A 55,214-nucleotide genomic window follows, 5' to 3' on the forward strand; every position below is an offset into this window, starting at 1 on the left:
CAGCCGGCGCACCTCGATGACGTTGGAGAGCTGCTGGATGCGGGAGAAGAGCCGGCCCAGGGTCTCCAGGCCGTCCACCTCGACCGTGATGCGCATGCGGGCGATGCCGTCGTCGGTATCGGTCAGGGTGTTGACCGCCAGCACATTGACCTTCTCGTTGCCGAGCACCCCGGTGACGTCGCGCAGCAGGCCGGAGCGGTCCCAGGCCTGGACCTCGATATTGACCGGATACTGGGTGCGGGCCCGCTCGCCCCACTCCACCTCGATGATGCGCTGGGGCTCCTCCAGGCGCAGCTGCAGGATATTGGGGCACTCCTGGCGATGCACGGTGACGCCGCGCCCCTGGGTGATAAAGCCGACGATGGGCTCGCCGGGCACCGGATGGCAGCAGTTGGCCATGCTGGTCTTGAGGTTGCCCACCCCGAGCACGGTGATATCGCTCTGCCCGCCCTTGCCCGGCGCACGCCTGGGCTTGGCCAGCAGGCGGTCGAGCTGCTCCTGGTCGTCGTTCTCGCCGAACAGCTGCTGGGCCTGGTGCAGCACCTGGCCGATGCGCAGGTCGCCGGCCCCCAGCGCCGCATACATGTCGTCGGGGCTCTGGTAGTTGACCTTGCGCGCCAGGGTCTCGAGGTCCATGTCCTCCAGATCGAGGCGCTTCATCTCGCGCTCGAAGAGCGCGCGCCCCTCCTCGAGGTTCTGGTCCCGGGCCTGGTGCTTGAACCAGGCCTGGATCTTGGCCCGGGCCCGGCTGGTGCGCACATAGCCGAGGCTCGGGTTGAGCCAGTCGCGGCTGGGCCCCCCCTTGCTGGCGGTGAGGATCTCCACCTGCTGGCCGGTCTTGAGCCGGTAGGTGAGCGGCACGATGCGGCCGTTGACCTTGGCGCCCCGGCAGCGGTGCCCCACCTCGGTGTGCACCCGATAGGCGAAGTCGATGGGGGTCGCGATGCGCGGCAGGTCGATGACGTGACCGTCAGGGGTAAAGACGTAGATGCGGTCCGGCGCGACATCGCTGTTGAGCCCCTCGCTCAGGTCGCCGAGTTCGCCGACCTCCTCCTGCCACTCGAGCACCTGGCGCAGCCAGGCGATCTTCTCCTCGTAGCTGGAGCTCTTGGCCTTGGTGTCGTGGCCCTTGTAGCGCCAGTGGGCGCAGACCCCGAGCTCGGCCTCCTCGTGCATGGCAAAGGTACGGATCTGGATCTCCAGCACCTTGTTCTCGGGGCCGAGCACCGCGGTATGCAGCGACTGGTAGCCGTTCTTCTTGGGGTTGGCGATGTAGTCGTCGAACTCGTTGGGCACGTGGTGCCAGCGGGAGTGCACCAGCCCCAGCACGGTGTAGCAGTCGGCTACCTCGGGCACCAGGATGCGCACCGCCCGAATGTCGTTGACCTGGGAGAAGTCGATGCGCTTGCGCTTCATCTTGCGCCAGATCGAATAGATATGCTTGGCGCGGCCGTCGACGTCATAGCGGGGTATCCCCTGGGCCTCGAGCATGCCCTTGAGGGCATCCACCACCTCGACGATATAGCGGTCGCGGTCGAGGCGCTTCTCGGCCAGCTGGCGGGCGATCGCCTTGTAGTCGTCCTCGTGGAGGTAGCGGAAGGAGAGATCCTCCAGCTCCCACTTGAGATGGCCGATCCCCAGCCGGTGGGCCAGGGGCGCATAGATGTCGAACACCTCCCGTGACACCCTAAGCTGCTTCTCCCGGGGGGCGTCCTTGACCTGACGCAGGGCGCAGGTACGCTCGGCGATCTTGATCAGCGCCACGCGCACGTCGTCGATCATGGTCACCAGCATCTTGCGCAGGTTGTCCTGCTGGTCGTGCTGGCTCATCTCGTGACTGGGCAGCTGGGTAGTGCTGATCGCCGCCATCTGCAGCACCCCGTCGATCAGCCGGGCCACCTCCTGGCCGAACTGCTTGCCGACCGCCTCGATGCCGACCAGCCCCTCCCGCACGGCCCGGTAGAGCACCGCGGCCTCCAGGGTCGCCTGGTCGAGCTTGAGCTCGCCGAGGATATCGGCCATCTCAAGCCCCATGCGAAAGCTGGAGCCGTCCTGGAGCCAGGCACGATGGGAGCGCCCGGACTCACCCTCCAGCCGCTCGGCCAGCCGGCAGGCCTCGCGCATCTCGTCGGGGTCGCGCAGCTTGACGTCCTCCTGCAGCCGCTCGATCCAACGTTCGATGTCGACCTGCCCCGTCGCGGTCAGGGGCTGGTCCTCTCGGACTTTAACCATCGGGTGACGCTCCTTGCCGCCGCTGTCCCTCCCCGGGGAGCTCGAACAGCAGCATCGATTCCAGATGTGAGGTGTGCACGAACATGTCGGCCACAGCAGCGCGCGTGACCCGATATCCCCCATGCACAAGGCGTGCCGCATCCCGCGCCAGGGTGGCCGGATCGCAGGCGACATAGAGCACTCTGGGAACCCGCGCGGCCGCCAGGGCCAGGACCGCCGGCTCGGCGCCCTCTCGAGGCGGGTCCAGCACCACCACCTCGGGCCCCACCTCGTCGAGCAAACGGGCCACCGCTCCCGCCTGCGCCAGGTCGGCCTGACGGGACTCGACCCTCGGGACGCGCGCACCGGCATCGAGCCGCGCACCATGGCGGGCCGCGTTGTCGGCCAGCCGCTCGACCATGGCCGGGCTGCCCTCCACGGCGGTGACCGAGGCGCCGGCCGAGGCCAGCGGCAGGCTGAAGTTGCCCACCCCGGCGAAGAGGTCGAGCAGCGGCGTCCCCTCCAGGCCCGTCAGCCACTGCAGCGCCGTGGTCACCATCTGCCGATTGACCTCGGCGTTGGCCTGCAGGAAATCTCCGGGGGCGAAGCCCAGGGTCAGCTCACCAGTGGCGGAGGCGTCGGCAGCCGAGGGGACACGACAGCTCAGCGCCGGCGCCGGGGTAAGCCACTCGAGCCTGGGCGACTCGCGACCGACCAGCCAGGCCAGGTGCAGGGCGTGGCCGGCGGCGAAGGCCTCCCAGCGGCCGCGATCCTCACCATGGGGCTTGAGCTGGCGCACCACCAGCACCGGCCCCTGGTCGCTGTCGAGCAGCTCCAGGTGGCCGACCTGACGCGGCGCCGAGAGCGACGCCACCTGCTGGTGCAGCGGCGCCAGCAGCGCTCCCAGCTCGGGCACCAGTATGGTGCACTGCTCGATATCCACCAGCCGGTGGCTGTGGCGAGCCCTGAAGCCGAGGTGAACGCCGCCCTCGGCGTCCACCTTGACGCCCAGGCGAGCGCGGCGGCGATAGCCGTCGCTGGCGCCGGCCAGCAGCGCCATATCGTCCGGCACCTCGACGCCCTGGCGGGCCAGCAGGTCCCGCAGCACCGCCTGCTTGTGGCGGCGCTGGGCTGCGACCTCCAGGTGCTGGAGGTCGCAGCCGCCGCAGCGGGCATAGTGGGGACAGGGGGGCTCGGCGCGCTCCGGCGATGCCTCCAGCACCTCGCGCAGGTGGGCCTCGTCGAAGCGCTTGCGGGTGCGGTGCACTGCGACCTCGACCCGCTCGCCGGGCAGAGCCCCCTCCACAAAGAGCGCCTTGCCGGCGGCATCGTGGGCCAGGCCGCGCCCGTCGTGGGCCAGCCGTTCGATGATCACGCCAGCGGTGCCGTCAGCGCCCCCCTGGCGCCCGGGAGCGGACTGCGGCGCCTGACGCCCCTGGAGGCCCGAGACTCCCGACCGTTCACGGCGCGGCCGCCGCTTGCCCAGCATGGCCATCTCAAGCCTCCGGGGCGAACAGGCCGGTGGAAAGGTAGCGGTCGCCACGGTCGCAGACGATGAAGACGATCACCGCATTCTCGACCTCCTCGGCGATGCGCAGGGCGCCCGCCAGGGCGCCGCCGGAGCTGACCCCGGCCAGGATGCCCTCCTCCCGGGCCAGGCGGCGCATATGCTCCTCCGCCTCTCGCTGGCCGATATCCAGGACGCGATCCACGCAGCTGGCATCGAAGATGCTGGGCAGGTACTCCTGCGGCCAGCGGCGAATGCCGGCGATGCTGGCGCCGTCCTCGGGCTGCAGACCGATGATCTGCACCTCGGGGTTGCGCTCCTTGAGGGCCCGAGAGACGCCCATGATGGTGCCGGTGGTGCCCATGGAGCTGACGAAATGGGTCACGCGGCCCTGGGTCTGCTCCCAGATCTCCGGGCCGGTACCGCGATAGTGGGCCAGGGGATTGTCGGGATTGGCGAACTGGTCCAGGCGCTTGCCCTCGCCCCGGGCCAGCATCGCCTCGGCGACGTCCCGGGCCTCTTCCATGCCCCCCGTCTTGCTCACCGTGATCAGCTCGGCGCCGTAGGCGGCCATGGCCTGCTTGCGCTCCTCGGAGGCGTTCTCGGGCATGATCAGCACCATGCGATAGCCCTTGATGGCCGCCGCCATGGCCAGGGCGATGCCGGTATTGCCGGAGGTTGCCTCCACCAGGGTGTCACCGGGGGAGATCTCCCCGCGCGCCTCGGCCTGCTCCAGCATGGAGAGCGCCGGGCGATCCTTCACCGAACCCGCCGGGTTGTTGCCCTCCAGCTTGGCCAGCAGCACGTTGTTGCGGCCGGCGGTGATGCGCTTGAGGCGAACCAGCGGCGTATGGCCGACGACCTCCTCGATGGTGGGAAAATGCATGCAACCTTCCTTGTGGAAACGGGTTTTCAATCATTATATCCGTGCCACCGCGGGGTGGACAGGCGCGCCCCCCCGGCTGTGTCATACTGAACGCCATCTTCTCCAGAGAGCCCGTCGATGTCACTGAAGTTGCGCCTGCTGCTGACGACCCTGGTCGTTCCCTGGCTGCTGATGGCGCTGTTTGCCGCCGTCACCCTGAGCCTGCACCGCGCCGAGCACGTCACCCGGCTCGAGGAGCGGCTGACCCGCGCCGTCGAACTACTGCTGCCGAGCCTGGGGGAGGCGGTCGCCTTCGACGACCCCCAGCGCCTCGAGGCCGCCGCGGCTCCGCTGCTCAGCCTCGAGGTGGTGCGCGCCCTGGGGGTGGCGGGGCCGGACGGGGCGCTGGAGGTGGAGCTGGGCAGGCTCAGGCCCCTTCCCGAGGCCCAGGGCGCGGGCCCGCTCTGGATCGAGAAGCGCGACACCCGCTGGCAGCTGTCGGCGGCGCTTCCCGGCGCCGAAGGCGATCGGCTGATACTGGATATCGACGCCAGTCCCGTGATACTGGGCCACTACCGCCAGGTGGGGATCACCGGCCTGCTGCTGGGCGCGGCGCTGCTGCTGCTGGGAGGGCTCTTCTCGGTCACCTATCGGCGCCTGCAGCGCCCCCTCGCTAGCGCCGACGAGGCCCTGGCTCGGCTGGCCCTGGGCGAGAGCATTCCCCAGCAGCCCCTCCGCCCCGGCGAGCTCGCCGGCCTGACCGGGCGCATCAACGCCCTGGCCGACTTCCTGGACCAGGCTCGGCTGGAGACCCAGCGCCAGATCGAGCAGGCCACCGCGGAGCTCGAGGAGTCCATGGAAACCATCGAGGTGCAGAATATCGAGCTCGACATCGCCCATCGACGGGCCGTGGAGGCCAACCGGATCAAGTCGGAGTTCCTGGCCAACATCAGCCATGAAATCCGCACCCCGCTCAACGGTATCATCGGCTTCTGTCACCTGCTCGAGCGCTCCCCCCTCGAGCCACGCCAGCGAGAGTGGCTCGACCACGTGCAGCGCGCCTCGGGCAACCTGATGCTGCTGGTCAACGATGTCCTCGACTTCTCGCGGCTGGAGGCCGGCCGCCTGGAGCTCGAACGGCTGCCCGTCGACATGGTGGCGCTGGTGGACGAAGTGCTGGCCCTGCAGGCGCCGCTGGCCCATCAGAAGGGACTCGACCTGGTGGGCCTGGTCTATGACGACGTGCCCGCCTCCCTGACCGGCGATCCGATGCGCATCCAGCAGGTGCTCACCAACCTGGTCCATAACGCCGTCAAGTTTACCGAGCAGGGTGAGGTGGTGGTGCGGGTCATGGTGGAGCAGTCCGACCCCGGCCGGGTGACCCTGCGCATTACCGTGGTCGACACCGGCATCGGCCTCTCCATGGAGCAACAGCGGCGACTCTTCCAGGCCTTCCGGCAGGCGGAACCCAGCCACTCCCGGGAGTTCGGCGGCAGCGGCCTGGGACTGACCATCTGTCGCCAGCTGGTGGAGCAGATGGGCGGTGAGATCGGGACTCAGAGCAAGCCGGGTCAGGGGGCCACCTTCTTCTTCACCCTGGTCCTGGAGGGCAGCGAGACCCTGCTGCGCGAGCCGGAGCTGCAGCTCGATGGCCAGCGGGTACTGATCGAGGAGCCCCATGCCGCCACCCGACGCGCCCTGCACCACCTGTTCACTCGCTGGGGGGCCCAGCCCATGGACGCCCTCCCGCCAGGAGAGTCCCCTGCCCTGCTGGTCGCCAGCCTGCCCAGCCCCTCGATGACCTCCACCGACGCTGCCGCCTGGCACCATAGGCTCGTCGAGCTAGAGTGCCCGGCCCTGCTGCTGGCCAGCGCCAGTCCCATGGACCTGCCCGATCTGGTGCTGCCCCATGGTGGCGAGGTCCTGGCCAAGCCCGTCTCCCGAGCCACCCTGGCCAGTGTCACTGGTGCACTGATGGGCGGACCGTCGGCCAGCAGCGGCGAGCCGGACGGCGCCACCCCGGAGTCGTCCCCCCTGCGCCTGCTGGCTGTGGACGACAGCGACTCGAACCGCCTGCTGCTGCGTGAGCTGCTGGCGGGACCGGACCTCGAGATGACCCTGGCCGCCAGCGGCGAGGAAGCGCTGACGCTGGCGCGGCAGCAGACCTTCGACCTGGTGCTGATGGATATCCGCATGCCCGGAATGGACGGGGTCGAGACCACCCGAGCCCTGCGCCGCCTGGGGCCGACCTGGCGGCGCACCCCGGTGGTGGCGGTGACGGCCCATGTGCTGGAGAAGGAGCGGCAGCGCCTGCTGGCCAGCGGCCTTGACGACGTCCTGGTCAAGCCGGTGGACACCGCCCAGCTGGGCGAAGTGCTCTATCGCCACCTCGGCATCCACTCCTCGGACAACCGCAAACCGGCCCTGCCGGTCCTCGCCGAGGAGCCCAGCGAGCCGGCACGCCGTGATGATGGCGAGCTGCCCACCGTGGACCTGGAGCTGGGTACCCGCCTGGCGGCGGGGCGAGGGGACCTGGCGCGCCAGCTGCTGGTGCAGCTGGCGGAGAACCTGCCGGAGAGCGAAGCGGCCATCGAGCGGGCCCTGAACAACGGCGACAATGAGGCGCTGCTGGACGCCATCCATGGCCTGAACGGCGCCTGCCGCTACTGCGGGGCCCCGCGACTGGGGCTGATCGCCGAATCCCTGGAGACCCGGCTGCGCACGGGGGGCCGTGAGGGGCTGGAGCCGCTGCTGCAGGACCTGTTCTGCGCCATGTCCGACCTGCGCGAGTGGGCTCGCCGCGAGGCCCCCGCCTCCCGGGCCTGAGCCCTAGCCTTCGAGAATCACGAAGGCGACCGCCAGAAGGTCCTCGTCGCTGATCGAGAGGTGGGTGGCCCGCACGCCGGCCGCCTCGGCCAGGTCCTGGGCCTTGCCCGAGAGGCGCAACGCCGGGCGCCCCAGGGCATCGTTGGTGACCTGGATCTCCGTCCAGCGCATGCCCAGCCTCAGGCCGGTACCCAGCGCCTTGACGAAGGCCTCCTTGGCGGCGAAGCGCTTGGCCAGGTAGGCCGCCGGCGCGGGATGGCCAGCCAGCCGCTCCCGCTCCAGCTCGCCCAGCAGGCGCAGCGCCAGGCGCTCGCCGTGGCGCTCCAGGGCCTGCTCGAAGCGCGCGACGCGGGCGATATCGGTACCGATGCCGAGGATCATGGCGCCGATCTCAGCCGTCAGTGGTGGTGATCATCATGGTCATGCTCCTCCAGCGAGGCCAGGAAGCCCGCCTCCTGGCCGGCAATGGCCAGCCGCTTCATCTCGGCCACCGCCTCCTTGAGGCCGACGAAGAGCGAGCGTGCGATGATCGCGTGGCCGATATTGAGCTCGTGAATGCCCGGAATCGCGGCGATGGCCTCCACGTTATGATAGTTCAGCCCGTGGCCGGCATTGACGGTCAGGCCGAGCTCCAGGGCCATCTCCGTCGCCGCGGCCAGCCGCGCATGCTCCCTGGCCGCCGCCTCGCCGGTCACCTCGGCATAGGCGCCGGTATGCAGCTCGATCACCGGCGCGCCGGCGCGGAGTGCCGCCTCGATCTGGGCGGGGTCGGGGTCGACAAACAGCGATACCTCGCAGCCCACCGCTGCCAGGCGCGCGCAGGCCGCGGCGATGGCCTCGAAGCCGCCGACCACGTCCAGTCCACCCTCGGTGGTCAGCTCCTCGCGCTTCTCGGGCACCAGGCAGACATGGGCCGGACGCACCTCCTCGGCCAGGCGGATCATCTCCTCGGTGACCGCCATCTCGAGGTTCATGCGGGTGTTGAGCACCTCGGCCAGCAGGCGTACATCGCGCTCCTGGATATGGCGACGATCCTCGCGCAGGTGCACGGTGATGCCGTCGGCGCCGGCCTCCTCGGCTAGCAGCGCTGCCTGGACCGGGTCCGGATAGCGGGTACCGCGGGCCTGGCGCAGGGTGGCGATATGGTCAATATTGACGCCGAGCAGGATGCGCGGAGGATGCATGATGTTCTCCTAAAGGCGGGAAGGTATGCTGCAAGGGTAAAGCGAGAAGCTGGAAGCTGGAAGCTTGTGATGTCCGGAACCCACATCAAGAGTTTTCTTCTAGCTTCCAGCCGCGAAGCGGCGCTCTTCAAGCTTACAGCTCCGGGCGCAGCCCGGTCCGGCGGCGCTCGGCAAGCTGGCGCATCAGCTCCCGAGAGCGCAGGGGGCGTGCGCCCAAAAGCGGCGCCAGGGCCGCCCGGGCCACCGCCTTGGCGGGGCCGGCAAGGCCCGGGGCATCCCAGTCACCGGCCGCCAGCAGGCGCAGGGTGCGGCCGTCCAGCCCCGGCTGCCCGGGACGGAAGGCGCGGCTGGCAGCGTCGAAGACATAGCGCGCCTGGGGATCCAGCTCGCCGCCCTCCGCCGTGGCGAAGCGCGGCATGGCGTCCAGCGACTCCAGCAGCGCCGCCTCCAGGCGGCGCAGCCCGCCGGCCCGGGCGTCGGGACGCGGCAGCGCCTCGAGCAGCGCCGTGTAGAAGGCGAAGACCTCGGCCACCGGCAGCTCCACCGGCAGGGTGCGGGTCAGGAGCTCATTGGCATAGAGGCCGCACAGCAGCCCCTCTCCGGCCAGCAGCGCCACCGACCCGCGACTCTCCATCAGCCGCAGGCGCTTGAGCTCCCCCTCCCCCGACCAGGTCACATGCAGCGGTGCGAAGGGCTGCAGGCGGCCCCGGGAGCGCGAGCCGGGGCGCTGCACCCCCTGGGCCACCGCCCGCACTCGCCCGTGGTGCAGCGTCAGCAGCTCCACCAGGGCGCTGGTCTCGCGATAGGGGCGCTTGTGCAGCAGGAAGGCGGGTTCGGGGGTCATTCAGTCGAGGTTGTAACCCAGGCTCTTCAGCGCCCGCTCGTCATCGGACCAGCCGCGCTTCACCTTGACCCAGAGGTTGAGCATCACCTTGGCGCCCAGGGCGCGCTCCATGTCCAGGCGCGCCTCGCGACCGATGCTCTTGATGCGCTCGCCGTTCTCGCCGATCAGGATCTTCTTCTGCCCCTGGCGCTCCACCAGGATCAGGGCGCTGATATGCACCACCCGCCCCTCGTCGCGGAACTCCTCGATCTCCACGGTCATCTGGTAGGGCAGCTCGTCGCCGAGCTGGCGCATCACCTTCTCGCGCACCAGCTCCGCGGCCAGGAAGCGCTGGCTCTTGTCGGTGACCTGATCCTCGGGGAAGAAGTGCACGCTCTCGGGCAGGTGCTTGGCCACCTCGGCCTCAAGCTCCGGCACGTTGGTGCCGTGCTTGGCGGAGATCGGTACGACCGCCGCGAAGTCGCGCTTGGCGCCGATCTCTTCGAGCCAGGGCAGCAGGCTCGTCTTGTCCTGGAGACGGTCCACCTTGTTGACGGCGAGGATCACCGGCGCCTTCACGTGCTCCAGGCGCTTGAGGACGATCTGGTCCTCCTCGCTCCAGCGGGTGCGGTCGATGATGAAGACCACGCAGTCCACGTCGCGCAGGGCCTGGGTGGCGGCCTGGTTCATGAAGCGGTTGATCGCCTTGTTGCGATCCTTAGCCATGATATGGATGCCGGGGGTGTCCACATAGATGAACTGCGCCTCCCCCTCGGTCTTGATGCCCATCACCTGGTGGCGGGTGGTCTGGGGCCGCCTCGAGGTGATGGAGATCTTCTGGCCTAGGATGCGATTCATCAGCGTGGACTTGCCAACGTTGGGGCGACCGACGATGGCCACGAAACCACAGGTCTGGGTCATGAGCGGACTCCCTGAGCGTTTGTTCTGGCGGGTTCGAGCAGCGCCAGCGCCTTCTCGGCGGCCTGCTGCTCGGCGTGGCGCCGGCTGGCGCCCACGCCGACGGTGTGCTGGGGCAGCACCTCCACATGGCACTCCACGGTGAAGGTCTGGGCGTGGGCCTCGCCCTCCACGTTGACCACCTCATAGCGAGGCAGCGGCGACTGGCGCGACTGCAGGAACTCCTGCAGGCGGGTCTTGGGATCCTTCTGGGTGTCCTGCAGGCTGGTGCTCTCGAGCCGCGCCGCGTACCAGGCCAGCACTCGCACCCGCACCGCCTCCATCCCCGCATCCAGGTAGATGGCGCCAATGACCGCCTCGACGGCGTCGGCGAGGATCGACTCGCGGCGGTGGCCGCCGCTCTTCATCTCGCCGGAGCCCAGCCGCAGGTGCTCGCCGAAGCCCATCTCCCGGGCCAGCTCGGCCAGGGTCTGGCCCTTGACCAGCCGCGCACGCAGCCGGGAAAGCTGCCCTTCCCGGGCATCGGGGAAGCGCCGAAACAGCGCCTCGGCAATCACGAAGTTGACGATGGAGTCGCCAAGAAACTCGAGGCGTTCATTGTTCTGGCCACCGGCGCTGCGATGGGTCATGGCCAGCTCCAGCAGGGCGGGATCCCTGAAGGTATGGCCGAGGCGCCGACTGAAGGCGTTGAGGGAGTTGCTCACGTAGGTCCTGTTGTCTGATGGCTTGTCCGCCCGGCCTAGGTGACCGGCTCGGGCGCAGCGGCAGCACCCGAGGGTGCCGCCCGCTTACTGGATGCGCCGCACGCTGGAGAAGCTGGGCAGCCCGCCGTCCCAGTGCATCCAGACCGCGAAGGCGCGACCGACGATGTTCTCTTCCGGCACGAAGCCCCAGTAGCGGCTGTCGTTGGAGTGGTCGCGGTTGTCGCCCATGGTGAAGTAGTGCCCGTCCGGCACCACCACCTCACGGACCTGGGGGCCGGGGTCACGGGGATTATTGTAGATCTTGTACTCGGCGCCGCCCAACCGCTCGGCCAGCAGCAGCTCGCCGGGGGCCCCGGCGGGACTCTCCTCGAGCAGCGCCTTGGGCACGGCCTCGCCGTTGACGTAGAGCTGCTTGCCCTCGTAGCGCACGGTGTCACCGGGCAGCGCCACCACCCGCTTGATGAAGTTCACCGCGGGCTCGTTGGGAAAGCGGAACACCATGACATCGCCGCGCTGGGGGTCGTTCATCTCGATGAAGCGGGTGTGCACCACCGGCAGGCGCAGGCCGTAGGTGAACTTGTTGACGAGGATGAAATCCCCCACCTCGAGCGTCGGGCGCATAGAACCGGAGGGGATCTGGAAGGGCTCCACCACGAAGCTGCGCAGCACCAGCACCACCAGCAGCACCGGAAAGAAGGAGCGCGAGTAGTCCACCGGCCAGGGCTCCTTGAGCACCTTCTCGCGGGCGGCAGGGTCGAGCCCCTCCGTGGTGCCGGCCTCGGCGTTGGCCACGGCGCGACGCCGAGCGGGACGCAGCCAGAGAATATCCACCAGCCAGATCAGGCCGGTGAGGGCCACGGCCACCACCAGCAGGAGAGAGAAGTCCATTGCGGTTATCCGTTCCTAGCGTATCGAATCAGTCATTGACCTTGAGCACGGCCAGGAAGGCGTCCTGGGGAATCTCCACCCGGCCCACCTGCTTCATGCGCTTCTTGCCCGCCTTCTGCTTCTCGAGCAGCTTCTTCTTGCGGCTGACGTCGCCGCCATAACACTTGGCGGTGACGTTCTTGCGCAGCGCCTTGACCGTGGAGCGCGCCACCACCTGGCCACCGATGGCCGCCTGGATGGCCACGTCGAACATCTGACGCGGAATCAGCTCCTTCATCTTCTCCACCAGCAGACGGCCGCGGCCGTGGGCGTGGTCGCGGTGGATGATCACGGCCAGGGCATCGACCTTGTCGCCGTTGATCAGCACGTCCAGGCGCACCAGCTTGGCCGTCTGGAAGCGCTCGAAGCCGTAGTCGAGGGAGGCGTAGCCCTTGGAGATCGACTTCAGGCGATCGAAGAAGTCCATCACCACTTCGGCCATGGGCAGCTCGTAGGCGAGCTGGATCTGGCTGCCGAGGAACTGCATGTCCTTCTGGGTGCCACGGCGGTTCTCGCACTCGGCGATGACGTTGCCGACGAACTCCTGGGGCACCAGGATGCTGGCGCGCACGATGGGCTCACGCATCTCCTCCACGTCAGCCATGTCGGGCAGCTTGGAGGGGTTGGAGACATAGCGGGTCTCGCCGTTCTTGAGCGCCAGCTCGTAGACCACCGTCGGCGCCGTGGTCAGCAGGTCCAGGTTGTACTCGCGCTCGAGACGCTCCTGGATGATCTCCATGTGCAGGGTGCCGAGGAAGCCGACCCGGAAGCCGAAGCCCAGGGCATCGGAGTTCTCGGGCTCGTACTCCAGGGAGGCGTCGTTGAGGGCCAGCTTCTCCAGGGCGTCGCGGAAGTCCTCGTAGTCGTCGGCGCTGACCGGGAACATGCCGGCGTAGACCTGGGGCTTGACCTTCTGGAAGCCGGGCAGGCGTTCGACGTCGGGGGTCTTGGCATGGGTGATGGTGTCGCCCACCGGCGCGCCCTGGATCTCCTTGATGCCAGCCACGATGAAGCCCACCTCGCCGGCGCGAAGCACGTCGGTCGACTTGCGCAGCGGCGTGAAGATACCCACCTCGTTGGCCTGCCAGTCGCGGCCGGTGGACTTGATGCGGATCTTCTCACCCTTCTTGAGGGTGCCGTCGAAGATCCGCACCAGGGAGACCACGCCCAGGTAGTTGTCGAACCAGGAGTCGATGATCAACGCCTGCAGCGGGGCGTCGGGGTCCCCCTTGGGGGGCGGGATGTCGCGCACCAGGCGCTCCAGCAGCCCATCGATGCCCAGGCCGCTCTTGGCCGAGACCTGGCAGGCGTCGGTGGCGTCCAGCCCGATGATCTCCTCGATCTCGTGGGCGACCTTGTCCGGGTCGGCCTGGGGCAGGTCCATCTTGTTGAGCACCGGCAGCACCTCGAGACCCTGCTCGATGGCGGTGTAGCAGTTGGCCACCGACTGAGCCTCGACGCCCTGGGCGGCATCCACCACCAAAAGCGCCCCTTCGCAGGCGTAGAGCGAGCGCGAGACCTCGTAGGAGAAATCCACGTGGCCGGGGGTATCGATGAAGTTGAGCTGGTAGGTGCTGCCGTCCTGGGCGTGATAGTCCAGGGTCACCGACTGGGCCTTGATGGTGATGCCCCGCTCCCGCTCCAGGTCCATGGAGTCGAGCACCTGCTCCTTGAGCTCGCGCTCGGTCAGCCCGCCGCAGCTCTGGATCAGGCGGTCGGCCAGGGTCGACTTGCCGTGGTCGATGTGGGCGATGATCGAGAAATTCCGTATATGCTTGAGCTTGTCGGATGCGGTGTCTTGGGCCATCGAGAGTGTTCTGCCTGAATAGGGTTCTAGCCGGGCCAGGCGGCACACAGGCCGCCGGCAAAAGGCCGGGATTGGTCGACATTGTACCGGCATGCGCCGGCCAGATACAGCGAACCCGGAGGCCGAGGCCTCCGGGTTCGCTCGTGACGGGCTGGAGGCTACTCCGCGCGCAGCCTCAGGGCGACGAACAGCGAGCGGCCGTCGCGGTAGAGGCGCACCGGCACGGCGCGGTCGACGGGCAGCTCGCTGACCAGCTCCATCAGCTGGTCGGGGCTGGATACCGCCCGATGGTCGATGCTGACCAGGATATCGCCGGGGCGGATTCCGGCCGCGGCGGCGGCGCCGTCGGGGTCGAGCTCACGCACCCGCACGCCGCCCTCGATGCCGATGGCCTCGCGCTCGGCGCGCTCCAGTTCGCCCACCGAGACCCCCAGGCGCGCCTGGCGGCTCTCCTGAGGACGGCTGGCAGTGGCACGCTCGGCGTCGGGCCAGTCACCCACGGTCACCTGCAGCTGGCGACGCTCGCCGTCGCGCATCAGCGCGAGTTCCACCTCGCTGCCCGGCGCCACGCGACCGATCAGCCGCGGCAGAGTGCTGGAGTCGTGGACGCGGCTGCCATCCACCTCGAGGATGACGTCCCCGGCCTGCAGGCCGTCACGGGCCGCCGGCCCCTCGGGGTCGAGGTCAGCGATCAGGGCACCGCTCGGGCTCTCCATGCCGAAGGATTCGGCCAGGTCCCGGGAGACGGGCTGGATCATGACGCCAAGCCAGCCGCGGCGCACCTGACCCTCGTCACGCAGCTGATCGGCCACGTCCATGGCGACGTTGATGGGAATGGCAAAGGAGAGCCCCATGAAGCCGCCGCTGCGGGTGAAGATCTGGGAGTTGATCCCCACGACTTCGCCATCAAGGTTGAACAGGGGGCCGCCGGAGTTACCCGGGTTGATCGCCACGTCGGTCTGGATGAAGGGCACGTAGGCGTCTCGCGGCAGGGTGCGGTCGATGGCGCTGACGATGCCCGCGGTCACCGAGTAGTCGAAGCCGAAGGGCGAGCCGATGGCGGCCACCCACTCCCCTACCCGGAGGGCATCGGAGTCGCCAAGCTTGAGCGTCGGCAGATCGCTGGCATCCACCTTGAGCAGGGCCACGTCGGTGCGCTCATCGCTGCCCACCAGCTCGGCGGTCAGTTCACGCCGGTCGTTGAGGCGCACCAGAATCTCGTCGGCGCCGTCGACCACGTGGGCATTGGTGAGGATGTAGCCCTCCTCGCTGATGATGAAGCCTGATCCCAGGGACTGGCGCTCCTGGGGTCGCCCGGGCGCCTGGCCCCCCGGCGGCGAGGGAAAGCGGTCACCGAAGAAGTGGCGGAAGATCTCGGGCAGCTCCTGGCCGCCGAAGCCGTGGAAGGGGTTGTCGCGACTCTGCACCGTTCGCGTGGTGGAGATATTGACGACCCCGGGGGCGGCCTCCTCCACCAGCACGGTGAAATCGGGCAGGCCCCGGGCCGCGGCGGACTGCCAGGCCAGCAGGGCGGCGACCAGCAGCACCCACAGGGTAAGAGGACGAATCATGCGCATCATGAAGACTCCTGCAGTACTTGGGGACAAGGGTGAGCCCGGGTCAGCTTGCGACGGCTCGAACACGGGTTTCCAGATAGGGTTGGGCGGACCGTTTCACAAGGGGTCAGGGCCCTTCCGGCCACTCCAGGGCCTCGGCCACCCTCAGCAGCACCCTGGCGGGCAGCTCCCCCATCACCACCAGCTGGCGAGGCTCCCCCCCGAGGTCGCGGTGGCGCACAGCGGCATTGGAGACGCCCAGGCGATGCAGCCCCGGGGCCAGCAGCTCCACCTCCTCCATGGGCGCCACGAAGACGCTGAGGGTGGAGAGGCCATCGCTGTAGAGGCGGTGGACCACGCCCTCGCCGTGTCGGGCGCTGCGGGTATCCACCGGCTGCGGCGTGAAGCCGTCGGGCAGCCAGCCGAGGCGCCAGGGGTCAGTGGGCGGCTCGCGCCTGGCGTCCAGGGTCACCGCCCCCTGATAGAGACGCGGGCGCTCCAGGGCGGTCAGCTGGAAGGTCTCCAGCGGCCGGCCGGTCTCGTCGAGCAGGGTCTGCTTGAGGGTCAGCCCGGTGGCCTGATCGAGCCACAGGCGATGACCGAAGCGGAAGCTGTCCAGCGGGGCGATATCGAGGCGGCGGGCGCGGCGATTGGCGATACGCTCCTCACCACCGAGGCTGAGGCGGTAGTGGGCATCGACTCGCTCGGCGATGCCGGCCGGGGAAGGCGGCGCCTCGCCCCCCTCCCCGGCCCAGCCCAGCCGACCGATGCGGCCGCGCCGCTCGAAGACCATGGGGGGGCCATCGAGGAAACTGGCCACGCCGCGCTCGATGCCGTCGCGCACCTCGTGGGCGAGCGCCAGGGTACGCACGCCGTCATGGCCGATGCGCACGGCGTGAGCCTCATAGAGGTAGCAGTGACCCGCCCAGAGGCTGCGCTCCAGCCACTGCTGAGCGGTGGCAGGTGCGGGCTCAGCCTCCAGGGTGCGGCAGTCGAATCGCTCGTCATTGGCCTGGGCAGCGGTGCCGATCAGCAGCCCCCCCAGGCAGGCGGCCAGCCACAGGCGCCGACGTGGTGCGCGCATCGCCAGCCTCCGCGTCAGCGCTGGCCGAGGCCGTCGGCGCCGGTGGCGCGCAGCAGCGGCATCCAGGTATCCCCACTGCGATAGGCGGCCCCTTCGGCGTGACGATCCAGGTAGGACTGCAGCAGGCGAGCCTGCTCCTCGTCGCCCATCAGCGACTGCCGCTGAGCCGGGGCCATGAACATGGGCGGCGCCTCGGCGCCGGCGCCGACGGTCATCAGCCCCTGGCCGCCGCCCTGGGGCAGCTGGAAGAGCGGCAGGTCCACCAGGGAGGGTCGCTGGGCGCTGCCGCCGTCGCCGGAGGCGAGGCTGGCCGGCGCCGGCTGGGCAGCGCCGCCGGCCGCCATGCCGGGCTCGCCGCCGTCCGGCGCACCGCCGGAGTAGAACTGCACCCCGGTGATCACCATCAGGGAGACCGCCGCGGCGATGCCGGCGCTGCGCGCAAAGGGCAGCGTGCGCCGTGGCGCAGCCGCCGGGGCGACAGGCTCGGCGACGGGCGCATCTTCTTCCTGAAGGCGCGCCATGATGCCGGCGGAGAGATCGGTGGAGACGTCGAGGTCGGGCTCGCGGCGCATCAGGCTGCGCATCAGGTGGTAGCGGCGCCACGCCTCGGCGGCATCGGGCGCGCTATCCAGCGTCTTGAGCAGGCGGCGCAGCTCGAGCTCGTCCCCCTCGTTGTCCATCAGGGCAGAAAGCGACTCCCGTGCGTTCTGACTCATTCTCTACACCCTCACAGTGGCAGGACGCTCCGCCCTGCTCCCTCGATTTCAGCCTGGAATCGGCATTCCCGGAATGGGCCGGGAATGCCGACGCGATCTCCGCCTGGCAGCGGATCGAACACTGCTTCTGACGTCAAAGGCGGCGGACAGTTCAGCCAATCGGCAAAAAGTGTGCACTCGCCCCTACTCCTCCACTGCCTCGCGGTTGCGCGAGGTGGTGACCAGCGGCTGGATATGCTGATCTACCGCCTCCCGGGCACGAAAGATCCGCGAGCGCACCGTGCCCACCGGGCACTGCATGATGTTGGCGATATCCTCGTAGGAGAGCCCCTCCAGCTCGCGCAGGGTGATCGCCGTGCGCAGGTCGTCGGGCAGGTTGTCGATCGCCTCGAAGACCGCCGCCTCGAGCTGGTCCCGGGCCATGGAGGCCTCCGGCGATTCGCTGTCGGCCAGCCGCCCGCTGTGGTCGACGATCTCGGCATCGACGATATCCAGGTCGCTGCCCGGCGGGCGGCGCCCCCGGGAAACCAGGTGGTTCTTGGCGGTATTGATGGCGATGCGGTACATCCAGGTGTAGAAGGCGCTCTCGGCCCGGAACTTGCCCAGGGCCCGGTAGGCCTTGATGAAGGCCTCCTGGGCCACGTCCTGCACCTCGGCGTGGTCGTGCACGTAGCGCCCGATCAGGCCGATGATCTTGTGCTGGTACTTCTTGACCAGCAGGTCAAAGGCGCGGGTATCGCCCTTCTGGGCGCGCTCGACGAGCTGCTGATCGGTCTCCCTGGCGCCCATTCACACCCTCCCCGACGAAGGCCGAGGAGCGCGCGGCGGCAGCGCAGGAGAATCAGCGGTCAAACAAGAGTGTGCATGCATGGCGTCAACCTGGAGCCCTCGAGGGCGGCAAAATATCAGGGGCCTTGGCCCAGTGTCGCACAAGTGTTCCCGTTTCCTGTTCATCCATCAAGTCATTGTACGGTAAGCAGCGTGCTGTATTGGTTTGCCCGGCCTGGGACTCCCGGGATGCATCAGGGTTCCCCGATTGATTACAGGCGCCCCCGCCGGTGTATAGTAGGGGGACTAGAATAGAGCGCCCCCGAGCCATCGCGCCCCAGGGCCATCAGCGCAGACACGACACAAGGTAGCCGCATGACAGATCAGCAGGTCAGCAACCTCAACGTCCTCGCCCAGGACGTCCTCATCACCCCCGAAGCCCTGAAGCGCGAGATCCCGCTCACCGAGGCCGCCGAGCGCACCGTCATCGAGGGGCGCGAGACCATCCAGCGCATCCTCGACGGCGAGGACCCTCGCTTGCTGGTGGTGGTGGGCCCCTGCTCCATCCACGACGTGGATGCCGCCCTGGACTACGCGCGCCGCCTGCGCCGCCTGGCCGACGAGGTCAAGGAGAGCCTCTACATCGTGATGCGCGTCTACTTCGAGAAGCCGCGCACCACCGTGGGCTGGAAGGGACTGATCAACGACCCCCACCTCAACGGCTCCTTCGAGATCGAGGAGGGCCTGCATATCGCCCGCCGCCTGCTGGTAGAGCTGGCCGAGATGGGCCTGCCGCTGGCCACCGAGGCACTGGACCCGATCTCGCCCCAGTACCTCCAGGACTGCATCAGCTGGTCAGCGATCGGCGCCCGCACCACCGAGTCCCAGACCCACCGCGAGATGTCCTCCGGCCTCTCCTGCCCGGTGGGCTTCAAGAACGGCACCGACGGCAGCCTCGAGGTGGCGGTCAACGCCCTGCAGTCCGTCGCCCACCCGCACAACTTCCTGGGCATCGACTACGCCGGCCGGGTGGCGATCATCCGCACCCGCGGCAACGCCTACGGCCACGTGGTGCTGCGCGGCGGCAACGGCAAGCCCAACTATGACAGCGTCAGCGTGGCCCTTGCGGAACAGGAACTGAAGAAGGCAGGCGTCAAGCCGAACATCATGATCGACTGCTCCCACGCCAACTCCAACAAGGACCCGGCGCTGCAGCCCCTGGTGCTGGAGAACGTCACCAACCAGATCCTGGAGGGCAACCGCTCGATCATCGGCCTGATGGTGGAATCCAACATCGGCTGGGGCAACCAGAAGGTCCCCGAGGACCACAGCCAGCTCAAGTATGGCGTCTCCATCACCGATGCCTGCATCGACTGGGACACCACCGAGCACGCCCTGAAGACCATGAACGAGAAGCTCGCCCCGACCCTGGCCAAGCGGATTAAGGACGCCTGAGCCACCCTCGATCGGCGATAGCGCCACACCCAGCGGGTCCGCCATCTCGGCGGACCCGCTGTCGTTCCGGGGTGGGTCAGGCCTGGCGGACGCCGTCGATCTCGCGCACGAAGGGCGGCAGAGCATCGAGCAGGGCCCGGCCGTAGCGGCGGGTCAGCACCCGCCGGTCGAGCAGGGTGATGCGGCCGGTGTCGGCCTCCTTGCGGATCAGCCGCCCGCAGGCCTGCACCAGCTTGATGGAGGCATCCGGGACGCTGATGCGCATGAAGGGGTTGCCGCCCTGGCGCTCGATCCACTCGGCCAGCGTCGCGCCCACCGGATCGTCGGGCACCGCGAAGGGCAGCCGGGTGATCACCACGTGGGTGAGGTAGTCCCCGGGCAGGTCGATCCCCTCGGCGAAGCTCGCCAGGCCGAAGATGATGCTGCCCTCCCCCGCGTCGACCCGCGCCCGGTGCCGGGTGATCAGCTCGCGCTTGGGCAGCCGGTCCTGGGCCAGCACCCGCTCACTCAGGGCCTTCGGCAGCGCCTTCTCCACCGCGCGAAGCTGCGCCCGGGACGAGAACAGCATCAGTACCGCCTCCTTCTCCCCCAGCGCCTGGACGAAGTCGACGATGGCCCGTTCGTGGCCTTCGCGATCGGCGGGGTCAACGGCCTCCCGGGGCACGCTGAGCACCGCCCGGGAGTAGTCGAAGGGGCTGGGCAGGCGCTGGTAGCGATAGCGGTTGGCGAGTCCGGCGCGCTCCTGCAGGCGCTCGAAGCGCCCCAGCGCCGTCAGCGTCGCCGAGGTGACCACGGCACCGAAGGTGGTCCCCCACAGGGTCTTGGCCAGGGTGTGGGCCGCCGAGACGGGGCTCGCCGAGAAGGTCAGCTCCGGGTCGGCACCGAAGCGCTCCAGGGTCAGCCAGCGCGCCCGGGGCGGCTCGCCCTCGGGGTCCGCCTCGCTGAAGGCCTGCCAGAGGGCATGGGCCTCAAGCGCCCGCCCATGCAGCAGCGCCACCAGCGGCAGCCACGCCTCGGCCTGCTCCTTCGGCAACCCGGTGTGCTTGTCGGGGTCAAGGCTCTCGCGCAGGATATCGGCCATGCTCTCCAGGCTGCGGGAGAGCTCGGCGAAGATCACCAGCAGGGCCCCGGCCAGCTCGCGCAGGGGCTCCGGCGCCCGGCCCATCTCGAAGCGGTGCTGCCGGGCCTCCTCACCCTCGGCGAGACCCTCCGGGCGCCCGGCCAGCTGGTGGCCCAGCGCGAACGCCTCGCCGAGCCTGGGCTCCAGCGCACCGATCGCCTCGGGCAGCGTGGCCAGCAGCCGCGCCAGGGTGGGCTGCACCGCCAGGGCCTGGTTGAGCTCGGTGAGCGATTTCTTCAGGGTGCGCAGCCAGCCCAGCGCGCCGCCCACGGCGAAGCGGTGGGTGAAGTGGTTGAGCGCCTTGTCGGGCAGGTGGTGCCCCTCGTCGAAGACATGGATGCAGTCGCCGGGGTCGGGCAGCACCACCCCGCCGCCCAGAGAGAGGTCGGCCAGCACCAGATCGTGGTTGGCGACGATGATATCGGCCTGCTCCAGGTCGCGCCGGGCGCGGAAGAAGGCGCAGGCACCGAAGTGGCCACAGCGGCGGTTGGTGCACTGGCGGTGGTCCACGGTGAGCCGCCGCCAGTGGGCATCCTCGATGGCCTCGGGCCAGCTGTCGCGGTCGCCGGCCCAGCGGCCGTTGCCGTAGGCCTCCCCCAAGGAGGTGGCCAGGGCCTGGAAGTCGTCACCACCGCTGGCGAGTTCACGCTCGAAGAGCGACAGGGTGGGATTCTCCTCGACGCCCTCGAGGGTCTGGTCCAGGCGCGCCACGCAGACGTAGCGACCACGCCCCTTGGCCAGGGCGTAGCCGAAGTCGATGCCGCTGTGGGCCTTGAGGGCGGGCAGGTCCTGATGCAGCACCTGCTCCTGGAGGGCCACGGTGGCGGTGGCGATGACCAGCCGCTTGCCGCGGGCCTTGGCCACCGGCAGGGCGGCGAGCAGGTAGGCCAGGGTCTTGCCGGTGCCGGTGCCGGCCTCGAGCACGCAGACGTGCTCGTTGCCGACGCGCTTGCCGGCATCGTCGACCTCGATCCCCCCCAGGGTGCGGGCGATCTCGGCGATCATCAGCCGCTGCCCGTAGCGGGGGGTGAGCTCCAGGCCCTCGAGCACGCGGCGGTAGGCGGCCTGGATCTCCCCCTTCAGGGCCTCGTCGAGCATGGCCTCAGATCAGGCCTTCCGGCGGGTGCTCGCAGGGCAGCTTGTCGCCGATGAAGCGCTCGATCTCGGGCAGCGAGAAGGCATCCTCCTCGCCCACGAAGCTGATCGACACGCCCTTGGCGCCGGCGCGGCCGGTGCGGCCGATGCGGTGGACATAGTCCTCCGGGTCTTCCGGCAGGGTGTAGTTGATCACGTGGCTGACATCCTCGATATGGATGCCGCGGCCGGCCACATCGGTGGCCACCAGCACCTGGATCTCGCCCTCGCGAAACTTCTCGAGGGTGGAGATGCGCTGATTCTGGGGCACATCGCCGGAGAGCATGGCGGCGTTGATGCCGGCCTTGCGCAGCAGGTCGTCGAGCTTGCGCACCAGGTCGCGGCGGTTGCCGAACACCATGACGCGGTCGAAGCTCTCCTGCTGGAGCAGGTTGACCAGCAGTTTCTGCTTGTCGGCGTCGCCGACCAGGTAGACCCGCTGGTCGATGTCGGCGGCATTCTCCACCGTGACCGCGATCTCCACGTGGGCCGGCTCATGGGTCCACTGGCTGGCCAGGTTGAGGATGTCCTCGGTGAAGGTGGCCGAGAAGAGGAAGGTCTGGCGCTCCTCCTTCTTCGGCGTATGGCGGATGATCCGCTTCACGTCGGGAATGAAGCCCATGGAGAGCATGCGGTCGGCTTCGTCGAGCACCAGCACCTCGACCTGGGTCAGGTCGACGTCGCGCTTCTGGTGGAAGTCGAGCAGGCGGCCGGGGGTGGCCACCAGCAGGTCGAGCCGGCCGCCCAGGGCTTCCCGCTGCTTCTGGTAGTCCATGCCGCCGACAACGCTGGCCACCTTGAGGTCGGTGAAGCGCGCCAGCGCCCTGGCATCCTTCTCGATCTGCAGCGCCAGCTCCCGGGTGGGGGCCACGATCAGCGCCCGCGGGGCGCCGGGCTTCTGGGCGTTGGGGGCCTCCTCCTCGAGGAAGTAGGCCAGGATCGAGATCAGGAAGGCGGCGGTCTTGCCGGTGCCGGTCTGGGCCTTGCCGACCACGTCGCCCCCCAGCAGGGTGTGGGTCAGCGCCTCGGCCTGGATCGGGGTGCAGTACTCGAAGCCCTGGGCATGGATGGCTCGCATCAGCGGCAACGGCAGGTCGAAGTCATGAAAGCGCCACTTGCCTGCCACGGCAGGCACCTGGAACTGGCGCAGGTCCCAGCCGGAGGCGTTGCGGCGGCGCGGCTTGCGACGACGACGCTTGGGCTTGCGATCCTGGGCCGGTGCGTTGATCTGATCCGACTCGCTCATAGGCTGCTGTCTGTCCGTGTGGATGGTTGGGTGCATGACACAAACGGGCATTGTACCAGCCTATACGACGAAGGGCGCGCCTCGTGGCATCCCGCGTCTGTGGTGGCGGCGACGAGGCTGGTAGAATGGGCGCCAACCAGAGGAGCCTTTCCATGACACGTCGCAAGAAGACCCGTTCGCTGGCCGACAAGGTGCAGATCCGCACCGGCCGGCGCAAGGACTACAAGAAGTGGCGCCACGAGAACCCCGACCAGGTCACCTCGTCGACGCGCTACACCCAGAAGAAGCGCCAGCAGCGCAAGCTACAGGCTGCCCGCAAGCTGGCCCGCCAGCAGGAGGGGCAGGGCATCGCCATCCACCCCGAGCAGGGCAGCGACCCGGGGAGCCCGGAGCCGTGATGCGGCTGGTCTCGTTCAACATCAACGGCATCCGCGCCCGGCTCCACCAGCTCGAGGCACTGGTGACCACTCAGCGTCCGGCGGTGATCGGCCTGCAGGAGACCAAGGTCCAGGACAGCGAGTTTCCCCGCGAGGCGGTGGAGGCGCTGGGCTACCGAGTGTTCTTTCACGGCCAGAAGGGGCACTACGGGGTGGCACTGATGATCGACGCCGGCCAGTGCGGCGAGCCCGAGACGGTCCACTACGGCTTTCCCGACGACGGCGAGGAGGCCCAGCGGCGCATGATCGGCGCGCGCCTGGTGCTGGCCGACGGCGAGGCGCTGACGGTGTGGAACGGCTACTTCCCCCAGGGGGAGAACCTCGACCATCCGGTGAAGTTTCCCCACAAGCGCGAGTTCTACGCCCAGCTCAAGCGGCTGCTGGAAACGCACCACCGCCCCGACGAGCGCCTCGCGGTGATGGGCGACTTCAACATCTCCCCCGAGGATAGCGATATCGGGATCGGCGAGGCCAACCGCAAGCGCTGGCTGCGCGAGGGCAAGACCAGCTTCCAGCCGGTGGAGCGGGAGTGGCTCGACGGCATCAAGGCCTGGGGGCTCGTCGACAGCTACCGGGTGCGCTACCCGGCAGTGGACGACCGCTACAGCTGGTTCGACTACCGCTCCAAGGGCTTCGACCGCGAGCCCAGGCGCGGGCTGCGCATCGATCATATCCTGGTCACCGCACCGCTGGCCGAGCACGTGCGCGACGCCGGCATCGATTACGACCTGCGCGGCATAGAGCGACCCTCGGATCACGCACCGGTCTGGACCGACCTCGACCTCTGAGCGCTCAGCGCAACTGAAACTCCAGCCGCTGGCGGGCCCGGCGCGTGCGCCCGTCGGCCTCGAAGCGCCACTGCCCCACCGCCTGCTCCGCGGCCTCCTCGAAGACCTGGCGGGGCCGCGCCTCGATCACGCGGATGCTGCCGCCCTCCACGCGCCCGTCCGGGCGGATCAGGAACTCCAGCTCCACATACCCCTCCAGGCCACGACGCTGGGCGCGCCGCGGGTAGCTCGGCGGCACCCGGCTGAGAGGCTCGGCGGCGCCGATATCCACCGGGCCACTGTCGGCCACCGGCGGCGCCTCCTGCTCCACGCCCTGTGTCGGGGGAGCCGGGGCGTCGGAAGCGGGCTGGGCAGGCGCAGCCTCGGCAGGAGCAGGCTGAGGCGCCGGCCGCGGTTCGGGCTGAGGCCTGGGCTCGGGCTCGGGCTCGGGCTCGGGCTCGGGCTCGGGCTCGGGCTCGGGCTCGGGCTCGGGCAGGCTGATGCCATCGGAGCTCTCGGGCAAGGGCTCCAGCGCCACCTCCGGCTCCGGCTGGGCCTCCAGGGGGTCGGCCGGGGGTTCCGGCGCCACCTCCTCCGGCGCCTCGGCGACGTCGCTCTCCTCCACCGCTTCCGCCATCGAGGCCAGGCGCAGGGGCACGGCCACCTCCAGCGGCTCGACCTCCTGCTCGGGTGGCGTCACCAGCAGGGCCAGCAGCCAAAACAGCGCTACCGCCAGGGCGGTGCCGCCAAGCCCCGAGAGGACCAGGCGCATCATTCGCCGCTCCGCGTGGCCGCCACCGCCACCTCCTCGACCCCGGCCTCCCGCAGGCGATCCATCACCTCCACCAGCAGGCCGGTGGTGGCCTGGCGATCGGCCTGGATCACCACGCTGCCGCTGCCGCTGATCAGCGCGGCCACCTCCGGCCCCACCCGGTGCAGGTCGACCGGCTGACCATCCACCCAGACGGCACCCTCCCCGGTCAGCGCCACCATCACCTGGGCATCGGGCCGCGGCGTGGCGGCGCTGGACTCGGGGCGCTCGATCTCGATGCCGCTCTCCTTGATGAAGCTGGTGGTGACGATGAAGAAGATCAGCATGATGAACACCACGTCCAGCATCGGCGTGAGGTTCACCTCGCCGGTCTCGGCGTCGGCACTCAGGCGACGTCTACGCATGGCGGGTCTCTCCCTGCTGCTCCGCGGCGCGAGCCAGGCGGTCGTGCAGCCGCTGCTCCTCGCGCCGGATGATGAATTCGAGGCGAGTGGTGGCCAGCAGGCCCACCACGGCCACCGCCATGCCGGTCAGGGTCGGCAGGGTCGCCCGGGCCACGCCGTCGGCCATGGCCCGGGCCTGGTGGGTGTCGCTCAGCGCCAGGCCGTCGAAGACCACGATCATGCCAGTCACGGTGCCCAGAAGCCCCAGCAGCGGGCAGATGGCCACCAGCAGCCTCATCCACGGCAGCGGCCGGCGCAGCCGGGCGACCAGCGCCTGGCTCCACACCTCGCGCAGGGTGCGCGCACTCCAGCTGCCGTGGTCGGGGTGAGCCACCCAGCGCCTCACCAGGGCACGCCGCTCGGCCCGCCAGGTCACCCGGAAGTACCACCAGCGCTCCAGGGTCAGGGCGAACAGCACCGCGGCCACTACCATGATCAGCACCAGGACGGCGCCGCCCGCCTCCATCAGCCGCTGGAGCGGCGCCAGCAGGGCGACCGACAGCTCAGGCATGGGCAAGGCGGGCCCCCTCGTGGCTGCGGCCGGCGGCGGGCTGCGGGGGCTGAGCCTCCAGGTGCTCGGCCAGCGCCGCGCTGGCATTGCCCTCCAGCAGCCCCACCAGGCCCCGGCTGCGGCTGGTCAGCGCCGTATGCGCAAAGAGCAGCGGCACCGCGGTGACCAGCCCCAGCACGGTGGTGACCAGCGCCTGACTGATGCCCCCGGCCATCAGCTGCGGGTCACCGGTACCGTAGACCGTGATGGCCTGGAAGGTGACGATCATGCCGGTCACGGTGCCGAGCAGCCCCAGCAGCGGGGCCACGGCGGCCAGCAGCTTGACCAGCCCCTGCCCCCGCTCCAGTCGCGGCAGCTCCGCCAGCAGCGCCTCGTCCAGGCGCGCCTCCAGGGCCTCCGGGGGGAGGCCCTGGCGCAGGGTGCGAAAGCGGCCCAGCACCCGGCCCAGGGGGTTGTCGTCACGAAGGCGGTCGAGGTCGCGCAGCTGGCGGCGCAGCCGCCAGCGCACCACGACCAGGTAGAGGAACTGCAGCAGCGCCACCAGCAGGCCCAGCGCCCCCAGGGCGACGACCACGTAGCCGACGACGCCCCCCTGATGGAAGCGCTCCTGCAGGCTGGGCTGACGCGCCAGCGCCTCGAGCAGCCGGCCTCCGGTGGGGTCGATGAGCAGGGGCGCCCCCCCTTCCCAGCCGGCGGCGAGCCGGGCCTGCTGCTCACGGTCCAGGCCCTCGACCACCGCCAGCCGCCGGGCCGAGGCGTCGCCGCCGGGGCGCAGCAGGACGCCGCCGCCGAACAGCAGCTGGTCGCCCACCCGGGCCACCTCGCGGGAGGCGATCCGGCCATCGACGCCGGCCACCGGGGCCTCGAAGCGGCGCCAGTGGCCGCTCTCCCGCACCAGGGCCTCGAGATGACGCAGCAGCCCGGTGACGGCAGCGCCGCCCGCGGCGCCCTCTTCCGGCCGCTCGGGTAGCGACAGCTCGCTGCCCAGCAGCAGCCGGCTGTCGTTCAGCCCGTCCCGCAGCTCCCCCACCTGCCGGGAGACCAGGGCGAGCAGCGCCTCGCTCTCGACGTCCCCGGCCGCCTCGGGCCAGGCGGGAAGCGCCCCCTCCCGGGTCCTCCAGGGCGCGTCCGGCCGAATGGAGACAGGCAGCGCCAGCAGCTCCGGGGCGCGACGCTCCCGGGCGATGGCCACCCCCTTGCGCAGTTCGGCGAGCACCGACCCCTCGAGGGACCGCCAGCGCGCCTCGTCCCGGGACCAGACCCCGCCCTCCCGGCCGTCCGGGGTCAGGAAGTAGAGGCCCACACGACCCAGGCGCAGATAGTCCACCTCGCGGCCATCATCGCCCACCAGCAGCCCGCGCCAGCTGTCGATCTCGCGGCCATAGGCGAGCTCCTGCCGCCAGGCGGCCACCAGCCGCTCGGCCTGGTCGGCGACCTCCAGTGGCCGGTCGTTCAGCGCCTCGCGGAGCTCACTGGCCCGGGCCAGGCGCTGGTCGACCAGAAACGGCAGGTCGGCCTCGACCAGGGCCTCCAGCGCCTTCGCGCTGCGCGAGAGCTCCGCCGCCAGCGGCAGGGCCAGCCCCAGCGCCTCCGCCCGGATCCCGGCACCCCCGGACGCGTCACGCCCCTCGTCGGCCACGGCCGGCATGGCCAGGGCCATCAGGCCCAGGCAGATGGCCACCATGACCCCCTGCAGCCCGACACTCCTTCTGCGATTGCTCACCCTCATCCACCCCCGACTCCTGTTCGGCGGCCATCTTCCCCCATGGCGGCCGGCGCCGCCATGGCCTGGGTCAAGCCGCTCACAACTGATAATGATTATCCATTCTATCCAAGGTCCGGGCCATAAAAAACCGGCCCTCGTTCGAGGGCCGGCAACGGCATGTTCGATCCGTCGATCGCTCTTACAGCTTGCTCTCGAGCTCCGGCAGCGCCGCGACGAGTCCGCTGACAGTCGAGAGCGCTACCTGGAAGATTCCGATCTTCCTTACAGCTTGCTTTCCAACTCGGGCAGCGCCTCGAAGAGATCGGCAACGAGTCCATAGTCGGCCACCTGGAAGATCGGCGCCTCCTCGTCCTTGTTGATGGCGACGATCACCTTGGAGTCCTTCATGCCGGCCAGGTGCTGGATGGCCCCCGAGATGCCCACGGCGATGTAGAGCTCGGGCGCGACGATCTTGCCGGTCTGGCCCACCTGCATGTCGTTGGGCACGAAGCCGGCGTCCACCGCGGCGCGCGAGGCACCGATGGCCGCGCCCAGCTTGTCGGCGATGCCGTCGAGCAGCTTGAAGTTCTCGCCGTTGCCCATCCCGCGGCCGCCGGAGATCACCACCTTGGCGGCACCCAGCTCGGGGCGGTCGGACTGGGCCAGCTCCTCCTTGACGAAGGTGGACTGGGCGTTGTCGGCCACAAAATCCACCGCCTCGATGGCGGCGCTGCCGCCCTCGGCCACCGCATCGAAGCCGGTGGAGCGCACGGTGATCACCTTGAGGGCGTCCTCGCTCTGCACCGTGGCGATGGCGTTGCCGGCATAGATCGGGCGCTTGAAGGTATCCGGAGACTCCACCGCGATGATCTCGGAGATCTGCGCCACGTCCTTGAGGGCGGCGACCCGGGGCAGCACGTTCTTGCCGGTGGTGGAGGCCGCGGCCAGCACGTGGCTGTAGTCGCCGGCAAGCTCCGCCACCAGCGCCGCGGTGGGCTCGGCCAGCAGGTGGGCGTAGGCGGCGCTGTCGGCCACGCGGACCTTGCTGACGCCGTCGAACTTGGCCGCGGCCTCGGCAACGGCACCCACGCCTTCACCGGCCACCAGCACGTCGATATCGCCGCCGATGGCCTGGGCGGCGGCAACCACATGGGCGGTAGCGCCGGCCAGGGCGCCATCGTGATGTTCGGCGAGTACCAGGATGCTCATGAGATCACCTTCGCTTCGTTCTTCAGTTTGTCGACCAGCTCGTCCACGGAGCCCACCTTGACGCCGCCCTGACGCTCCGCCGGCGGCTCGACCTTGAGCAGCTTGACTCGACTGCCTACCGAAATGCCGAGATCCGCCGGGGACTTGACGTCCAGCGGCTTCTTCTTGGCCTTCATGATATCGGGCAGCTTGGCGTAGCGCGGCTCGTTGAGGCGCAGGTCGGTGGTGACGATGGCAGGCAGGGTCAGCTCGACGGTCTGCAGGCCGCCGTCGACCTCGCGGGTCACCTGCACCTTGTCTCCCTCGACGTTGACCGCCGAGGCGAAGGTGCCCTGGGGCAGGCCGGTCAGGGCGGCGAGCATCTGGCCGGTCTGGTTGTTGTCGCTGTCGATGGCCTGCTTGCCGAGGATCACCAGGCCCGGCTGCTCCTCCTCGACCAGCTTGGCCAGCGCCTTGGCGGCGCCCAGGGACTCGACGCGCTCGTCGGTCTCGACGTGGATGGCGCGATCGGCACCCAGCGCCAGGGCGGTACGCAGCTGCTCCTGGGCGGCCTTGGGGCCGATGGTGACGGCGACGATCTCGGTGGCCACGCCCTTCTCCTTCAGGCGCACCGCCTCTTCCACGGCGATCTCGCAGAAGGGGTTCATGGCCATCTTGACGTTGGTGAGATCGACGTCGGAGTGATCCGGCTTGACCCGGATCTTGACGTTGTAGTCGATGACGCGTTTGACCGCGACGAGTACTTTCATGGTGTCCTCGCTAGGCTCTTCGAGTATGGAACCATCCTGGTGACTGGGCGCGACGCTGACCGCCGGCCTTCGCCTGTTGGGGCCGCTTATAACGGGCCGGCATGCCCTTAGTCGAAATTCATGCGAGCGTTTGATAGGCACCGCACGGATAAACATTCCCAATGTGCCATAGCCGGCGGCCTGGCAACAATCCTATCTTTTCCCACCCCCTCGCGGCCTAATCCACATCGAGGGGGTGACCTGAGTCGTCTATTATGCCTATCATGGAGCCAGGCAAGAAGCAAACGACCGTTTTAATTACTATCGACGTTGGTGGCAGGCCGTCAACGGCGGAGTGAGGGAGGAGCAGCAGGTGGAACAGGTAGAACGCGATTCGATGGAATTCGATGTGGTGATCGTCGGCGCCGGCCCCTCTGGCCTGGCCGCCGCGTGCCGACTGATGCAGCAGGCCAATGCCGCCGAACAGGAGCTGACCGTGTGCGTGGTGGAGAAGGGCTCCGAGGTGGGCGCCCATATCCTCTCCGGCGCCGTCTTCGAGCCCCGCGCCCTGGCCGAGCTCTTCCCCGACTGGGAGGAGCGCGGCGCGCCCCTGACCACCCCGGCCAGCCGCGACGAGGTCTACCTGCTCAAGGACGCCGAGAAGGCTCAGAAGCTGCCCAACGCCCTGGTGCCGAAGAGCATGCATAACACCGGTGGCGACATGCCCCGCTACGTGATCAGCGCCGGCAACCTCTGCCGCTGGCTGGCCGAGCAGGCCGAGGGGCTCGGGGTGGAGATCTTCCCCGGCTTCGCCGCCCAGGAGGCGATCGTCGAGGAGGGCGTGGTCAAGGGCATCCTGATCGGCGACATGGGCGTGGGCGCCGACGGCGAGCCCAAGGACAGCTACATGCCGGGCATGGAGCTGCGCGCCAGGTACACCCTCTTCGCCGAGGGAGCCCGGGGCCATATCGGCAAGCGCCTGATCCAGGAGTATGACCTGGCGGCCGGCAAGGACCCCCAGCACTACGGCATCGGCTTGAAGGAGCTGTGGGACATCCCCGCCGAGCAGCATGAGCCCGGCCTGGTGCTGCACGGCTCCGGCTGGCCGCTGGACAAGAACACCCACGGCGGCTGGTTCCTCTACCACGCCGAGAACCAGCAGGTGGTGGTGGGCCTGATCATGGACCTCTCCTATCGCAACCCCTGGCTGTCGCCCTTCGACGAGTTCCAGCGCATGAAGCACCATCCGGTGCTGGCCAAGCACCTCGCGGGCGGCAAGCGCATCGCCTACGGCGCCCGCGCCATCACCAAGGGCGGCCTCAACGGCCTGCCCAAGATGACCTTCCCGGGTGGCCTCTTGATTGGCTGCGACGCCGGCACCCTGAACTTCGCCAAGATCAAGGGCCTGCACACCGCCATGAAGTCGGGCCTGGTGGCCGCCGAGGCGGTATTCGAAGCCATCAAGGGGGGTGACGACGGGGGCGCCGAGCTGACCGCCTTCACCGAGAAGTGGGAGGCGAGCTGGGCCTGGGCCGAGCTCAAGGAGAGCGCGAGCTTCGGTCCGGCGATCCACAAGTACGGCACCGTGGGCGGCGGCGCCTACAACTTCGTCAACCAGCTGCTCGGCGGCAAGCTGCCCAACGTCCACGACACCACGCCGGATCACGCGGCGCTCAAGCCGGCCGCCGAGTTCGAGAAGATCGACTACCCCAAGCCCGACGGCAAGCTCTCCTTCGACAAGCTCTCCTCGGTGTTCCTGTCGAACACCAACCACGAGGAGGATCAGCCCTGCCACCTGCGCCTGGCCGACCCGGAGCTGCCGATCCGCGACAACCTGCCGACCTACGCCGAGCCGGCAAGCCGCTACTGCCCGGCCGGGGTCTACGAGGTCGTGGAGGACGACGACGGCAAGCCGCGGTTCCAGATCAACTTCCAGAACTGCGTGCACTGCAAGACCTGCGACATCAAGGACCCGGCCCAGAACATCACCTGGGTGGCGCCGGAGGGTGGCGGCGGGCCTAACTACCCCAACATGTAAGCCAGCCAGCCGTTTGGATGAAGCCGCCCCCGCCGCCTTGCTGCGGGGGCGGTTTTTTCTTCCAGCTTCAGGCTTATGGCTTCAAGCTACCGGCGGTAGCCGGGCTCAGTCGCCGGTCGCCACCGGCCGCACGGGGTCGCGGATCCATTCGCTCCAGGAGCCGGGATAGAGGCGCGGCAGCGGTCGGCCGGCCACGGCGTAGGCCAGGATGGTATGGCAGGCGGTGACCCCGGAGCCGCAGTAGGCGATCACCTCACCGGCCTCGGGAAGCTCGCCGGCCAGCTGGCCCGGCGGCTTGAAACGCCCCCAGGGGGTCAGGTTGTCGGCACTGGGGCGACACACCGCGCCGGGGATATGCCCCGCCACCGAGTCGATGGACTCGACCTCGCCGCGGAATCGCTCGCGGCTGCGAGCATCCACCAGCAGCACGCCCTCCTCCTGCAGCCGGGTGGCATCGCACCACGGGTCGTCACGGTAGGCAGGCACCCAGTCGCTGGACGGGGGCGCGGAGCGGTCCCCATCGGAGAGCTCCTCGCCCGCCCCCAGCCAGGCCTTGATGCCGCCGTCGAAGAGGCGCACGTCCGGATGACCCGCCCAGCAGGCGAGCATCCACCAGGCCCTGGCCGCGGCCAGCTGGCCCCCCATGTCGTCATAGACCACCACCGGCAGCTCCGGGGTGATGCCGAGGCGCTGCAGGGTGGCGGTAAAGGCCTCCCGGGACGGCAGGGGGTGGCGCCCGCCCTGCCCCGGCGGCCCCGACAGGTCGCGTTCCAGGTCGATATGGTAGCTGCCGGGCAGGTGCGCCTCCCACCACAGGGTATGGCCGGCGTCGGGATCACCCAGGCGTGCCCGACAGTCGAGGAGCCGTGGCGGGCGATGGCCGTCGAGGGCCTCGGCCAGCTCCGGCGCAGTCATCAGGGGACGGCTCATGAGCGTTCTCCTTCCAGCAGTTCGATGGGGGCCCGGCGGGCGATCAGGCGGCGGCGCCCGGCATGGCGAAAGCGCACCTCGATCACCGGGTTGTCGGGGTCGCCCTCCACCAGGTCGATCTCGCCCTCGCCAAAGACAGCATGGCGCAGCCGCTGCCCCACGTCGAAGGCCCGGTAGTCGGGGCCGCCCTCGGCGACGCCCGGAGGCCCCGCCGCCGCCAGGGGCAGGGAGGCTCCCAGCCTGGCCAGATAGTGCTCGACCAGGGCAGGCCGGCTGACGCCCAGGGGCTCCCGGGCCGCACCGCCCGCCGCCTCCAGGGCCTGGGCCACCCGCTGGCACTCCTCCCAGGCGCTCTCGGCCAGGAAGCGGCTGGGCCGGTGCTCGCCCCCGTCGTGGAGCAGCAGCAGCCGCTCCCGGGCCCGGGTGATGGCCACGTAGAAGAGGCGCCGCTCCTCCTCCAGGCGCTGGGCGGTCAGGGGGTTGTCCCGGGTGTAGTGGGGAAAGTCCTGCTCGTTGACCCCGGCCAGCGCCACCAGGGGCCACTCCAGCCCCTTGGCGCCGTGCACCGTGGTGATCAACACACCCTCCCGGGCATTCTCCACCGGGCGCCCCAGCAACTCGATGAAGGCCTCGGGATCGTTGCCGAGCTCGCCGGCCTGCTCGAGCAGCACATCGAGCAGGCGCACGTCCTCCTCCCCCTTGTCCCGGCGAGCCGCGGCGCGCTTGAGCACCTTCTCCGCCTCCACCGCCTCCACCACATGCTCGAGGAGCCGGGCGGGAGGCCAGGCCCTCAGGCGCGGCAGCTCGCAGAGCAGCGCCCAGCGCTTCTTGAGGGTGCGCCGCTGGTGCGGCCTGAGGCCGGCCAGCAGCGGGTCATGGCGCTCCGGCCAGCGCTGGCTCTCGGCCAGCTGGCGGGCCAACGCCACCAGGCGCTCCCGGGCCACGAAGGGGGTGGGCTGGCCGAGCAGCAGCGTCAGGTGGGCGGGATCGGCGAGCAGCGAAGGCTCCCGGGCCAAGCGCAGGTAGCCGGCCAGGGCCTGCACCAGGGGCAGGCGGAAGACGAAGCGGTCCTCCCGGGAGAGCCGGAAGGGAATGCCTTCCCGCAGCAGCGCCAGCTGCAGCGGCACGGAGAGCGACCAGCTGCGCACCAGCAGGCAGGCCTCGCCCAGCGCCCGGCCCTCGGCCTGCCAGGCCGCCAGCGCCTCGAGCAGCGGGCGGCTGCCGCAGGCCTGGGCGAGACGGGTCCGGGGGTTGCCGGCCGCCGCCAGGCAGAGCTGCTCGGGCCGCCGGCGGTTGGCCTCGATGGCGTGGTTGGCCGCCAGGGCCAGGGCGTGGCCGTGGCGGAAGGTGGTGGAGAGCGGATAGTCCACCGCCTCCCCGAAGGTCTCGGTGAAGCGCTCCAGCATGGTATCGGGATGGGCCCCGCGCCACTCGTAGATGCACTGGTTGGCATCCCCCACCGCCATCACCTCGGCGCGGTCGCCGGCCAGTACCGCCAGCAGCCGCTGCTGGGCCACGTTGATGTCCTGATACTCATCGATGATCACATGGTCGAGAAAGCCCTGGACGCGGCCGCGCAGGCCGGCATCGGCCTCCAGGGCCCTGAGCGGGCGATAGAGCAGGTCCGCGTAGCCCATCAGGCCGTGGTCGGCGAGCAGCGTCTCGGCGTGCTCGAAGGCCGCCACGAAGTGCTCGGTGGCCTCACCGAAGTCGAGCCGGGCGTAGAGCTCCGCCGGCGGCACCATCTCGGCCTTCACCAGGGCACAGAAGTGGGCCAGGGCCTCGAGGCGCTCGGCATCCAGCGCCGCCTCCCCCGAGGCCAGGGTCTCGGCCAGGGCATGCTGGGTGGCCTGGCGCAGCAGGCGCTCCACCTGCCAGTCGGCGGTCAGCAGGGTGCGCGGCGAGAGGGCCCCCCAGCGGGTCAGGCTACCGGTGAGACGGTGGCCCAGGGAGTGGAAGGTGCGCACATCCGGCAGCGGCTGGCCCTTCGGGGCCATGGCGGCGAGCCGCGCCTGGAAGTCCTCCCGGGCCGAGCGGTTGAACATCAGCACCAGGATCCGCTCCGGTGCCACGCCCCGGGCCAGCAGGTGCAGCACCCGAGCCACCATGGTGGTGGTCTTGCCGGAACCGGCCACCGCCGCTACCCGGGCATGGCCGGCGCCGTGCTCGACCACGGCACGCTGCTCCGCGGTGAGCCTCACGCCGCCCCGCTTTCGTCCAGGCGACCCAGGGGCTGCCAGACGCCGCCGCTGTCAAGGCCGAGCTCCTCGCCGCCGCCGGGGAGCGCGCGGCACTCGGCGGCCTCCACCAGGCGGTAGTAGAGGTTACGGCCCAGCCGCGCGGCCAGGCCGAAGCGCACCGCCACCTCGGGCACCGGCTCGCCGGCGGGGGTCTCGCTCGGGCTCAGGCGGTGGGTCTCGTCGAGCATCAGGCGGTCTCCCACGTTGGTGGTCAGCCACCAGCGCCCCTCGGCATCGCGTTCGGCGTCCACCGCCAGGAAGGGGCGATCCTCCACCCGAATCAGCTGCTTCTCGGCGGGGGTGACCAGGGCGTAGCGACCGTCCGGCTCGCGGCGCAGTATCGTCGAGAGCAGGCGCACCAGCCGTGGCCGCGCAATGGGGGCTCCCTCGTGGAGCCAGCGGCCGTCGGCGGCGATCACCAGGTCCATCTCGCCCACCCGCTCGGGATGCCAGCGATCCACCGGCGGAATCTCGCCGACCGGATCGATATGGGCCAGCAGCGGCTCGAGGTTCATCAGGCCCCCTGCAGGAAGCCGGCGTCGCGGAGGATCTCGCGCATCTCTGCGGAAGCCTCCGGCGCGGCGGCGCGGAACAGGCGGTAGAAGTTGGCGGTGGTCTGCATGGCGACCTCCTCCACGCTGATGCCGCGCTCGGCGGCGATGCACTCGGCGACCTCCACCACCCAGGCCGGCTCGTTGGGCTTGCCGCGATGGGGCACCGGCGCCAGATAGGGGCTGTCGGTCTCGATCAGCAGCCGGTCCAGGGGCACCCGGCGGGCCACCTCGCGCAGCGCCTCGGCGTTGCGGAAGGTAACGATGCCGGAGAGCGAGATGTAGAAGCCGTGGCGCACCGCCTCCCGGGCCATGTCGAGATCCTCGGTAAAGCAGTGCAGCACCCCGCCGATGGCCGGGTCTGTGTGCTCGCGAATCAGCGCCAGGGTCTCCTCGCGGGCCTCCCGGGTGTGGATGATCACCGGCAGCGCCAGCTCGGTGGCGGCGATCAGCTGGCGACGAAAGCGCTCGCGCTGGACCTCCCGAGAGGGCACCGTCTCCGGCGACTTTTCCAGGTAATGGTAGTCCAGGCCGCACTCGCCGATGGCCACGGCGCCGAAGCGCTCGGCGACCTCCTTGATCGCCTCGATCTCAGGCTCCTGGTCGACGCTGTGCAGCGGGTGGACCCCGGCGGAGATCACCACGTCGTCATGCTCACGGGCGATGGCCGCCACGCCGGGCACCTCGTCGAGGGTGACGCCGATGGCCAGGAACTGCTTCACCCCCCGGGCCCGGGCGGCATCCAGGGCGGCGGCGAGATCACCGCCGTGGGTACGTGGGTCGAGGCGGTCGAGATGGCAGTGGGAGTCGACAAACATGGAGATACCGCTAGCAGAGTTGTGAATATGAAACGCAGGAGCGACCTTCGGTTCGCGAATGGCAGTGCCATTTCAGGGCGGTTCAGCCACCGCCTACGCGCAGCGAGTTGCGCCCCCCGCGGGTGCGATCAGAGCGTATAGGTCAGCGCGCCCTTGTCGAGGTGTCCGGCCAGCAGGTTCTCGATGCGGTCGCGCACCGCCTGGTCGCCGGCACTTAAGTGGATGCCGATGCCGGGCATCCGGCGCCCGCTGACCCCCTCGGGGGAGACCCAGGCCACCTGGCCGGTGACCGGCACCCGGTCATTCTCGCCGGGCAGCGTCAGCAGCAGGTAGATCTCCTGGCCGAGCTCGTAGCGCTCCCGGGTGGGCACGAAGATGCCGCCCCGCTCCAGCATCGGCATATAGGCCGAGAGCAGGGTCTGGACGTCCTGGATATTCAGCGACAGCGCCTTCTGGGCAGCCATGGGATCTCCTCGTTCACGAGCGCAGCAGCGCGGACCAGCGCACCAGCCAGGCTTCCAGCACCAGCTGGGGGTTGGGATTGCCGCCGGCGGCCAGCAGGCGGCGCTGTTCACGGGCATAGTCGAGCAGGCGGAACCAGTCCCGCACCCGGCCATTCTTGACCGCCTGGCGGTAGAGCGGCAGCAGATCGGGGTTGCGCACGCCCTCGGGCTCTCCCGACAGCCCCAGCCGAATCAGGTCCTCCAGCCAGGCGATACCGTACCACAGGGTCGCCTCCACCGACTGGCGCTCCAGGCGGGCCGCCTCGGCCACCGGCTCGGCGCCGCGCACCAGGGCCTCGAAGGTCTCCAGCAGCTGCTGGCGAAGGGCCCGGGACGCCGGCTCGGCCTGGGCAAGAGCCGCCAGGGGCAGCCCGCCGGCCAGGCCCAGCCAGAACCGCGCCTCCTCCTCGTCACCCAGCCGCTGGGCGAGCCAGGGCAGGCAGGCCGCCTCTTCCGGCGGGGCCAGACTCCAGTGCTGGCAGCGCGAGCGAATGGTGGGCAGCAGCCGTGAGGGGATATCCGCCAGCAGCACGAAGAGGGTGCGACCGCCGGGCTCCTCCAGGCTCTTGAGCAGGGCGTTGGCGGCGGCCACGTTCATGGTTTCCGCCGGCGAGATCAGGATCACCCGGTAGCCGCCCTGCTGGGCGGTCTGGGCCACGAAGGCGTTGACCTCACGGATGGCGTCGATGCGAATCTGGCGCTTGCCCTCCTCCAGCTCCACCCGCAGCAGGTCCGGGTGGTAGCCGGAGGCGAGCATGGCGCAGCCGTGGCAGGTGCCGCAGGCGGTCTGCCCGGGGGCGGCACAGAGGGTGCGGGCGATCAGCGCGTCGGCCAGGGAACGCTTGCCCACACCCCGCGGCCCGGAGAGCAGCAGCGCATGGGGGAGCCGGCCGGCGTCGGCCAGCCGCGCAAGCTCCGCGAAGCGCGGCACCAGCCAGGGCAGCGGCGCCGGGTCGAGGGGAGGTGTGGCGCTCAGCTCTGCCATGCGGCCACCCGTGCCTCGAGAAGCACCTCGATCTGCTCCCCCACCGCCGAAAGCGTCCGGGAGGCATCCACCACCGCGAAGCGCTCGGGGTCGGCAGCCGCCCGAGCCAGGTAGGCCTGGCGAACCGCGCTGAAGAAGTCGCCCCGCTCGCGCTCGAAACGATCCGGGGCCTCGCCGCGGCGAGCCACCCGTTCGCGCGCCGCCTCGATGGGCATATCCAGCAGCAGGGTCAGGTCGGGGGAGAGGCCCTGCTGTACGAAGCGCTCCAGCTCAGCGATGCGCGCTGCGGGAATGCCGCGCCCGCCCCCCTGATAGGCGAAGGTGGCGTCGGTAAAACGGTCGCAGACCACCCAGGCACCGCGGGCCAGCGCCGGGCGGATCACCCGGGCCAGGTGCTGGGCCCGGGCGGCAAAGACCAGCAGCAGCTCGGCGTCCTGGTCCAGGGGCTCCTGTTCGGCGGGGTCGAGCAGCAGGCGGCGAATCGCCTCCGCCCGGGGGGTGCCGCCGGGCTCCCGGGTCTGCACCACCTCGAGGCCCCGGGCCTCGAGGAAGGCGACCACCCGCGCCAGGTTGGTCGACTTGCCGACCCCCTCGCTGCCCTCCAGGGTGATAAAGCGTCCGCGCGCGGCCATCCGTGCCTCCTTACTGGCGGTTGCGGATATACCGGTTCACCGCATTGTTGTGCTCGCGCAGGGTGCGCGAGAAGTGATGGGTGCCGTCGCCCCGGGAGACGAAGTAGAGCGTCTCGCCGGGCAGCGGGTCCACCGCGGCCTCCAGCGACGCCCGGCCGGGCATGGCGATGGGCGTCGGCGGCAGCCCGTCGATCACATAGGTATTGTAGGGGGTCGCCTCGCGCAGGTCGGCCCGGGTGATGCGGCCGTCGTAGCGCTCGCCCATGCCGTAGATCACCGTGGGGTCGGTCTGCAGGCGCATCCCGGTCTCCATGCGCCGCTTGAAGACGCCGGCGATCTCGCGGCGCTCCTCCGGCGCCCCGGTCTCCCGCTCGATCAGCGAGGCCATGATCAGCGCCTCATAGGGCGACTCGATGGTCAGGTCGTCGGCGCGCCCTTCCCATACCTCCTCGAGGATGCGCTCCATGCGGGCCAGCGCCTGGCCCAGGATCTCCAGGTCGCTGACTCCCTTGTGGTAGCGGTAGGTATCGGGGAAGAACCACCCCTCGGGGTGGACGCCCTCACGGTCGAGCAGGGCCATTACCTCCTCGTCGGAGAGACCCGCGGTGCGGCTCTCCAGCTTGGGAGCGCTATCCAGCAGCTCACGCATCTGGCGGAAGGTCCAGCCCTCGGGAATGGTCAGCGGATAGGTCACGACGCGGTCGCTGCCGAGCAGCGCGATCAGCTCACGGCCGCTCATGCCCGGCTCCAGCATGTACTCGCCGGCGCGCAGCCGCGGCACGCTGTCGGGCTCCAGGCGGGTCAGCAACCGAAAGGCCCAGTCGTCCTGGATGATCCCGCGCTGGGCCAGGTCGGCCACCGCACGGTTGTAGCCGGCGCCCCGGGGTACCTCGTAGAGAGTCGGCTCGTCCACGGCGATGGGGGCCTCGAGGCGAGACTCCCAGTAGCGATAGCCGCCGAACAGGGCCGCGCCGGCCAGAAGGGCCAGCACCAGCAGGATCTTTACCACGCGCATCGGCGTCCTCGTCGTGTCGTCGTTCGTTGAGAGCGGGTCAGGTTGAAGCGGGCGGCGGATAACCCAGCAGCCGGTGGGCCTCGGCCTGAAAGTCCCGGTGTGCAGGGCCGAGGCTCCAGCGCCCGACCGGCTGACCGTCGGCGGCGTCGAGCCGTACCACGGGCCAGGCGCCCTGCACGGAATTGGCCACCCACACCGCCTCGGCCGCCAGGAGCGCCTCGGGCCCGACATCGACCTCCGCGATCGCCAGGCGTTCCATCAGCGCCTCGCGCAGGGTACCGGCCACACCGCAGCGCGCGAGCCGCGGCGTCTCCAGCTGCCCATCACGCTGCCAGAAGAGATTCATGGCGGTGGCCTCCACCAGGCGACCCTCGCTGTCGCAGAGCAGCCCCTCGGCGATGGCATCGTCGCTCCACTCCGCCCGAGCCAGGACATTTTCCAGCCGGTTGAGATGCTTGAGCCCGGCCAGCAGCGGCTGGATGCCGAGGCGCAGCCGGCAGTGGCGTATGCGGACACCCTCCTCCCAGCGGCTTTCCTGGGGCGCGAAGGGCGACAGCTGCCAGCGCAGCCGCGGGGCGGGGTCCGCCGGCGGCCGGTAACCGCGTCCGCCGCTGCCCCGGGTCAGGGTCAGCTTGAGCACCGCCAGCCCCTCCCCCGCCTCGGCCAGGGGAGCCGCCAGCTCGTGCTCGGCGGGCATCGGAATGCCCAGCACGTGGCAGCCCCGGGCCAGCCGGGCCAGGTGCTCGTCCCACAGCCGCGGGCGGCCGTCACGCACCAGGATGGTCTCGAAGAGACCATCGCCATAGGCGGCCCCCCGGTCATCCAGGGGCCAGCCAGCGGCCGCTCCGATCACGCCCTTACCCCGCTCAGACCCGAGAGAAGATCAGGGTGCCATTGGTGCCGCCGAAACCGAAGGAGTTCGACAGCGCCACGTCGATCTTCATCTCCCGGGCGGTGTGCGGTACATAGTCGAGGACGCAACCCTCCTGGGGGTTGTCCAGGTTGATGGTGGGCGGCGCCACCTGATCGCGAATGGCCAGGATCGAGAACACCGCTTCCACGGCCCCGGCGGCGCCCAGCAGGTGGCCGATCATCGACTTGGTGGAGCTGACCGCCACGGACTTGGCCGCCGCGCCCATCACCTTCTCCACGGCGCGGCTCTCGGCCAGGTCGCCGGCCGGCGTCGAGGTGCCGTGGGCGTTGATGTAGTGGATCGCCGAGGGGTCCAGGTTGGCATCGCGAATGGCGTTGGCCATGGAGAGCGCCGCGCCGCTGCCGTCCTCGGGCGGGGCGGTCATGTGGTAGGCGTCATCGCTCATGCCGAAGCCGGTCAGCTCGGCATAGATGGTCGCACCGCGGGCACGGGCGTGCTCGTACTCCTCCAGCACCAGCACCCCGGCACCGTCGGAGAGCACGAAGCCGTCGCGGTCGCGATCCCAGGGGCGGCTGGCCGCCACCGGGTCATCGTTGCGGGTCGAGAGCGCCCGGGCCGCGGAGAAGCCGCCGAGGCCCAGCGGCGTGGTGGCCATCTCGGCCCCGCCGCAGACCATGACGTCGGCGTCACCGTAGGCGATGGTGCGCGCGCTATAGCCGATATTGTGGGTGCCGGTGGTGCAGGCGGTGGTGATGGCGATGTTGGGGCCGCGGAAGCCGTGCTGGATCGCCAGGTTGCCGGAGATCATGTTGATGATCGAGCCGGGCACGAAGAAGGGCGAGATACGCCGAGGGCCGCTCTTCAGCATGGCGCTGTGGTTGTGCTCGATCATCGGCAGGCCGCCGATGCCGGAACCGATGGCCACGCCGATGCGGGAGGCATTCTCCTCGGTGCACTCGATCCCCGAGTCCTGGATCGCCTGGGCCCCGGCCGCCACGCCATACTGGATGAAGAGGTCCATCTTGCGGGCCTCCTTGGGGTTCAGGTAGGGACTGATATCGAAGTCCTTCACCGAACCGCCGAAGCGGGTATTGAAGGCGCTGGCATCGAAGTGCTCGATGGGGGCAATGCCGCTCTTGCCGGCCTTGATGTTGGACCAGCTCTCCTCGACGGTATTGCCCACCGGCGTGACCAGTCCAAGCCCGGTCACCACTACCCTTCTACGTGCCATCAGCATTCCTCCAGACATCCAGTACGACAGGGCTCCCCTGCGGGGAGCCGTCCATTGTGCGCATTATAACGACTCTCTTCGCCGGATGCCGCCCCGACAGGCACCGCGGTGACGACAATCTCGGGGAGCCGCGAGACCCCGCCAGGCGCCCACAGCCACAAAAAAGCCGCCTCGAGGGGGCGGCTTTTTTACAGGGAGAGCAACCTCTCCCTCGTCCGGCGGCATCGACCGCCACCAGGCTTACTGGTGGGCGTTGACGTAGTCGATGGCTTCCTGGACGGTAGTGATCTTCTCGGCTTCCTCGTCCGGAATCTCGGTGTCGAACTCCTCCTCGAGCGCCATGACCAGCTCGACGGTATCCAGGGAGTCGGCGCCCAGGTCCTCGGTGAAGGAGGAGCTGTTCTGGATGTCCTCTTCCTTGACGTTCAGGCGCTCGGCCACAACCTTCTTCACGCGCTCTTCGATGGTGCTCATTATGACGTACTCCAGTCGTTCAAATTGGCCGTCCAGATGACCAGCCGTTGGGGTTCCAGATCCGCAGGCGGAAGCTGCGGGGTAGTTTATAGAGGCCCCGGGGTCGGCGCAACCGCCGACCCGCCAGGCCTCAACGCATGTTCATCCCGCCGTTGACGTGCAGCGTCTCGCCGGTGATGTAGCTCGCCGTCTCGCCGGTGAGGAAGCCAACCGCGGCGGCGATCTCCTCGGGCTGCCCCAGCCGGGACAGGGGAATCTGGCCGAGCAGCATCTTGTGCTGCTCTTCGGGCAGCGCCTCGGTCATGTCGGTGGCGATGAAGCCCGGCGCCACCGCATTGACGGTGATGGCGCGGGACGCGACCTCGCGGGCCAGCGCCCGGGTGAAGCCCTCCATGCCCGCCTTGGCGGCAGCATAGTTGGTCTGCCCCAGGTTGCCCATGGTGGCCACCACCGAGCTGATATTGACGATGCGCCCGAAGCGCGCCCTGGTCATGCCGCGCAGGCACGCCTTGCTGACGCGATAGACGGACTTGAGGTTGGTATCGACGACGTCGTCCCACTCCTCTTCCTTCATGCGCATCAGCAGGTTGTCGCGGGTGATCCCGGCGTTGTTGACCAGGATGGTCGGCGCCCCGAACTCCTCGCCGATCGCCTTGACCAGGGCATCGACGCTGGCCTGATCGTTGACATCGAGGCGGCGCCCGCCGCCCTGGATACCCTGGGCCTTGAGGTCGGCGTCGATCTTCTCGGCGCCGGCATCGCTGGTCGCGGTGCCGATGACGATCCGGCCCTGACGCCCCAGTTCGTGGGCGATGGCGCGGCCGATACCGCGGCTGGCGCCGGTGATCAGGGCAACGCGGGTTTCAGTGGTCATGGTGGTCTCGCCTCGTGCTAGAGAATGGGATCAGCCGTTGTCCGAGCTGCCGTTGGCCACGCTGCGGGCCAGCTCCAGGGCCGCATCCAGGCTGTCGGGGTCGTTGACCGCCAGCCCCTTGCTGCCCCGGGCGATGCGCTTGCCCAGGCCGGTGAGCACCTTGCCGGGACCGCACTCGATAAACACCTCGGCACCGCGGCTCGACATGGCCTCGACGCAGGAGGTCCAGCGCACCGGACGATAGAGCTGCTCGATCAGGCGAGTGCGCAGGGTCTCGACGTCGGCATGGGCCTCGGCGTCAACGTTCTGGATAACGGTGTAACGTGGCGCCCGCAGCTCCATCTCGGCCATGACGGCGGCCAGGCGCTCGGCGGCGGGCTCCATCAGGGCGCAGTGGGAGGGCACCGAGACCGGCAGCGGCATGGCCCGCTTGGCGCCGGCGGCCTGGCAGGCGGCGATGGCGCGCTCCACCGCCGCCTTGGCGCCGGCGATCACCACCTGGCCCGGCGCATTGTAGTTCACCGCGGCGACCACCTCACCCTGGGCCGCCTCGGCGCAGGCCTGCTCGACGGCGGCATCCTCGAGGCCGAGGATCGCCGCCATGGCGCCCTGACCCACCGGCACCGCCGCCTGCATGGCCTCGCCGCGCAGGCGTACCAGCTTGACGCCCTCGGCAAAGGACATCACCCCGGCGCAGACCATGGCGCTGTACTCGCCCAGGCTGTGACCGGCCATGGCGCCCGGGCGCGGCCCCTCGAGCTCCTGCCAGACCCGCCAGATGGCAACGCTGGCGGTCAGCAGCGCGGGCTGGGTGCAGGCAGTGGCGTTAAGGGCCTCCTCGGGCCCCTCCTGCACCACCTGCCAGAGGTCGTAGCCCAGGGCGTCGGAGGCCTCCTCGAAGGAGGTGCGCACCACGCTGTAGCGTTCCGCCAGCTCACGCAGCATGCCGATCTGCTGGGAGCCCTGCCCGGGGAACACGAGGGCGAGGGATTGAGTCATCTTGGTCACCTTTGCTCTTGTTGGCTGTCATCGTCGCCGGGACGGCCCGGCGCGAGGATTCTTGAGTCGCTGACGTGCCGCTCCACCGCCTCGGAGCGCCCCTTCGCGCTCCGCCGCGGGACCAGGCCCGCCGCCAGACAGCGCGGCAGGTCGTGACGCACCTCCTGCACTGCCCGCTGAACCGCATAGTGGAAGCCGATGGCATCGGCACTGCCGTGGCTCTTGACCACGATGCCGGCCAGCCCCAGCAGGCTGGCGCCATTGTAGCGCACCGGGTCGAGCTCGCCGCGCAGGCGGCGCAGCGCCGGGCGCGCCAGCAGCCCCACCAGGCGACTACTCCAGTGCGCCTCGAAGGTCGCCTGGACCCGCGCCACCAGCATCCGCGCGACCCCTTCACTGGCCTTGAGCACGGCATTGCCGACGAAGCCATCGCACACCACGACATCCACGTCGCCGCTAAAGATGCCATCGCCTTCCACATAGCCGCGATAGTCGAGGCCGGCCAGCGCGCGCAGGCGTGCATCCGCCTCGCGGACGCTGGCGGTGCCCTTGGTCCCCTCCACGCCGACATTGAGCAGCGCCACCCGAGGCGCGGCCAGACCGTCGACGTGGCGCGCCATCAGCTCGCCCATCAGGGCGAAGTCCACCAGCCGCTCGGCGGAGGCCTCGACGTTGGCCCCCAGGTCGAGCAGGTAGCAGCGCCCCTGGTCGCGGGTCGGAATGGCGGTACTGATCGCCGGACGGGGAATATCGGCCACGGTCCCCAGGGCCCGGCGCCCCAGGGCCATCAGCGCCCCGGTATTGCCGGCGCTGACGCCGGCCGCCGCCTCCCCCGCCGCCACTGCCTCCAGCATGGCAGCCATGCTGGAGTGACCGCCGTGACGCAGGGCATCGGAGGGGCGCTGGCCGGGCGCGATGATGCCGGCGGCATCCACGACCTCCAGACGTGAACCAGCCGCGGCGAGACGCCGCGGCAGGCAGGAGATCTCTTGCTCCAGCTGACGGCGGGGACCGTACAGCCGAAGCGCGAGACGAGAGTCCTGGAGGGCCGCACTGGCCGCTCCCCGTACGGTGGCGCGGGGACCGAGGTCACCGCCCATCGCGTCGATGGCGATCCGCACGAGAGCTCAGCGGCCAGGCGTTACCGAAGGGAGCGCCGTCGCCTCAGGCGTCGACGACCTTGCGGCCACGGTAGAAGCCGTCCGGAGAGACGTGGTGGCGCAGGTGAGTAGTGCCGGTTTCCTTGTCCTGGGACAGGGCCGGAGCGCTCAGGGCGTCGTGGCTGCGACGCATGCCGCGCTTGGAACGGGTCTTGCGGTTCTGTTGAACTGCCATGGGATGTCACTCCAGAGTGAATCGATGATGAATCAGGATTTTCCCTTGAGCTGCTTGAGCACCTCGAAGGGGTTAGCTGCGGGACCGCGGGATGCCGCGGCATCCTCCCCGCTGGTCAGCTGGTCGCGAGAGACCTCACAGTCGGCCTCATCGTGGTAAACCACCTGGGGCAGGCTGAGGATCAGTTCATCCTCGACCACCGTCAGCAGGTTCAGCTGTTCGTTTTCCACCAGCACCGGTTCGTGGGTGCTCGGCAGCTCGGCCGCCAGGGCATCGCTGGTGACCATGCCCAGCAGGAACTCGCTCTCCACCTGCTGCGCCAGCGGCGACAGACAGCGGCGACAGGGCAGCTGCAGCTCCGCCCCGAGGTGGCCGCGGATGACGCGCCGCCCCTGGGCGTCGATGGAGAAGTCGAGGGTCACCCGCACGTCGCCGGCCTGGGCGCCGACCTCATCGGTCAGGCGCGCAAAATCGGCGAGGGCCATCAGGCCCTCGAGGCGTTCGGCGCGGGCGGCGAGCTTGTAGGGCTCGACCCTGCTGGGAAGTCGTGTGGTCAACATAGGCGCGCAATGATAGGCACTCCCCTCGCCCCTGTCAAAAGGCCTTTGCGCCCGGTGCCCTACCGCGCTGCCACGCTCTCGCCACGCCCGGCTCATGCTACCCTGCTGCCCTGTCACTCAAGCGGAGATTCCCATGACTCGCCTCGTCCTCGCCTCAGGCTCCCGCTGGCGCCGCCAGCTGCTCGACCGGCTGGAGATCCCCTATGCCTGGCAGAGCCCCGATATCGACGAGACCCCGCACCCGGACGAGACGCCCACCGCTCTGGTGCACCGCCTGGCGCTGACCAAGGCGCAGACCCTGGCGGAGGCGTGGCCCGACCACCTGATCATCGGCTCGGACCAGGTGGCGCTCTTCGAGGGGGAGATTCTCGGCAAGCCCGCCGACGAGGCCGCCGCCCGCCGCCAGCTGGCGCGCTTCTCCGGACATCGGGTGCGTTTTCTCACCGGCCTGGCGCTGGTGGACACCCGGCGCGGCCAGCACCGAGTCACCCACGAGCGCTATGACGTGGTGTTCCGCGACCTGGATGAGGGGGAGATCGCCCGCTATGTGGAGAGAGAGAAGCCGCTGGAGTGCGCCGGCAGCTTCCGCATGGAGGGGCTGGGCATCGCCCTGTTCGAGAAGCTCGAGGGCGACGACCCCAACACCCTGATCGGCCTGCCGCTGATCCGCCTCTGCGCCCTGCTGCGCGAGGCGGGCCTGGACCCGCTAGGGTAGCTGATAGCGCAGCGGCGAATCGGCGCGGGGCACCCCCAGCAGCTCCATGGCGACGCGGCCGAACTGGCGCGAGAAGCGCTCGAAGGGGTCCAGGCGCGGGGTGTAGTCGCGCAGCTTCGGCTCCGGGAGCCTCTCCCGAGCCAGGGCATCCAGGCTGCCAATGCTGTCGATCAGGCCGAGCGCCAGGGCCTGCTCGCCGCTCCACACCAGGCCGCTGAAGAGCCGCTCGTCGTCGAGCAGGCGCTCACCGCGCCCCTCGCGCACGGCCTCGATGAACTGGCGGTGGGTGGTGGCCAGCACCGACTGCCAGAACTCGCGCTGCTCGGGCGCCAGCTCCGAGAAGGGGTCCAGGAAGGCCTTGTTGTCGCCGGCGGAGAAGACGCGGCGCTCCACGCCCAGGCGCTCGATCGCCTCCTCGAAGCCGAAGCTGGCCGAGATCACCCCGATGGAGCCCACCAGGCTGGCCGGCGCGGCGATGATCTCGTCGGCGGCCGCGGCAATATAGTAGGCGCCGCTGGCCCCCACGTCCTCGATCACCGCGATGATCGGCTTGTCGCCCTCGGCCCGCAGCCGCATGACCTCATCGAAGATGCGCTGGGACTGCACCGGGCTGCCTCCGGGGCTGTTGATATGCAGCACCACCGCCGCGCTATGCTCCGCCTCCCAGGCGCGATTGAGCCCGCTGATGACCCGCTCGGCGCTGGCCGGCGACTCCGCATCGATCACCCCGCGCACCTTGACCACCCCCAGGTGCGGCTCGGCGGCCGCGCCGCCGCCGGGCGGCCCGGCCAGCAGGCTGTAGAGGGTGGCCGACAGCGATGCCAGGATCAGGGCCGCAAACAGGAAGCGGAAGAAGAGCTTCCAGCGCCGGGAGCGGCGCTGCTCGGCCAGCACCCCGCCGATCCAGCGATCCATCATCTCCATCTGCTGAAGCCGCTGGTGCTCACGCAGGGCCTCGGCGCTCTCTGCCTGCGCCGCGACCGGCTCCTCCGGGGTGCGGCGCGCCGCGCGGGCCTGCTCGGGGGTGCGCTCCGGCCCCTCGGTCCAGGGGTCCCCGCCCTCGCCTGGAGCCTCGTCACGTTTCCGATCGTCGTCACTCATGCCTTATCTACCCTGCAGCCAGTTGAAGAGTTCGGGCACCGCCTCGGCGGTAAAGGCCGGCTGGCTGGCGGCCAGCCGCTCCGGGGCGTGTACCCCCCAGGTCACCGCCACCCGGTCCATGCCGATGGCCCGGGCCATCTCCAGGTCATACTCGGTATCCCCCACCATCACCGCTTCCTCCACCGCCACCTCGAGCTCCTCCAGCAGCTCCTCGAGCATCAGCGGATGGGGCTTGGAGCGGGTCTCGTCGGCGGTTCGGCTGGCGTGAAACCAGCTCCCGCTGTCGCTGTCGCGGAAGACCCGGTCGAGGCCGCGGCGACTCTTGCCGGTGGCCACCGCCAGGCGCTGACCGTCACGGCCGCGCAGGCCGGTCACGCCGGCCTCCACCCCCGCAAAGAAGCGCATGGGGGTGTCGTTACCCTCCACGAAATGCCAGGCGTAGCGGCTGCGCAGCAGCTCGGCGCGATCCGGGTCGATGCCCGGGCAGAGGGTGGCAATGGCCTCGGGCAGGCCCAGGCCGATGATATTGCGGACGGCGTCGGCGGAGAGCTCTCCCCAGCCGGCGTCCCGGGAGGCGGCCTGCATGCAGTCGACGATGCGAGCCGCCGAGTCCATCAGGGTGCCGTCCCAGTCGAAGATCACCAGTCGATAGCGCATTCTCTCTTCCTGATTGAACTCTCTTGCCGTTGGGACAAGGGGGTGTGGACTAAGGGTGTCACGTCTCGCGGCGGGCGCGGGCCAGTACCGCCTCGAGCTCCTCGGGCAGCGGCGCTCGGATCCGCACCGGGCGGCCGCTGGTGGGCTCGGGGAAGCTCAGCGACTCGGCGTGCAGGAAGAGCCGCGTGACGCCCAGCACCTGGCTCAGGCGCTCGCTGTCGCGCGTGGCATACTTGTCGTCGCCGAGCAGCGGGTGGCCGGCGTGGGCGGCGTGGACCCGAATCTGATGGGTGCGCCCGGTGACCGGTTCCGCCTCCATCAGGGTGGCCCGGGGAAAAGTCTCACGCACCGCGAAGCGGGTACGGGCCACCTTGCCCTGGGCATCGACCCGCACCCGGCGCTCGCCGTTGGCCAGGGTGTAGCGGTCCAGCCGGGCGGCGACGTAGTCTCGCCGGGCCGGCCAGCGCCCCGCCACCAGGGCCAGGTAGCGCTTGTCCATCTGCTGCTGCTTGAGGGCATCGTTGAGCGCCAGCAGGGCCGGGCGCGACTTGGCCAGCAGCAGGCAGCCCGAGGTGTCGCGATCCAGCCGGTGCACCAGCTCCAGGAAGTCGAGCTCCTCGCGCACCTGGCGCAGCGCCTCGATCAGACCGATCTTGACCCCGCTGCCGCCGTGAACGGCGAGCCCAGCCGGCTTGTTGATCACCAGCCAGTCACGCCCCTCCACCAGCACGCTGCCGGCCAGCAGGTTACGCAGATTGTCGCTCACCTCCCGCACCGCCTCCCGGGGCGAGAGCTTGAGTGGAGGTATGCGCACCAGGTCCCCGGTCGCCAGGCGGGTGTCGGGCTTGACGCGCTTCTTGTTGACCCGCACCTCCCCCTTGCGCACGATCCGATAGATCAGCGCCCGGGGCGCCCCCTTGATGCGCGTCATCAGGAAGTTATCGACCCGCTGGCCATCCTGCCCTTCCGTGACCTCCACCCACTGCACATCGCGCCCTTCGGCCATGCCGAGACTCCACTGCTGGAAACTGCCAAAAGCCGCATTCTATCGCAGTGCGGCGCCCGGCGCGCCAATTGCTGGCCCTACCCTTTACTGTTATATTGCCAGCGCGCTCCCATGGCCCGACACCAGGCCCGCCAAGCGCCTGCCCGACAGACACGCAGGCCGGAGCCGAAAGATCAGGCCGCGACGACGCTTGAGCGTCCCGCCGCCCAGCGACAAACGAAATAGAGCGATACAGCGCCACGCCCGGATCCCCCCGTCGTTACCCCCCGTCATGGAACGTCGGCTGGACACGGGACACGTTAAACAGCGTGCCGGAGACCGGCGTCGGCGAATCGATGAATGCCAGGTGTTGGCGGTGACCGCAGGGCCGGATGGGTGACCCCCACCGAGACATGTCCTGCCTCCGCCCCGTACTCAACAGGCTCATGCCGTGATGCTGCCCCGCAGGGAGCCTCACGGTCGGACGCTACTGCGCATGGAAGACATGCGCTGAGCACAGGCACGCAGCACACAGAGGTTCGCCACGTCGAACTCGCCGGCGCCCCATAGTGCGAGTCAACATGAAACGGATGCTCATCAATGCGACCCAGCCCGAAGAGCTGCGCGTCGCCCTGGTCGATGGACAACGCCTCTACGACCTGGACATCGAATCCGGTGCCCGGGAGCAGAAGAAAGCCAATATCTACCGCGGCAAGATCACCCGCATCGAACCCTCCCTGGAAGCCGCCTTCGTCGACTTCGGCGCCGACCGCCACGGTTTCCTGCCGCTGAAGGAAATCTCCCGCGACTACTTCATCAAGGAACCCTCCTCCGGCCGCCCCAGCATCAAGGAGGTGCTGAAGGAAGGCCAGGAGCTGATCGTCCAGGTGGACAAGGAGGAGCGCGGCAACAAGGGTGCAGCGCTGACCACCTTCATCTCCCTGGCCGGCCGCTTCCTGGTGCTGATGCCCAACAACCCCAAGGCCGGCGGCATCTCCCGGCGCATCGAGGGGGAGGAGCGCAGCCAGCTCAAGGAGGCCATGAACCACCTCACGGTGCCCGACCGCATGGGCCTGATCGTGCGCACCGCCGGCATCGGCCGCAGCGCCGAGGAGCTGCAGTGGGACCTCGACTACCTGGTGCAGGTGTGGGAATCGATCACCAGCGAAGCCGGCAAGCGTTCGGCCCCCTTCCTGATCTACCGCGAGTCCAACGTCATCATCCGCGCCATGCGCGACTACCTGCGCCAGGATATCGGCGAGGTGCTGATCGACAGCGAGGCGGTTCACCAGGAGGCCCTGGCCTTTATCCGCCAGGTGATGCCCTCCTACCAGCAGAAGATCAAGCTCTACGTTGACGAAGTGCCACTCTTCTCGCGCTTTCAGATCGAGTCCCAGATCGAGACCGCCTACGAGCGCGAGGTGAAGCTTCCCTCCGGCGGCTCCATCGTCATCGACCACACCGAGGCCCTGGTCTCCATCGATATCAACTCCGCCCGGGCCACCCGCGGCAGCGATATCGAGGAGACGGCGCTGCAGACCAACCTGGAGGCGGCCGACGAGATCGCCCGCCAGCTGCGCCTGCGCGACATCGGCGGCCTGGTGGTGATCGACTTCATCGACATGAGCCCGGCGCGCAACCAGCGCGAGGTCGAGAACCGCATGCGCGACGCCCTCAAGCTGGATCGCGCCAGGGTTCAGATCGGTCGCATCTCCCGCTTCGGCCTGATGGAGATGTCCCGGCAGCGCCTGCGTCCCTCCCTGGGCGAGACTAGCGGCGTGGTCTGCCCCCGCTGCGACGGTCAGGGCACCATTCGCGACGTGCGCTCCATCTCGCTGTCGATCATGCGCCTGATCGAAGAGGAGGCGATGAAGGAGCGCAGCGCCCAGATCCGCGCCATCCTGCCGGTGCCGGTCGCCACCTACCTGCTCAACGAGAAGCGCGCCGTGCTGGCCGAGATAGAGCGTCGCCAGGACGTCAGGGTCGTGCTGCTGCCGAGCCCCGACATGGACACCCCCCACTACGATGTCCAGCGCCTCCGCGACGACCACGTAGAGGAGGAAGGCACCCAGAAGTCCAGCTTCGAGCTCTCGACCGAGACCGAGGTAGGCCGCGAGCCTGAACCCAGCTTCGGCAAGCCGGTGGCCCGCGCCGAGGCCGCGGTGAAGACCGTCATCCACCACGAGCCGGCCCCCGCCTCCCTGCAGCAGGAGGAGGCCCCGGCAAAGGCTCCGGCACCGACCCCGGCCCGGGCCGCTACCCCGCCCAGGCCCGCCGCGCCGGCCAGGTCGACCCCGCCGGTGGCCGTGGAGCCCCAGGGCGGCGTACTGGGCCGCCTGGTCAAGGGCATCGCCAAGCTGCTGGGCAGCGACGAGGAGAAGCCCGCCGAGCGCCGCGAGACGCCCGCCGGTACCGGCCAGCCCCAGCGCAAGCCGGCCCGGGATGGCGACCAGGGCGAGCGAGGCGGGCGTAGCGGCAACCAGCGCCAGCGCCGCCAGCGCAGTGACGACACGCGCCGCAGCGGCGCCCCGCAGGCCCGCCAGCAGGAGAGCGGCGGCCGCGGCGAACCGCGCCAGGAGAGCAGCGGCGGCAACGCAGATGGGCGCACCGGCAACCGCGGCAGCCGCGGACGCGGGCGCCAGGAGGCTGGCCGCCAGGAAGAGAGCCGTCAGCAGACCCGCGAGCCCCAGAAGGGGCGCGACGACAGCCGCCGCCAGCGCCCTGCCGAGAAGCCCTCTCCCTCCCAGGAGAAGGCAAGCCCGGCGGCCGAGGCCCGCAGCGAGGCCCCGGTGGATGATGGCAAGCCCAAGCGCAGCCGCAACAATCCGCGCAACCGCAGCCGCCAGCACGCCATCCACCCCAAGGCGGTAGAGGAGCAGCAGCGCCTGCAGGCGGAGGCCGCCAAGGCCGACGCCGCGGATAGCGCCCAGCAGGCGGAGCCTAAGCCCGAGCCCCAGGCAGCAGCCCCCAAGGCCGAGCCCAAGCCTGAAACCAAGGCGGACGCCAAGCCCGCAGCCCAGGCAGACGCCCCCAAGGTCGAGCCCAAGCCTGAAACCAAGCCGGACGCCAAGCCCGAGCCCAAGGCAGACGCCCCCAAGGCCGAGCCCAAGCCGACAGCCAAGCCCGAGCCCAAGGCAGAAGCCCCCAAGGCCGAGCCCAAGCCTGAAACCAAGGCGGACGCCAAGCCCGAGCCCAAGGCAGACGCCCCCAAGGCCGAGCCCAAGCCTGAAACCAAGCCGGACGCCAAGCCCGAGGCCCAGGCAGAAGCCCCCAAGGCCGAGCCCAAGCCTGAAACCAAGGCGGACGCCAAGCCCGAGGCCCAGGCAGACGCCCCCAAGGCCGAGCCCAAGCCTGAAACCAAGGCGGACGCCAAGCCCGAGCCCAAGGCAGAAGCCCCCAAGGCCGATCCGAAGCCGGAAGCCAAGCCCGAGACCCAGGCAGACGCCCCCAAGGCCGAGCCCAAGCCTGAAACCAAGGCGGACGCCAAGCCCGAGCCCAAGGCAGAAGCCCCCAAGGCCGAGCCCAAGCCTGAAACCAAGGCGGACGCCAAGCCCGAGGCCCAGGCAGACGCCCCCAAGGCCGAGCCCAAGCCTGAAACCAAGCCGGACGCCAAGCCCGAGGCCCAGGCAGACGCCCCCAAGGTGGAGCCGAAGCCGGAAGCCAAGCCCGAGCCCAAGGCAGACGCCCCCAAGGCCGAGCCGAAGCCGGACGCCAAGGCTGAGACGCCGGCCGAGAGCCGTGCCAGCCGTCGTCGCCGCCGCGCCCATAACGATCCGCGAGAGATCCGGCGGCGCGAGCAGGAGGCCAAGGCCCAGGAGGGCAAGAAGAGCTGAGGCTCCGCCCTCCCGCTGAAAACGACCGCGCCCGCAGCCATGGCTGCGGGCGCGGTCGTTTCGGGCTATCGCTCAGGGAGGTCTCGGCGGCTCAGGACCTCTCCCCGGCCAGCCGCGGCTCGCGCTCGAGCTCGACGCCGAAGCGCTCGGCAACGCGGCCGGCCACCCGCTCGGCGAAGGTCAGGAGCTCAGCGGCGCTGCCGCCACCGAAGTGGACCAGCACCAGCGCCTGGCGCTCGTGAACGCCGAAGCGCCCATCCCGCCAACCCTTGAGCCCGCACTGGTCGATCAGCCAGCCGGCGGCGAGCTTGACCCGCCCGTCGGGCTGGGGAAAGTGCGGCATCTCGGGGTGCAGGGCCAGCAGGCGCTCGGCCTGAACCGCGGCCACCACGGGGTTCTTGAAGAAGCTGCCGGCGTTGCCCAGCACCGCCGGGTCGGGCAGCTTCTCGCGGCGAATGGCGCAGACCGCCTCGGCCACCCGGAGCGGCGTCGGCTGCTCCCCCGCCCGCTCGGCCAGGTCCCCGTAGCCCAGGCGCGGCCGAGGTGTGCGCGAGAGCCGCAGCACCAGGCGAGTGATCACCACCTGACCGCCCAGCGCCCCCTTGAAGATGCTGTCGCGGTAGGCGAAGGCACAGGCCTCCGCCGTCATCCAGCGCTCGCCACCATCGGCCAGAGAGACCACCTCCACCGCCTCCAGCACCTCGCAGAGCTCGACCCCATAGGCGCCGATATTCTGGATCGGCGCCGCGCCGCAGCTGCCGGGAATCAGCGCCAGGTTCTCGGTGCCCCAGAGGCCACGTCCGGCCAGGGCCATTACCAGGTCGTGCCAGACGACGCCGGCCTCGGCGTGGACCCGCACCGCCTCGCCCTCACCCTCCTCCAGCCACCAGCGAGCCATGGCCGGGCGAATCACCAGCCCAGGCAGGCGCTCGGGCAGGATCAGGTTGCTGCCGCCGCCGAGCAGGGTCAGCGGCCACCCCTGCCGACGCGCCTCGACCAGGGCGGCCTGCAGCGCGGCCAGGCTCTCGGGCGCGGCAAAATGCTCGGCAACGCAGGGCAGCCCCAGGGTATTGGCACTCGACAGGTCACGCGGGGGATAAGGCAGCGAACTCAAGGACGGCGCTCCAGCGTCGCCTCGATCTCGGCCAGCAGGCCGCGAGCCCCCTGCTCCACCAGGTCGAGCACCGCTTCGAAGCCCTCCTCGCCGCCGAAGTAGGGGTCAGGCACGGCGGCGTCGGGCCGGCCGGCGAATTCGAGGAAGAGCCCCAGGTGGGCGTCCAGCGCCTGGGGCGCCCGAGCGCGCATGGCCGCCAGGTTGTCGTGGTCCATGGCCAGCAGGTAGTCGAAGGTGGCGAAGTCCTCATCGTGCAGCTGGCGGGCGCGCAGCGTCGAGAGATCGATGCCGCGGCGGGCGGCCGCCTCGCGGGTGCGAGGGTCCGGCGCCTTGCCGACGTGCCAGTCGCCGATGCCGCAGGAGTCCACCTCGACCCGGTGAGCCAGGCCCCGCTCCTCGAGCAGCCGACGGAAGATGCCCTCGGCGGTCGGCGAGCGGCAGATATTGCCCAGGCAGACAAAGAGCACGCGCATCACTCACCTCCCCGGCCGTCGGCGGCGTCCAGCAGGCCCCGCACTCGGGCGAGATCCTCGGCGGTATCGACCCCGGCGGGATGCGGCTCCTTGGCCAGGGCCAACTGAATCGCGTGGCCGTGATGGAGCGCGCGCAGCTGCTCCAGGTGCTCGAGCCGCTCCAGGGGCGACGGCACCCAGTCGCGATACTCGGCCAGGAATCCGGCGCGATAGGCGTAGAGACCGATATGGCGCAGCCAGGCGTCGGTCTCGAGCAGCTCGGGGCGGGCGGCGAAGGCGTCACGGTCCCAGGGGATGGGGGCCCGCGAGAAGTAGAGCGCCCGCCCGGAGAGGGCGCGCACCACCTTCACCACGTTGGGATTGAAGAGGCTCTCCACGTCGCTGATCGGCTCGGCGAGGGTGGCGATGGAGGCCTCCGGGTCGTCGAAGAGCCGGTCGGCCACCTGGTCGATCAGCGTCGCCGGGATCAGCGGCTCGTCGCCCTGGACATTGACCAGCACGGCGTCAGCGGCCAGCCCCAGGCGCTCGGCCACCTCGGCCAGGCGGTCGGTGCCGGAGGGGTGGTCGGCGCGTGTCATCACTACCTCGGCCCCCTCGGCCACCATGGCCGCTTCGATGCGAGCATCGTCGGTAGCTACCACCACCCGGGCGGCGCGGCTCTCGCAGGCACGCTGCCAGACATGGGCCACCATGGGACGCCCGGCGATCTCGGCCAGGGGCTTGCCGGGCAGCCGCGAGGAGGCGAAGCGCGCCGGAATGACGGCGATGAAGTCGCGCTCGGCCATCACGCCTCCCCCGTGCGTCCGGGTGAGGCGTGGAGCTTCTCCTCGGCGGAGAGCTGCCGCGCCTCCTCG

Annotated in this window: 52 protein-coding genes (2 of these 52 cut by a window edge); 7 read left to right on the top strand and 45 right to left on the bottom strand. The window is 69.8% G+C overall.

Translation table 11 applies throughout. The features are described from left to right. The 3 genes in view from relA to cysM are tightly spaced (at most 1 nt apart) and all read right to left on the bottom strand, a layout consistent with a single transcriptional unit that may run on beyond the window. A protein-coding gene (relA, locus tag NHL60_RS11755) for a GTP diphosphokinase (RefSeq protein ID WP_253443487.1) crosses the window boundary here: on the bottom strand, window positions 1-2,232 show its 5' portion. The gene continues 45 nt to the left of window position 1, outside the view; only the first 2,232 of its 2,277 coding nucleotides appear in the window; the start codon lies at window positions 2,230-2,232; its stop codon lies off the left edge, out of view. Continuing rightward, window positions 2,225-3,706, bottom strand: a complete 1,482-nt coding sequence (locus tag NHL60_RS11760) for a TRAM domain-containing protein (RefSeq protein WP_253443488.1) — start codon at window positions 3,704-3,706, stop codon at window positions 2,225-2,227. Before NHL60_RS11760 ends, relA begins: the two co-directional genes overlap by 8 nt. 1 nt (window position 3,707) lies before the next feature. Further along, the gene (cysM, locus tag NHL60_RS11765; RefSeq protein WP_253443489.1) at window positions 3,708-4,604 is read right to left on the bottom strand and encodes a cysteine synthase CysM; all 897 of its coding nucleotides are present in this window, start codon (window positions 4,602-4,604) and stop codon (window positions 3,708-3,710) included. A gap of 117 nt (window positions 4,605-4,721) precedes the next feature. Here cysM and NHL60_RS11770 point away from each other — a divergent pair, with 117 nt between their 5' ends. Next, complete coding sequence (locus NHL60_RS11770) at window positions 4,722-7,409, top strand: ATP-binding protein (RefSeq protein ID WP_253443490.1); 2,688 nt, start codon at window positions 4,722-4,724, stop codon at window positions 7,407-7,409. A gap of 3 nt (window positions 7,410-7,412) precedes the next feature. Here the strand turns inward: NHL60_RS11770 and NHL60_RS11775 are convergent, their stop codons facing one another. The 11 genes from NHL60_RS11775 to rpoE form a co-directional block, all read right to left on the bottom strand. Next, window positions 7,413-7,790 (bottom strand): holo-ACP synthase, encoded by a 378-nt coding sequence (locus tag NHL60_RS11775; RefSeq protein WP_253443491.1) that lies wholly within the window; start codon window positions 7,788-7,790, stop codon window positions 7,413-7,415. A 17-nt stretch (window positions 7,791-7,807) separates the two neighbouring features. Next, window positions 7,808-8,593, bottom strand: coding sequence for a pyridoxine 5'-phosphate synthase (gene pdxJ, locus NHL60_RS11780; protein WP_253443493.1), 786 nt, complete (start codon window positions 8,591-8,593; stop codon window positions 7,808-7,810). A gap of 133 nt (window positions 8,594-8,726) precedes the next feature. After that, window positions 8,727-9,437: a DNA repair protein RecO gene (gene recO, locus NHL60_RS11785; protein ID WP_253443495.1), complete on the bottom strand. Its 711-nt coding sequence runs from the start codon at window positions 9,435-9,437 to the stop codon at window positions 8,727-8,729. Beyond that, window positions 9,438-10,337 (bottom strand): GTPase Era, encoded by a 900-nt coding sequence (gene era / locus NHL60_RS11790; RefSeq protein WP_253443497.1) that lies wholly within the window; start codon window positions 10,335-10,337, stop codon window positions 9,438-9,440. Continuing rightward, complete coding sequence (rnc, locus tag NHL60_RS11795; RefSeq protein ID WP_253443498.1) at window positions 10,334-11,038, bottom strand: ribonuclease III; 705 nt, start codon at window positions 11,036-11,038, stop codon at window positions 10,334-10,336. Before rnc ends, era begins: the two co-directional genes overlap by 4 nt. Before the next feature lie 84 nt (window positions 11,039-11,122). Continuing rightward, window positions 11,123-11,926 carry a signal peptidase I gene (gene lepB / locus NHL60_RS11800; RefSeq protein ID WP_253443499.1) on the bottom strand — a complete coding sequence of 268 codons (804 nt, stop codon included), beginning with the start codon at window positions 11,924-11,926 and terminating at the stop codon, window positions 11,123-11,125. Window positions 11,927-11,954: 28 nt separating this feature from the next. Continuing rightward, entirely contained in the window at window positions 11,955-13,772 is a 1,818-nt protein-coding gene (gene lepA / locus NHL60_RS11805; protein WP_253443500.1) for a translation elongation factor 4, read from the bottom strand. 158 nt (window positions 13,773-13,930) lie between these two features. After that, window positions 13,931-15,352 carry a DegQ family serine endoprotease gene (locus NHL60_RS11810; protein WP_253443501.1) on the bottom strand — a complete coding sequence of 474 codons (1,422 nt, stop codon included), beginning with the start codon at window positions 15,350-15,352 and terminating at the stop codon, window positions 13,931-13,933. A 103-nt stretch (window positions 15,353-15,455) separates the two neighbouring features. Next, on the bottom strand, window positions 15,456-16,412 hold the full coding sequence (locus tag NHL60_RS11815; RefSeq protein ID WP_253443502.1) for a MucB/RseB C-terminal domain-containing protein: 957 nt from the start codon (window positions 16,410-16,412) through the stop codon (window positions 15,456-15,458). Between the two features lie 14 nt (window positions 16,413-16,426). Then, a complete protein-coding gene (locus tag NHL60_RS11820) occupies window positions 16,427-17,128 on the bottom strand; it encodes a sigma-E factor negative regulatory protein (protein ID WP_253443503.1) in 702 nt (233 codons plus the stop codon). Window positions 17,129-17,311: 183 nt separating this feature from the next. After that, a complete protein-coding gene (gene rpoE / locus NHL60_RS11825) occupies window positions 17,312-17,917 on the bottom strand; it encodes an RNA polymerase sigma factor RpoE (RefSeq protein ID WP_253443504.1) in 606 nt (201 codons plus the stop codon). Between the two features lie 354 nt (window positions 17,918-18,271). Here rpoE and NHL60_RS11830 point away from each other — a divergent pair, with 354 nt between their 5' ends. Continuing rightward, window positions 18,272-19,351, top strand: a complete 1,080-nt coding sequence (locus NHL60_RS11830; protein WP_253443505.1) for a 3-deoxy-7-phosphoheptulonate synthase — start codon at window positions 18,272-18,274, stop codon at window positions 19,349-19,351. Between the two features lie 76 nt (window positions 19,352-19,427). Here the strand turns inward: NHL60_RS11830 and dinG are convergent, their stop codons facing one another. Further along, a complete protein-coding gene (gene dinG / locus NHL60_RS11835; protein ID WP_253443507.1) occupies window positions 19,428-21,569 on the bottom strand; it encodes an ATP-dependent DNA helicase DinG in 2,142 nt (713 codons plus the stop codon). A 4-nt stretch (window positions 21,570-21,573) separates the two neighbouring features. Then, on the bottom strand, window positions 21,574-22,851 hold the full coding sequence (gene rhlB / locus NHL60_RS11840) for an ATP-dependent RNA helicase RhlB (protein WP_253443509.1): 1,278 nt from the start codon (window positions 22,849-22,851) through the stop codon (window positions 21,574-21,576). Between the two features lie 152 nt (window positions 22,852-23,003). Between rhlB and NHL60_RS11845 the strand changes: the two genes are divergently transcribed. Both NHL60_RS11845 and xthA read left to right on the top strand, forming a co-directional pair. Beyond that, window positions 23,004-23,249, top strand: a complete 246-nt coding sequence (locus NHL60_RS11845) for a hypothetical protein (RefSeq protein ID WP_253443510.1) — start codon at window positions 23,004-23,006, stop codon at window positions 23,247-23,249. Continuing rightward, a complete protein-coding gene (gene xthA, locus NHL60_RS11850; RefSeq protein WP_253443511.1) occupies window positions 23,249-24,076 on the top strand; it encodes an exodeoxyribonuclease III in 828 nt (275 codons plus the stop codon). Before NHL60_RS11845 ends, xthA begins: the two co-directional genes overlap by 1 nt. A gap of 4 nt (window positions 24,077-24,080) precedes the next feature. Here xthA and NHL60_RS11855 read toward each other — a convergent pair whose 3' ends face one another. From NHL60_RS11855 to NHL60_RS11880, 6 genes are all read right to left on the bottom strand, one after another. After that, entirely contained in the window at window positions 24,081-24,830 is a 750-nt protein-coding gene (locus tag NHL60_RS11855) for an energy transducer TonB (RefSeq protein WP_253443512.1), read from the bottom strand. Then, a complete protein-coding gene (locus NHL60_RS11860; protein ID WP_253443513.1) occupies window positions 24,827-25,231 on the bottom strand; it encodes a biopolymer transporter ExbD in 405 nt (134 codons plus the stop codon). The genes NHL60_RS11855 and NHL60_RS11860 overlap by 4 nt, the downstream gene beginning before the upstream one ends. Then, a complete protein-coding gene (locus tag NHL60_RS11865; protein WP_253443514.1) occupies window positions 25,224-25,781 on the bottom strand; it encodes a MotA/TolQ/ExbB proton channel family protein in 558 nt (185 codons plus the stop codon). The genes NHL60_RS11860 and NHL60_RS11865 overlap by 8 nt, the downstream gene beginning before the upstream one ends. Continuing rightward, window positions 25,774-27,510, bottom strand: a complete 1,737-nt coding sequence (locus NHL60_RS11870; RefSeq protein WP_253443515.1) for a MotA/TolQ/ExbB proton channel family protein — start codon at window positions 27,508-27,510, stop codon at window positions 25,774-25,776. The genes NHL60_RS11865 and NHL60_RS11870 overlap by 8 nt, the downstream gene beginning before the upstream one ends. 258 nt (window positions 27,511-27,768) lie before the next feature. Further along, window positions 27,769-28,695, bottom strand: a complete 927-nt coding sequence (locus NHL60_RS11875) for an electron transfer flavoprotein subunit alpha/FixB family protein (protein ID WP_253443516.1) — start codon at window positions 28,693-28,695, stop codon at window positions 27,769-27,771. Beyond that, complete coding sequence (locus tag NHL60_RS11880; RefSeq protein ID WP_253443518.1) at window positions 28,692-29,444, bottom strand: electron transfer flavoprotein subunit beta/FixA family protein; 753 nt, start codon at window positions 29,442-29,444, stop codon at window positions 28,692-28,694. Before NHL60_RS11880 ends, NHL60_RS11875 begins: the two co-directional genes overlap by 4 nt. Window positions 29,445-29,796: 352 nt before the next feature. Here NHL60_RS11880 and NHL60_RS11885 point away from each other — a divergent pair, with 352 nt between their 5' ends. After that, window positions 29,797-31,461, top strand: coding sequence for an electron transfer flavoprotein-ubiquinone oxidoreductase (locus NHL60_RS11885; RefSeq protein WP_253443520.1), 1,665 nt, complete (start codon window positions 29,797-29,799; stop codon window positions 31,459-31,461). Between the two features lie 105 nt (window positions 31,462-31,566). On the opposite strand, the gene NHL60_RS11890 is transcribed toward NHL60_RS11885, so the two are convergent. The 16 genes from NHL60_RS11890 to NHL60_RS11965 all read right to left on the bottom strand — a co-directional run bounded on the left by NHL60_RS11890 (window position 31,567) and on the right by NHL60_RS11965 (window position 45,482). Beyond that, window positions 31,567-32,391, bottom strand: a complete 825-nt coding sequence (locus NHL60_RS11890) for a sulfurtransferase (RefSeq protein ID WP_253443522.1) — start codon at window positions 32,389-32,391, stop codon at window positions 31,567-31,569. Then, window positions 32,388-34,592, bottom strand: coding sequence for an ATP-dependent helicase (locus NHL60_RS11895; RefSeq protein WP_253443524.1), 2,205 nt, complete (start codon window positions 34,590-34,592; stop codon window positions 32,388-32,390). The genes NHL60_RS11890 and NHL60_RS11895 overlap by 4 nt, the downstream gene beginning before the upstream one ends. Then, window positions 34,589-35,146, bottom strand: coding sequence for a DUF1285 domain-containing protein (locus NHL60_RS11900; RefSeq protein ID WP_253443526.1), 558 nt, complete (start codon window positions 35,144-35,146; stop codon window positions 34,589-34,591). The genes NHL60_RS11895 and NHL60_RS11900 overlap by 4 nt, the downstream gene beginning before the upstream one ends. After that, on the bottom strand, window positions 35,146-36,000 hold the full coding sequence (locus NHL60_RS11905; protein WP_253443528.1) for a TatD family hydrolase: 855 nt from the start codon (window positions 35,998-36,000) through the stop codon (window positions 35,146-35,148). Before NHL60_RS11905 ends, NHL60_RS11900 begins: the two co-directional genes overlap by 1 nt. 128 nt (window positions 36,001-36,128) lie before the next feature. Then, complete coding sequence (locus NHL60_RS11910) at window positions 36,129-36,464, bottom strand: PilZ domain-containing protein (protein WP_253443530.1); 336 nt, start codon at window positions 36,462-36,464, stop codon at window positions 36,129-36,131. A gap of 13 nt (window positions 36,465-36,477) precedes the next feature. Then, window positions 36,478-37,488: a DNA polymerase III subunit delta' gene (locus NHL60_RS11915; RefSeq protein ID WP_253443532.1), complete on the bottom strand. Its 1,011-nt coding sequence runs from the start codon at window positions 37,486-37,488 to the stop codon at window positions 36,478-36,480. After that, a complete protein-coding gene (gene tmk, locus NHL60_RS11920; RefSeq protein ID WP_253443535.1) occupies window positions 37,476-38,120 on the bottom strand; it encodes a dTMP kinase in 645 nt (214 codons plus the stop codon). Before tmk ends, NHL60_RS11915 begins: the two co-directional genes overlap by 13 nt. A 10-nt stretch (window positions 38,121-38,130) precedes the next feature. After that, window positions 38,131-39,135 carry an endolytic transglycosylase MltG gene (gene mltG / locus NHL60_RS11925; protein WP_253443537.1) on the bottom strand — a complete coding sequence of 335 codons (1,005 nt, stop codon included), beginning with the start codon at window positions 39,133-39,135 and terminating at the stop codon, window positions 38,131-38,133. Between the two features lie 37 nt (window positions 39,136-39,172). After that, the gene (gene pabC, locus NHL60_RS11930) at window positions 39,173-39,988 is read right to left on the bottom strand and encodes an aminodeoxychorismate lyase (RefSeq protein WP_253443539.1); all 816 of its coding nucleotides are present in this window, start codon (window positions 39,986-39,988) and stop codon (window positions 39,173-39,175) included. Window positions 39,989-40,001: 13 nt separating this feature from the next. Beyond that, complete coding sequence (fabF, locus tag NHL60_RS11935) at window positions 40,002-41,240, bottom strand: beta-ketoacyl-ACP synthase II (RefSeq protein WP_253443541.1); 1,239 nt, start codon at window positions 41,238-41,240, stop codon at window positions 40,002-40,004. A gap of 240 nt (window positions 41,241-41,480) precedes the next feature. After that, complete coding sequence (acpP, locus tag NHL60_RS11940; RefSeq protein WP_008956801.1) at window positions 41,481-41,714, bottom strand: acyl carrier protein; 234 nt, start codon at window positions 41,712-41,714, stop codon at window positions 41,481-41,483. A gap of 130 nt (window positions 41,715-41,844) precedes the next feature. Further along, window positions 41,845-42,588, bottom strand: a complete 744-nt coding sequence (gene fabG / locus NHL60_RS11945; RefSeq protein WP_253443543.1) for a 3-oxoacyl-ACP reductase FabG — start codon at window positions 42,586-42,588, stop codon at window positions 41,845-41,847. A gap of 30 nt (window positions 42,589-42,618) precedes the next feature. Continuing rightward, window positions 42,619-43,587 carry an ACP S-malonyltransferase gene (gene fabD / locus NHL60_RS11950; protein ID WP_253443545.1) on the bottom strand — a complete coding sequence of 323 codons (969 nt, stop codon included), beginning with the start codon at window positions 43,585-43,587 and terminating at the stop codon, window positions 42,619-42,621. Between the two features lie 5 nt (window positions 43,588-43,592). Continuing rightward, entirely contained in the window at window positions 43,593-44,708 is a 1,116-nt protein-coding gene (gene plsX, locus NHL60_RS11955) for a phosphate acyltransferase PlsX (protein ID WP_253443547.1), read from the bottom strand. 43 nt (window positions 44,709-44,751) lie between these two features. Further along, complete coding sequence (gene rpmF / locus NHL60_RS11960) at window positions 44,752-44,922, bottom strand: 50S ribosomal protein L32 (protein ID WP_023005526.1); 171 nt, start codon at window positions 44,920-44,922, stop codon at window positions 44,752-44,754. Window positions 44,923-44,954: 32 nt separating this feature from the next. Further along, the gene (locus tag NHL60_RS11965) at window positions 44,955-45,482 is read right to left on the bottom strand and encodes a YceD family protein (RefSeq protein WP_253443549.1); all 528 of its coding nucleotides are present in this window, start codon (window positions 45,480-45,482) and stop codon (window positions 44,955-44,957) included. Between the two features lie 133 nt (window positions 45,483-45,615). Between NHL60_RS11965 and NHL60_RS11970 the strand changes: the two genes are divergently transcribed. Continuing rightward, the gene (locus NHL60_RS11970) at window positions 45,616-46,197 is read left to right on the top strand and encodes a nucleoside triphosphate pyrophosphatase (protein ID WP_253443551.1); all 582 of its coding nucleotides are present in this window, start codon (window positions 45,616-45,618) and stop codon (window positions 46,195-46,197) included. Here NHL60_RS11970 and sppA read toward each other — a convergent pair. The 3 genes from sppA to NHL60_RS11985 are packed head-to-tail and all read right to left on the bottom strand — an operon-like array spanning window position 46,189 to window position 48,961. Then, window positions 46,189-47,298 (bottom strand): signal peptide peptidase SppA, encoded by a 1,110-nt coding sequence (sppA, locus tag NHL60_RS11975; protein ID WP_253443552.1) that lies wholly within the window; start codon window positions 47,296-47,298, stop codon window positions 46,189-46,191. The genes NHL60_RS11970 and sppA overlap by 9 nt on opposite strands. Window positions 47,299-47,301: 3 nt before the next feature. Continuing rightward, window positions 47,302-47,955: an HAD-IA family hydrolase gene (locus NHL60_RS11980; RefSeq protein WP_253443554.1), complete on the bottom strand. Its 654-nt coding sequence runs from the start codon at window positions 47,953-47,955 to the stop codon at window positions 47,302-47,304. 58 nt (window positions 47,956-48,013) lie between these two features. Beyond that, complete coding sequence (locus tag NHL60_RS11985) at window positions 48,014-48,961, bottom strand: RluA family pseudouridine synthase (RefSeq protein WP_253443556.1); 948 nt, start codon at window positions 48,959-48,961, stop codon at window positions 48,014-48,016. Between the two features lie 560 nt (window positions 48,962-49,521). Here NHL60_RS11985 and rne point away from each other — a divergent pair. Next, window positions 49,522-52,773 (top strand): ribonuclease E, encoded by a 3,252-nt coding sequence (rne, locus tag NHL60_RS11990; RefSeq protein WP_253443558.1) that lies wholly within the window; start codon window positions 49,522-49,524, stop codon window positions 52,771-52,773. A 91-nt stretch (window positions 52,774-52,864) separates the two neighbouring features. On the opposite strand, the gene murB is transcribed toward rne, so the two are convergent. The 4 genes in view from murB to NHL60_RS12010 are tightly spaced (each overlapping or abutting the next) and all read right to left on the bottom strand, a layout consistent with a single transcriptional unit that may run on beyond the window. Then, window positions 52,865-53,887, bottom strand: a complete 1,023-nt coding sequence (gene murB / locus NHL60_RS11995) for a UDP-N-acetylmuramate dehydrogenase (protein WP_253443560.1) — start codon at window positions 53,885-53,887, stop codon at window positions 52,865-52,867. Next, the gene (locus NHL60_RS12000; protein WP_253443562.1) at window positions 53,884-54,360 is read right to left on the bottom strand and encodes a low molecular weight protein-tyrosine-phosphatase; all 477 of its coding nucleotides are present in this window, start codon (window positions 54,358-54,360) and stop codon (window positions 53,884-53,886) included. Before NHL60_RS12000 ends, murB begins: the two co-directional genes overlap by 4 nt. After that, complete coding sequence (gene kdsB / locus NHL60_RS12005; protein WP_253443564.1) at window positions 54,360-55,145, bottom strand: 3-deoxy-manno-octulosonate cytidylyltransferase; 786 nt, start codon at window positions 55,143-55,145, stop codon at window positions 54,360-54,362. Before kdsB ends, NHL60_RS12000 begins: the two co-directional genes overlap by 1 nt. After that, window positions 55,145-55,214 carry the final stretch of a Trm112 family protein gene (locus tag NHL60_RS12010; RefSeq protein ID WP_253443566.1) on the bottom strand. It continues 140 nt past the right edge of the window, so only the last 70 of its 210 coding nucleotides appear in the window; its start codon lies off the right edge, out of view; it ends in the stop codon at window positions 55,145-55,147. Before NHL60_RS12010 ends, kdsB begins: the two co-directional genes overlap by 1 nt.

Origin of the sequence: Halomonas sp. Y3 (assembly GCF_024137965.1) — a bacterium.
GTDB classification, from domain to species: domain Bacteria; phylum Pseudomonadota; class Gammaproteobacteria; order Pseudomonadales; family Halomonadaceae; genus Halomonas; species Halomonas mongoliensis.

Excerpts from the sequence above, each read along its gene's own strand:
- NHL60_RS11760 (WP_253443488.1), bottom strand. The coding sequence starts at position 3,706 with ATGGCCATGCTGGGCAAGCGGCGGCCGCGCCGTGAACGGTCGGGAGTC.
- cysM (WP_253443489.1), bottom strand. The coding sequence starts at position 4,604 with ATGCATTTTCCCACCATCGAGGAGGTCGTCGGCCATACGCCGCTGGTT.
- NHL60_RS11770 (WP_253443490.1), top strand. The coding sequence starts at position 4,722 with ATGTCACTGAAGTTGCGCCTGCTGCTGACGACCCTGGTCGTTCCCTGG.
- NHL60_RS11775 (WP_253443491.1), bottom strand. The coding sequence starts at position 7,790 with ATGATCCTCGGCATCGGTACCGATATCGCCCGCGTCGCGCGCTTCGAG.
- pdxJ (WP_253443493.1), bottom strand. The coding sequence starts at position 8,593 with ATGCATCCTCCGCGCATCCTGCTCGGCGTCAATATTGACCATATCGCC.
- recO (WP_253443495.1), bottom strand. The coding sequence starts at position 9,437 with ATGACCCCCGAACCCGCCTTCCTGCTGCACAAGCGCCCCTATCGCGAG.
- era (WP_253443497.1), bottom strand. The coding sequence starts at position 10,337 with ATGACCCAGACCTGTGGTTTCGTGGCCATCGTCGGTCGCCCCAACGTT.
- lepB (WP_253443499.1), bottom strand. The coding sequence starts at position 11,926 with ATGGACTTCTCTCTCCTGCTGGTGGTGGCCGTGGCCCTCACCGGCCTG.
- lepA (WP_253443500.1), bottom strand. The coding sequence starts at position 13,772 with ATGGCCCAAGACACCGCATCCGACAAGCTCAAGCATATACGGAATTTC.
- NHL60_RS11810 (WP_253443501.1), bottom strand. The coding sequence starts at position 15,352 with ATGATGCGCATGATTCGTCCTCTTACCCTGTGGGTGCTGCTGGTCGCC.
- NHL60_RS11815 (WP_253443502.1), bottom strand. The coding sequence starts at position 16,412 with ATGCGCGCACCACGTCGGCGCCTGTGGCTGGCCGCCTGCCTGGGGGGG.
- NHL60_RS11820 (WP_253443503.1), bottom strand. The coding sequence starts at position 17,128 with ATGAGTCAGAACGCACGGGAGTCGCTTTCTGCCCTGATGGACAACGAG.
- rpoE (WP_253443504.1), bottom strand. The coding sequence starts at position 17,917 with ATGGGCGCCAGGGAGACCGATCAGCAGCTCGTCGAGCGCGCCCAGAAG.
- NHL60_RS11830 (WP_253443505.1), top strand. The coding sequence starts at position 18,272 with ATGACAGATCAGCAGGTCAGCAACCTCAACGTCCTCGCCCAGGACGTC.
- dinG (WP_253443507.1), bottom strand. The coding sequence starts at position 21,569 with ATGCTCGACGAGGCCCTGAAGGGGGAGATCCAGGCCGCCTACCGCCGC.
- rhlB (WP_253443509.1), bottom strand. The coding sequence starts at position 22,851 with ATGAGCGAGTCGGATCAGATCAACGCACCGGCCCAGGATCGCAAGCCC.
- NHL60_RS11845 (WP_253443510.1), top strand. The coding sequence starts at position 23,004 with ATGACACGTCGCAAGAAGACCCGTTCGCTGGCCGACAAGGTGCAGATC.
- xthA (WP_253443511.1), top strand. The coding sequence starts at position 23,249 with ATGCGGCTGGTCTCGTTCAACATCAACGGCATCCGCGCCCGGCTCCAC.
- NHL60_RS11855 (WP_253443512.1), bottom strand. The coding sequence starts at position 24,830 with ATGATGCGCCTGGTCCTCTCGGGGCTTGGCGGCACCGCCCTGGCGGTA.
- NHL60_RS11860 (WP_253443513.1), bottom strand. The coding sequence starts at position 25,231 with ATGCGTAGACGTCGCCTGAGTGCCGACGCCGAGACCGGCGAGGTGAAC.
- NHL60_RS11865 (WP_253443514.1), bottom strand. The coding sequence starts at position 25,781 with ATGCCTGAGCTGTCGGTCGCCCTGCTGGCGCCGCTCCAGCGGCTGATG.
- NHL60_RS11870 (WP_253443515.1), bottom strand. The coding sequence starts at position 27,510 with ATGAGGGTGAGCAATCGCAGAAGGAGTGTCGGGCTGCAGGGGGTCATG.
- NHL60_RS11875 (WP_253443516.1), bottom strand. The coding sequence starts at position 28,695 with ATGAGCATCCTGGTACTCGCCGAACATCACGATGGCGCCCTGGCCGGC.
- NHL60_RS11880 (WP_253443518.1), bottom strand. The coding sequence starts at position 29,444 with ATGAAAGTACTCGTCGCGGTCAAACGCGTCATCGACTACAACGTCAAG.
- NHL60_RS11890 (WP_253443522.1), bottom strand. The coding sequence starts at position 32,391 with ATGAGCCGTCCCCTGATGACTGCGCCGGAGCTGGCCGAGGCCCTCGAC.
- NHL60_RS11900 (WP_253443526.1), bottom strand. The coding sequence starts at position 35,146 with ATGAACCTCGAGCCGCTGCTGGCCCATATCGATCCGGTCGGCGAGATT.
- NHL60_RS11905 (WP_253443528.1), bottom strand. The coding sequence starts at position 36,000 with ATGTTTGTCGACTCCCACTGCCATCTCGACCGCCTCGACCCACGTACC.
- NHL60_RS11910 (WP_253443530.1), bottom strand. The coding sequence starts at position 36,464 with ATGGCTGCCCAGAAGGCGCTGTCGCTGAATATCCAGGACGTCCAGACC.
- NHL60_RS11915 (WP_253443532.1), bottom strand. The coding sequence starts at position 37,488 with ATGGCAGAGCTGAGCGCCACACCTCCCCTCGACCCGGCGCCGCTGCCC.
- tmk (WP_253443535.1), bottom strand. The coding sequence starts at position 38,120 with ATGGCCGCGCGCGGACGCTTTATCACCCTGGAGGGCAGCGAGGGGGTC.
- mltG (WP_253443537.1), bottom strand. The coding sequence starts at position 39,135 with ATGCGCGTGGTAAAGATCCTGCTGGTGCTGGCCCTTCTGGCCGGCGCG.
- fabF (WP_253443541.1), bottom strand. The coding sequence starts at position 41,240 with ATGGCACGTAGAAGGGTAGTGGTGACCGGGCTTGGACTGGTCACGCCG.
- acpP (WP_008956801.1), bottom strand. The coding sequence starts at position 41,714 with ATGAGCACCATCGAAGAGCGCGTGAAGAAGGTTGTGGCCGAGCGCCTG.
- fabG (WP_253443543.1), bottom strand. The coding sequence starts at position 42,588 with ATGACCACTGAAACCCGCGTTGCCCTGATCACCGGCGCCAGCCGCGGT.
- fabD (WP_253443545.1), bottom strand. The coding sequence starts at position 43,587 with ATGACTCAATCCCTCGCCCTCGTGTTCCCCGGGCAGGGCTCCCAGCAG.
- rpmF (WP_023005526.1), bottom strand. The coding sequence starts at position 44,922 with ATGGCAGTTCAACAGAACCGCAAGACCCGTTCCAAGCGCGGCATGCGT.
- NHL60_RS11965 (WP_253443549.1), bottom strand. The coding sequence starts at position 45,482 with ATGTTGACCACACGACTTCCCAGCAGGGTCGAGCCCTACAAGCTCGCC.
- NHL60_RS11970 (WP_253443551.1), top strand. The coding sequence starts at position 45,616 with ATGACTCGCCTCGTCCTCGCCTCAGGCTCCCGCTGGCGCCGCCAGCTG.
- sppA (WP_253443552.1), bottom strand. The coding sequence starts at position 47,298 with ATGAGTGACGACGATCGGAAACGTGACGAGGCTCCAGGCGAGGGCGGG.
- NHL60_RS11980 (WP_253443554.1), bottom strand. The coding sequence starts at position 47,955 with ATGCGCTATCGACTGGTGATCTTCGACTGGGACGGCACCCTGATGGAC.
- NHL60_RS11985 (WP_253443556.1), bottom strand. The coding sequence starts at position 48,961 with ATGGCCGAAGGGCGCGATGTGCAGTGGGTGGAGGTCACGGAAGGGCAG.
- rne (WP_253443558.1), top strand. The coding sequence starts at position 49,522 with ATGAAACGGATGCTCATCAATGCGACCCAGCCCGAAGAGCTGCGCGTC.
- NHL60_RS12000 (WP_253443562.1), bottom strand. The coding sequence starts at position 54,360 with ATGCGCGTGCTCTTTGTCTGCCTGGGCAATATCTGCCGCTCGCCGACC.
- kdsB (WP_253443564.1), bottom strand. The coding sequence starts at position 55,145 with ATGGCCGAGCGCGACTTCATCGCCGTCATTCCGGCGCGCTTCGCCTCC.